General features: G+C 66.1%; 54 protein-coding genes, 4 tRNA genes and 1 riboswitch (1 of these 59 only partly in view). Of the genes, 37 read left to right on the top strand and 21 right to left on the bottom strand.

Annotation, left to right across the window (positions count from 1 at the left end; genetic code table 11):
• Positions 1 to 285, top strand: partial view of an argininosuccinate synthase gene (gene argG / locus CON76_RS08320; protein WP_101102888.1) — the final stretch only. The gene continues 1,050 nt to the left of window position 1, outside the view; 285 of the gene's 1,335 nt are visible here — the last part of the coding sequence; its start codon lies off the left edge, out of view; the stop codon is at positions 283 to 285.
• A 62-nt stretch (positions 286 to 347) separates the two neighbouring features.
• Here argG and CON76_RS08315 read toward each other — a convergent pair whose 3' ends face one another.
• Positions 348 to 833 (bottom strand): MarR family winged helix-turn-helix transcriptional regulator, encoded by a 486-nt coding sequence (locus CON76_RS08315; RefSeq protein ID WP_101102887.1) that lies wholly within the window; start codon positions 831 to 833, stop codon positions 348 to 350.
• Between the two features lie 250 nt (positions 834 to 1,083).
• Between CON76_RS08315 and CON76_RS08310 the strand changes: the two genes are divergently transcribed.
• The 3 genes from CON76_RS08310 to fahA all read left to right on the top strand — a co-directional run bounded on the left by CON76_RS08310 (position 1,084) and on the right by fahA (position 4,435).
• Positions 1,084 to 2,775 (top strand): FAD-dependent monooxygenase, encoded by a 1,692-nt coding sequence (locus tag CON76_RS08310; RefSeq protein WP_101102886.1) that lies wholly within the window; start codon positions 1,084 to 1,086, stop codon positions 2,773 to 2,775.
• A gap of 17 nt (positions 2,776 to 2,792) precedes the next feature.
• Entirely contained in the window at positions 2,793 to 2,984 is a 192-nt protein-coding gene (locus CON76_RS08305; RefSeq protein WP_240592814.1) for a DUF2783 domain-containing protein, read from the top strand.
• Between the two features lie 128 nt (positions 2,985 to 3,112).
• Positions 3,113 to 4,435: a fumarylacetoacetase gene (gene fahA / locus CON76_RS08300; RefSeq protein WP_101102906.1), complete on the top strand. Its 1,323-nt coding sequence runs from the start codon at positions 3,113 to 3,115 to the stop codon at positions 4,433 to 4,435.
• Between the two features lie 192 nt (positions 4,436 to 4,627).
• Here fahA and CON76_RS08295 read toward each other — a convergent pair.
• From CON76_RS08295 to CON76_RS08250, 10 genes are all read right to left on the bottom strand, one after another.
• Positions 4,628 to 4,703, bottom strand: a tRNA-Gly gene (locus tag CON76_RS08295).
• A gap of 6 nt (positions 4,704 to 4,709) precedes the next feature.
• Positions 4,710 to 4,783, bottom strand: a tRNA-Cys gene (locus CON76_RS08290).
• A gap of 41 nt (positions 4,784 to 4,824) precedes the next feature.
• A tRNA-Gly gene (locus CON76_RS08285) sits at positions 4,825 to 4,900 on the bottom strand.
• 79 nt (positions 4,901 to 4,979) lie between these two features.
• Positions 4,980 to 7,469, bottom strand: a complete 2,490-nt coding sequence (gene lon, locus CON76_RS08280; RefSeq protein WP_101102884.1) for an endopeptidase La — start codon at positions 7,467 to 7,469, stop codon at positions 4,980 to 4,982.
• 87 nt (positions 7,470 to 7,556) lie between these two features.
• Positions 7,557 to 8,840, bottom strand: a complete 1,284-nt coding sequence (gene clpX, locus CON76_RS08275) for an ATP-dependent Clp protease ATP-binding subunit ClpX (protein WP_101102883.1) — start codon at positions 8,838 to 8,840, stop codon at positions 7,557 to 7,559.
• A gap of 65 nt (positions 8,841 to 8,905) precedes the next feature.
• Positions 8,906 to 9,520 (bottom strand): ATP-dependent Clp endopeptidase proteolytic subunit ClpP, encoded by a 615-nt coding sequence (gene clpP, locus CON76_RS08270; protein ID WP_101102882.1) that lies wholly within the window; start codon positions 9,518 to 9,520, stop codon positions 8,906 to 8,908.
• Positions 9,521 to 9,654: 134 nt separating this feature from the next.
• Positions 9,655 to 10,968, bottom strand: a complete 1,314-nt coding sequence (gene tig, locus CON76_RS08265; protein ID WP_101102881.1) for a trigger factor — start codon at positions 10,966 to 10,968, stop codon at positions 9,655 to 9,657.
• A 65-nt stretch (positions 10,969 to 11,033) separates the two neighbouring features.
• A tRNA-Leu gene (locus CON76_RS08260) sits at positions 11,034 to 11,120 on the bottom strand.
• Positions 11,121 to 11,180: 60 nt separating this feature from the next.
• The gene (cysE, locus tag CON76_RS08255) at positions 11,181 to 11,948 is read right to left on the bottom strand and encodes a serine O-acetyltransferase (protein ID WP_101102880.1); all 768 of its coding nucleotides are present in this window, start codon (positions 11,946 to 11,948) and stop codon (positions 11,181 to 11,183) included.
• A 35-nt stretch (positions 11,949 to 11,983) separates the two neighbouring features.
• Positions 11,984 to 12,754, bottom strand: a complete 771-nt coding sequence (locus tag CON76_RS08250; protein WP_101102905.1) for an RNA methyltransferase — start codon at positions 12,752 to 12,754, stop codon at positions 11,984 to 11,986.
• A 97-nt stretch (positions 12,755 to 12,851) separates the two neighbouring features.
• Here CON76_RS08250 and CON76_RS08245 point away from each other — a divergent pair, with 97 nt between their 5' ends.
• Positions 12,852 to 13,835: an inositol monophosphatase family protein gene (locus tag CON76_RS08245; RefSeq protein WP_101102879.1), complete on the top strand. Its 984-nt coding sequence runs from the start codon at positions 12,852 to 12,854 to the stop codon at positions 13,833 to 13,835.
• A 106-nt stretch (positions 13,836 to 13,941) separates the two neighbouring features.
• On the opposite strand, the gene CON76_RS08240 is transcribed toward CON76_RS08245, so the two are convergent.
• Positions 13,942 to 14,976, bottom strand: coding sequence for a TRAP transporter substrate-binding protein (locus CON76_RS08240; RefSeq protein ID WP_101102878.1), 1,035 nt, complete (start codon positions 14,974 to 14,976; stop codon positions 13,942 to 13,944).
• A 259-nt stretch (positions 14,977 to 15,235) separates the two neighbouring features.
• Between CON76_RS08240 and mutS the strand changes: the two genes are divergently transcribed.
• Positions 15,236 to 17,920, top strand: coding sequence for a DNA mismatch repair protein MutS (gene mutS, locus CON76_RS08235; protein WP_240592813.1), 2,685 nt, complete (start codon positions 15,236 to 15,238; stop codon positions 17,918 to 17,920).
• A 51-nt stretch (positions 17,921 to 17,971) separates the two neighbouring features.
• Here mutS and CON76_RS08230 read toward each other — a convergent pair whose 3' ends face one another.
• Both CON76_RS08230 and CON76_RS13295 read right to left on the bottom strand, forming a co-directional pair.
• Complete coding sequence (locus tag CON76_RS08230; protein ID WP_101102903.1) at positions 17,972 to 18,538, bottom strand: SCO family protein; 567 nt, start codon at positions 18,536 to 18,538, stop codon at positions 17,972 to 17,974.
• 203 nt (positions 18,539 to 18,741) lie between these two features.
• Complete coding sequence (locus CON76_RS13295; protein WP_101102877.1) at positions 18,742 to 19,671, bottom strand: methyltransferase domain-containing protein; 930 nt, start codon at positions 19,669 to 19,671, stop codon at positions 18,742 to 18,744.
• On the opposite strand from CON76_RS13295, the gene CON76_RS08220 reads away from it, so the two are divergent.
• Together CON76_RS08220 and trmL are read left to right on the top strand one after the other, a co-directional pair.
• Positions 19,670 to 20,482, top strand: a complete 813-nt coding sequence (locus CON76_RS08220; RefSeq protein ID WP_169929018.1) for a ComF family protein — start codon at positions 19,670 to 19,672, stop codon at positions 20,480 to 20,482. The genes CON76_RS13295 and CON76_RS08220 overlap by 2 nt on opposite strands.
• A gap of 9 nt (positions 20,483 to 20,491) precedes the next feature.
• Complete coding sequence (gene trmL, locus CON76_RS08215; RefSeq protein ID WP_101102876.1) at positions 20,492 to 20,974, top strand: tRNA (uridine(34)/cytosine(34)/5-carboxymethylaminomethyluridine(34)-2'-O)-methyltransferase TrmL; 483 nt, start codon at positions 20,492 to 20,494, stop codon at positions 20,972 to 20,974.
• Here trmL and CON76_RS08210 read toward each other — a convergent pair.
• Complete coding sequence (locus CON76_RS08210) at positions 20,946 to 21,701, bottom strand: sulfite exporter TauE/SafE family protein (protein WP_101102875.1); 756 nt, start codon at positions 21,699 to 21,701, stop codon at positions 20,946 to 20,948. The two genes, trmL and CON76_RS08210, sit on opposite strands and share 29 nt — an antisense overlap.
• Positions 21,702 to 21,736: 35 nt before the next feature.
• On the opposite strand from CON76_RS08210, the gene CON76_RS08205 reads away from it, so the two are divergent.
• The 5 genes from CON76_RS08205 (at position 21,737) to nrdR (ending at position 25,947) form a co-directional block, all read left to right on the top strand.
• Positions 21,737 to 22,375, top strand: a complete 639-nt coding sequence (locus CON76_RS08205) for a trimeric intracellular cation channel family protein (protein ID WP_101102901.1) — start codon at positions 21,737 to 21,739, stop codon at positions 22,373 to 22,375.
• Between the two features lie 53 nt (positions 22,376 to 22,428).
• Complete coding sequence (locus CON76_RS08200; protein ID WP_101102874.1) at positions 22,429 to 22,863, top strand: DUF1841 family protein; 435 nt, start codon at positions 22,429 to 22,431, stop codon at positions 22,861 to 22,863.
• A gap of 331 nt (positions 22,864 to 23,194) precedes the next feature.
• Entirely contained in the window at positions 23,195 to 23,956 is a 762-nt protein-coding gene (locus CON76_RS08195) for a transglycosylase SLT domain-containing protein (protein ID WP_101102873.1), read from the top strand.
• 61 nt (positions 23,957 to 24,017) lie between these two features.
• Positions 24,018 to 24,158: riboswitch (ZMP/ZTP riboswitch) on the top strand.
• Positions 24,159 to 24,204: 46 nt separating this feature from the next.
• Positions 24,205 to 25,449, top strand: coding sequence for a serine hydroxymethyltransferase (gene glyA / locus CON76_RS08190; protein ID WP_101102872.1), 1,245 nt, complete (start codon positions 24,205 to 24,207; stop codon positions 25,447 to 25,449).
• A gap of 48 nt (positions 25,450 to 25,497) precedes the next feature.
• Positions 25,498 to 25,947 carry a transcriptional regulator NrdR gene (nrdR, locus tag CON76_RS08185; RefSeq protein ID WP_101102871.1) on the top strand — a complete coding sequence of 150 codons (450 nt, stop codon included), beginning with the start codon at positions 25,498 to 25,500 and terminating at the stop codon, positions 25,945 to 25,947.
• A 33-nt stretch (positions 25,948 to 25,980) separates the two neighbouring features.
• On the opposite strand, the gene fliE is transcribed toward nrdR, so the two are convergent.
• The gene (fliE, locus tag CON76_RS08180; RefSeq protein WP_101102870.1) at positions 25,981 to 26,301 is read right to left on the bottom strand and encodes a flagellar hook-basal body complex protein FliE; all 321 of its coding nucleotides are present in this window, start codon (positions 26,299 to 26,301) and stop codon (positions 25,981 to 25,983) included.
• A 197-nt stretch (positions 26,302 to 26,498) separates the two neighbouring features.
• Here fliE and fliF point away from each other — a divergent pair, with 197 nt between their 5' ends.
• From fliF to fliJ, 5 genes are read left to right on the top strand one after another with little or no spacing between them, the layout of a single operon-like run.
• On the top strand, positions 26,499 to 28,259 hold the full coding sequence (fliF, locus tag CON76_RS08175; RefSeq protein ID WP_101102869.1) for a flagellar basal-body MS-ring/collar protein FliF: 1,761 nt from the start codon (positions 26,499 to 26,501) through the stop codon (positions 28,257 to 28,259).
• Positions 28,260 to 28,262: 3 nt separating this feature from the next.
• On the top strand, positions 28,263 to 29,276 hold the full coding sequence (gene fliG / locus CON76_RS08170; protein WP_101102868.1) for a flagellar motor switch protein FliG: 1,014 nt from the start codon (positions 28,263 to 28,265) through the stop codon (positions 29,274 to 29,276).
• Entirely contained in the window at positions 29,263 to 30,159 is an 897-nt protein-coding gene (locus CON76_RS08165; protein ID WP_101102867.1) for a FliH/SctL family protein, read from the top strand. Before fliG ends, CON76_RS08165 begins: the two co-directional genes overlap by 14 nt.
• Positions 30,128 to 31,621, top strand: a complete 1,494-nt coding sequence (gene fliI, locus CON76_RS08160; RefSeq protein WP_101102866.1) for a flagellar protein export ATPase FliI — start codon at positions 30,128 to 30,130, stop codon at positions 31,619 to 31,621. The genes CON76_RS08165 and fliI overlap by 32 nt, the downstream gene beginning before the upstream one ends.
• Positions 31,622 to 32,086: a flagellar export protein FliJ gene (fliJ, locus tag CON76_RS08155; protein ID WP_101102865.1), complete on the top strand. Its 465-nt coding sequence runs from the start codon at positions 31,622 to 31,624 to the stop codon at positions 32,084 to 32,086. It abuts the gene before it with no gap.
• Between the two features lie 82 nt (positions 32,087 to 32,168).
• Here the strand turns inward: fliJ and CON76_RS12880 are convergent, their stop codons facing one another.
• Complete coding sequence (locus CON76_RS12880; RefSeq protein ID WP_145995389.1) at positions 32,169 to 32,414, bottom strand: hypothetical protein; 246 nt, start codon at positions 32,412 to 32,414, stop codon at positions 32,169 to 32,171.
• A 3,529-nt stretch (positions 32,415 to 35,943) separates the two neighbouring features.
• Between CON76_RS12880 and fliK the strand changes: the two genes are divergently transcribed.
• From fliK to fliR, 8 genes are all read left to right on the top strand, one after another.
• On the top strand, positions 35,944 to 37,008 hold the full coding sequence (fliK, locus tag CON76_RS08130; protein WP_145995387.1) for a flagellar hook-length control protein FliK: 1,065 nt from the start codon (positions 35,944 to 35,946) through the stop codon (positions 37,006 to 37,008).
• A gap of 187 nt (positions 37,009 to 37,195) precedes the next feature.
• Complete coding sequence (locus CON76_RS08125; RefSeq protein WP_101102859.1) at positions 37,196 to 37,708, top strand: flagellar basal body-associated FliL family protein; 513 nt, start codon at positions 37,196 to 37,198, stop codon at positions 37,706 to 37,708.
• Positions 37,709 to 37,748: 40 nt separating this feature from the next.
• Complete coding sequence (gene fliM, locus CON76_RS08120) at positions 37,749 to 38,756, top strand: flagellar motor switch protein FliM (protein ID WP_101102858.1); 1,008 nt, start codon at positions 37,749 to 37,751, stop codon at positions 38,754 to 38,756.
• Positions 38,746 to 39,156 carry a flagellar motor switch protein FliN gene (gene fliN, locus CON76_RS08115; protein ID WP_101102857.1) on the top strand — a complete coding sequence of 137 codons (411 nt, stop codon included), beginning with the start codon at positions 38,746 to 38,748 and terminating at the stop codon, positions 39,154 to 39,156. Before fliM ends, fliN begins: the two co-directional genes overlap by 11 nt.
• Positions 39,157 to 39,169: 13 nt before the next feature.
• Positions 39,170 to 39,595 (top strand): flagellar biosynthetic protein FliO, encoded by a 426-nt coding sequence (locus tag CON76_RS08110; protein WP_101102856.1) that lies wholly within the window; start codon positions 39,170 to 39,172, stop codon positions 39,593 to 39,595.
• Positions 39,592 to 40,383: a flagellar type III secretion system pore protein FliP gene (gene fliP, locus CON76_RS08105; RefSeq protein ID WP_101102855.1), complete on the top strand. Its 792-nt coding sequence runs from the start codon at positions 39,592 to 39,594 to the stop codon at positions 40,381 to 40,383. Before CON76_RS08110 ends, fliP begins: the two co-directional genes overlap by 4 nt.
• A gap of 22 nt (positions 40,384 to 40,405) precedes the next feature.
• Positions 40,406 to 40,675: a flagellar biosynthetic protein FliQ gene (locus CON76_RS08100; RefSeq protein ID WP_101102854.1), complete on the top strand. Its 270-nt coding sequence runs from the start codon at positions 40,406 to 40,408 to the stop codon at positions 40,673 to 40,675.
• Positions 40,676 to 40,687: 12 nt separating this feature from the next.
• On the top strand, positions 40,688 to 41,470 hold the full coding sequence (gene fliR, locus CON76_RS08095; protein ID WP_240592812.1) for a flagellar biosynthetic protein FliR: 783 nt from the start codon (positions 40,688 to 40,690) through the stop codon (positions 41,468 to 41,470).
• 57 nt (positions 41,471 to 41,527) lie between these two features.
• On the opposite strand, the gene CON76_RS08090 is transcribed toward fliR, so the two are convergent.
• Together CON76_RS08090 and CON76_RS08085 are read right to left on the bottom strand one after the other, a co-directional pair.
• Complete coding sequence (locus CON76_RS08090) at positions 41,528 to 42,157, bottom strand: response regulator (protein ID WP_101102899.1); 630 nt, start codon at positions 42,155 to 42,157, stop codon at positions 41,528 to 41,530.
• A 30-nt stretch (positions 42,158 to 42,187) separates the two neighbouring features.
• Positions 42,188 to 43,330, bottom strand: a complete 1,143-nt coding sequence (locus CON76_RS08085) for a hybrid sensor histidine kinase/response regulator (RefSeq protein WP_101102853.1) — start codon at positions 43,328 to 43,330, stop codon at positions 42,188 to 42,190.
• Between the two features lie 176 nt (positions 43,331 to 43,506).
• On the opposite strand from CON76_RS08085, the gene CON76_RS08080 reads away from it, so the two are divergent.
• From CON76_RS08080 to CON76_RS08055, 6 genes are all read left to right on the top strand, one after another.
• Complete coding sequence (locus CON76_RS08080; protein WP_420812931.1) at positions 43,507 to 43,944, top strand: hypothetical protein; 438 nt, start codon at positions 43,507 to 43,509, stop codon at positions 43,942 to 43,944.
• Between the two features lie 55 nt (positions 43,945 to 43,999).
• Positions 44,000 to 44,362 carry a response regulator gene (locus tag CON76_RS08075; RefSeq protein ID WP_101102852.1) on the top strand — a complete coding sequence of 121 codons (363 nt, stop codon included), beginning with the start codon at positions 44,000 to 44,002 and terminating at the stop codon, positions 44,360 to 44,362.
• Between the two features lie 79 nt (positions 44,363 to 44,441).
• Entirely contained in the window at positions 44,442 to 46,673 is a 2,232-nt protein-coding gene (locus CON76_RS08070; protein WP_101102851.1) for a chemotaxis protein CheW, read from the top strand.
• Between the two features lie 12 nt (positions 46,674 to 46,685).
• Complete coding sequence (locus CON76_RS08065) at positions 46,686 to 47,528, top strand: CheR family methyltransferase (protein ID WP_101102850.1); 843 nt, start codon at positions 46,686 to 46,688, stop codon at positions 47,526 to 47,528.
• 5 nt (positions 47,529 to 47,533) lie between these two features.
• Complete coding sequence (gene cheD / locus CON76_RS08060; protein ID WP_101102897.1) at positions 47,534 to 48,160, top strand: chemoreceptor glutamine deamidase CheD; 627 nt, start codon at positions 47,534 to 47,536, stop codon at positions 48,158 to 48,160.
• Positions 48,161 to 48,181: 21 nt separating this feature from the next.
• Positions 48,182 to 49,363, top strand: a complete 1,182-nt coding sequence (locus tag CON76_RS08055) for a protein-glutamate methylesterase/protein-glutamine glutaminase (protein WP_101102849.1) — start codon at positions 48,182 to 48,184, stop codon at positions 49,361 to 49,363.
• Positions 49,364 to 49,394: 31 nt separating this feature from the next.
• Here the strand turns inward: CON76_RS08055 and CON76_RS08050 are convergent, their stop codons facing one another.
• Positions 49,395 to 50,222 carry a hypothetical protein gene (locus CON76_RS08050; RefSeq protein WP_145995386.1) on the bottom strand — a complete coding sequence of 276 codons (828 nt, stop codon included), beginning with the start codon at positions 50,220 to 50,222 and terminating at the stop codon, positions 49,395 to 49,397.
• 140 nt (positions 50,223 to 50,362) lie between these two features.
• On the opposite strand from CON76_RS08050, the gene CON76_RS08045 reads away from it, so the two are divergent.
• The 4 genes from CON76_RS08045 (at position 50,363) to CON76_RS08030 (ending at position 53,998) form a co-directional block, all read left to right on the top strand.
• On the top strand, positions 50,363 to 51,616 hold the full coding sequence (locus CON76_RS08045) for an ATP-grasp domain-containing protein (RefSeq protein WP_205758208.1): 1,254 nt from the start codon (positions 50,363 to 50,365) through the stop codon (positions 51,614 to 51,616).
• On the top strand, positions 51,613 to 52,707 hold the full coding sequence (locus CON76_RS08040) for a phosphoserine transaminase (RefSeq protein WP_101102847.1): 1,095 nt from the start codon (positions 51,613 to 51,615) through the stop codon (positions 52,705 to 52,707). Before CON76_RS08045 ends, CON76_RS08040 begins: the two co-directional genes overlap by 4 nt.
• A 132-nt stretch (positions 52,708 to 52,839) precedes the next feature.
• Positions 52,840 to 53,775: a branched-chain amino acid transaminase gene (locus tag CON76_RS08035; RefSeq protein ID WP_101102846.1), complete on the top strand. Its 936-nt coding sequence runs from the start codon at positions 52,840 to 52,842 to the stop codon at positions 53,773 to 53,775.
• Positions 53,776 to 53,791: 16 nt separating this feature from the next.
• Complete coding sequence (locus CON76_RS08030) at positions 53,792 to 53,998, top strand: zinc-finger domain-containing protein (protein WP_101102845.1); 207 nt, start codon at positions 53,792 to 53,794, stop codon at positions 53,996 to 53,998.
• A 60-nt stretch (positions 53,999 to 54,058) separates the two neighbouring features.
• Here the strand turns inward: CON76_RS08030 and argB are convergent, their stop codons facing one another.
• Complete coding sequence (gene argB / locus CON76_RS08025; RefSeq protein WP_101102844.1) at positions 54,059 to 54,961, bottom strand: acetylglutamate kinase; 903 nt, start codon at positions 54,959 to 54,961, stop codon at positions 54,059 to 54,061.
• A 110-nt stretch (positions 54,962 to 55,071) separates the two neighbouring features.
• Here argB and CON76_RS08020 point away from each other — a divergent pair.
• The coding region (locus tag CON76_RS08020; RefSeq protein WP_101102843.1) for a CYTH and CHAD domain-containing protein at positions 55,072 to 56,271 on the top strand (1,200 nt) is incomplete at its 3' end.

Here is a 56,271-nt window from a genome sequence, read left to right as displayed (position 1 = left end):
CGCTGGGTGGCACGCGCCATCACCGGCGAAGTCACGCTGGAGCTGCGCCGTGGCAACGATTACTCCATCCTCAACACCGAATCGGCCAACCTGACCTACGCGCCAGAACGCCTGAGCATGGAAAAGGTGGAAGATGCGCCGTTCACACCGCTGGACCGCATTGGCCAGTTGACGATGCGCAACCTCGACATCACCGACACGCGCGCCAAGCTGGGCGTGTATTCGGATGCGGGCTTGCTGTCGCTGGGTCAAGGCGAGGACTTCCTCAAGCTCGGCGGTAACTAATCCTCCGCTTGCCTAGGATGTGCCCGGCGCTGGTTCCAGCGTCGGGCTTTTTTGTACCCGCTTCAGTCGTCGCAGCGTTGTTGCTGCTGCACCTTGGCGTGGGCGATCAGGCGGTCGAACATTTCACCCAGCAACAGTTGTTCGCCAGGGCTGAGGCAACCAAAGATTTCTTGGTTGCGCCGGTCGATCAGCGCCATCACCGCCTGCCAGCGCGCCCGCCCGGCTTCGGTCAGGGTGAGGCTGACGCTGCGGCCATCGCTGGCGCGGGTGGTCTTGCACAACAGCCCTCGGTCGGCCAGCGCCTGTGCGGCCCGGCTGGCCTGGCCTTTGTCCAAGTTGGCCTCGTGCGCCAAATTGTTGACGGTGAGTTGCGGAAACGACCCCACTGAGGCCAGACAGCGTGCCTCGCTCAAACTCAAATCGCCCACCGACTGGTAGAGCTCCTGACTGGCTTTGTCGCTGAGCTTGTGCAGCATGTGCAGGCGGTAAGTCAAGTACCGATCCAGCGTGGGTGGGGCAGGATCAACGCTTGCACGGTGTAGCGACATGTGGGGGACTCCAAGAATACGGTGTAGCGCCTACGACGGCAGCGGGCTGTACGCATTGTATGCAGTACCGCTGCATGGGCCACATATCGTTGACTTCACAACAAAAAAGCAACCCGTTATATTGCTACATCAGTCCAATACCAACCAAATTAAAGGGAAAACCCCAATTGAAGTTGGTTTTGTCTGGCATAAAAATATTTGTATGCACAACAAACACTGTGCGCCCTTCACCACCCCGTAGGAGTTGCTCATGCACCAACCGACCACCACCCCGCGTCCATCCATTTATTACAACTACCAAGTGTTCTCACCGTGGCTGGCATCACAGCACCCGGCGCAAGAACGCAAACACGTGGTGATTGTGGGTTCCGGCCCGGCGGGTATGGTCACGGCGCTGGAACTGGCCCGCCACGGCGTGCCCAGCGTGGTGCTGAGCGCGGAGCTGCAGTTCTCGCAAGGCAGCCGCGCCATCTGCTTCACGCGCCGGTCGATGGAAATCTTGCAACAGGTGGGCGTGGCCGACCGCATGACCGAAGGCGGCCTGCCGTGGCGCTTTGGCAACTCGTTCTACCGCAACCAGCTGTGCTTCCGCATGGAGGCACCACAGGATCCGGACGACCGCTTCTACCCCATCATCAACGTGCAGCAGCAGTTCATGGAAGAGTACCTGCACGACGCCTGCACCGCCAACCCGCTGATCGACTTCCGCTGGGGCAACAAAGTCGTCCAAGTGGCACAACAAGACGGCTACGCGGTGGCTACCGTCGATACGCCGGAAGGCGAATACCAACTCGAAACCAACTGGCTGGTAGACGCCTCGGGTGGACGTTCTGCCATTCGCTCCGCCATGAACTTGGAGATGGAAGGTGCCTCCTACGAAGGCTTCTTCGTGATTGCCGACATCAAGGTCGATCTGCCGCTGCCCACCGAACGCCTGGCCTACTTTGACCCAGAATGGAACCCGGGCAACACCATCTTGATGCACCGTGAGCCCAACGGCATCTGGCGCGTGGACTACCAACTGCCCCAAGGCGAAACCCCCGAGGAAGCCCTGCGCCCCGAATCGCTCAAGGCCCGCATTGACGCACAACTGGCCATGATCGGCTTCCCCGGCATCGACTGGGAAATGGACTGGAGCTCGGTCTATTCCGCCCGCACCCTCACGCTGACCGACTACGTGCATGGCAACGTCATCTTCACCGGCGACGCGGCCCACCTGCTGCCCATCTTTGGCGTGCGTGGGGCCAACACCGGCTTCCAAGATGCCCAGTCGCTGGGCTGGCAACTGGCCCACACCGTCAAGGGCCTGGGCGGGCCGCAGCTGCTGGCCAACTACAGCGCCGAGCGCGTGGGTGCGGCGCGCGAAATCATCGCCGAATCGGGCAAGAGCGTGCGCTTCATGACGCCGCCGACCCAAGGCTTCAAGCTGCTGCGCAACGCAGTGCTGTCGCTGTCGCTGCAAAATGAGTTCGTGCGCCCGCTGTACCACTGGCGCACCTCGCGGCCGCACGAGTACACCCATTCCATACTCAACAGCCGGGGCGACGACAACGCGCTGTTCACCGACGGCCCGGCCCACGGCGCGCCGCCGCGCAACATCCGCCTGGGCGCCAACGACTTTTTGCTCGACCACTTGGGCGGCGGCTTTGACCTGATCTACTTCACCACCGGCGACGCCATGCCGGCCCCGCTGCTGGACGTGGTCAACGCGGCGCGCGCCAAGGGCGTGGCGCTGCGCATTACCGCCGTGGGTGCAGCCCAGCCCGTGGCCGGTGCCGACCAAACCTTTGCCGACGCCGACGGCCACTTCCGCCAACGCTACGGCGTGCAGGCCAGCGGCGCCGCCTACCTGCTGCGCCCCGACCAACACGTCTGCGCCCGTTGGCTGACGCTGGACGCGGTGCGCCTGCAAGCCGCCCTCAACGCCGCCCTGCCCCAATGAACCCGGAGAACACTGCCATGACCGCCCCCAACGCTTTGACCATCCCCGGTCTGGAGACCGTTTACGACACCCTGGCGACCGCCATCGACCAAGCCGGCCCTGAAAAAACCGAACTATTTCTGGTGAAACTGGCATTGCTCAACGCCAACGCCTTGGGCGACACCGAGTTGTTTCAACGACACCTGCAAGCGGCGTTAAAAGACCTGTAATCCCGCATACGCAGCACAGCCCGAGCCAGATGGTTAACATCGGCCCGGGCTTTCGGCTGTCTTACAGTTGACCTGTTTTGGTAACATGGCCCGCACAACAACAACCATTTTTTGTTTTGGAGCAAGACTTGACCGCACTGAATGAAACACACCGCCCAGACCTCCAGAGCTGGGTTGCCTCGGCCAACGTGGCGGGGCAGGATTTTCCGATCCAGAACCTGCCCTTTGCCGTGTTCCGGCGCAAAGGCAGCACCGAGGCCTTCCGTGGCGGTGTCGCCATTGGCGACCAAATCCTGGACTTGGCCGCTGTGGCGCAAACCGGTGTGTTTGCCGGTGACGTGCAAGCCGCCATCCAAGCAGGCGCGCAAAGCAAGCTCAACGCCCTGATGGCCTTGGGCCAACCCGCGTGGAGCGCCTTGCGTTTGGCGCTGTCACGCGCCCTGCGGGCAGGTGCCGCCGAACAAGCCGCGCTGCAAAACTGCCTGGTGCCGCAAACCGAGGCCGAATACGACGTGCCCGCCCGCGTGGGCGACTACACCGACTTTTACACATCGGTGTACCACGCCACCAACATCGGCAAACAATTCCGCCCCGACAACCCGTTGCTGCCCAACTACAAGTGGGTGCCCATTGGCTACCACGGCCGCGCCTCCAGCATTGGCGTGTCGGGCCAGCAATTCCGCCGCCCTGTGGGCCAAACCATGCCACCGGGAGCCGCCCAGCCCTCTTTTGGCCCCAGCAAGCGGCTCGACATTGAGCTGGAAGTGGGCATTTTTGTGGGCACAGGCAACGAACTGGGCGATCCGGTGGCCATCACCGAAGCCGAAGCCCACGTGTTCGGCATCTGCTTGCTCAACGACTGGTCGGCGCGCGACATTCAGGGCTGGGAATACCAACCGCTGGGACCATTCCTGTCGAAGAACTTTGCCACCACCATCTCGCCGTGGATCGTGACGCTGGAAGCGCTGGCACCGTACCGCGTGCCCTTTGTGCGCCCCGCCGAAGACCCACAGCCGCTGCCCTACCTCGACAGCGCCGACAACCGCGCGGCCGGTTCGCTCGACATTCAACTGCAAGTGGGCCTGGAAACACCACAGATGCGCGCAGCGGGCCAAGGCGATGCCACCATCTGCCGCACCAGCTACCGCCACGCCTACTGGACGGTGGCCCAAATGGTGACCCACCACACCGTGAACGGCTGCAACCTGCAACCGGGCGACCTGCTGGGCAGCGGCACCTTGTCCGGCCCGACGCTGGACCAGGCCGGCGCACTGATCGAGCTGACCACCGGCGGCAAAAACCCGCTGACCCTGCCCAATGGGGAAAGCCGCACCTTCTTGGAAGATGGCGATGCCATCGTGATCCGTGGCTGGTGCGAAAAAGACGGCGCAGCACGTATCGGTTTTGGCGAATGCGTGGGCACCGTGTTGCCTGCACGCAGCCTGAGCTGATGGCAGGTTTGCCTTGACAGTTGCGTGGGCGGTGTGGCGGCCGCACCGCTCACCAATACCCAGCTCCAGCGCCGTGGCCCACACACCCGGCGCTTTTTTCATACCTGGCGCACCGCAAAGGTGCATGGTGAGCATGGCCACCACAGCCACAAAGCAAAAAAGGACAAGCCGTGAAGCTTGTCCTTTTGCGTATGGAGCGGGATAAGAGGCTCGAACTCTCGACCTATACCTTGGCAAGGTATCGCTCTACCAACTGAGCTAATCCCGCAAAAACTGGAGGCGCGGGCCGGAGTCGAACCGACCTACACGGATTTGCAATCCGGTGCATAACCGCTTTGCTACCGCGCCTTGACTGGCCGTGTCCGGCTTGAAACAACCCGAACAAAATTTGGAGCGGGATAAGAGGCTCGAACTCTCGACCTATACCTTGGCAAGGTATCGCTCTACCAACTGAGCTAATCCCGCAGAATCAAACAACGCTGTTGCCTGAAGCCGTTATTCTACAACGGTTTTTGAAGCTCTCGCCAGCCACCGTTGCAAATTTTCAGTGCGCCAAGCCAGAAGCCCCCGCCTGCGCGGTGCCCGGCTTGGTGGCGCGGCTGGCCTTGGCCCGGGTTTTGGGCTTGGCCGGCTCCGACGGCGCAGCTTCAGCGACGACAGGTGCCGCAGCGGTGGCCAGCAGCGGGCTGGGGTAACGCTCCAGCGCCAATTCCAGCACGCGGTCAATCCACTTGACCGGGATGATGTCCAGCCCCTGCTTGACGTTGTCCGGGATTTCAGCCAAATCTTTGACGTTTTCTTCCGGGATCAGCACGGTCTTGATGCCACCGCGCAACGCAGCCAGCAGTTTTTCCTTTAAGCCACCAATCGCGGTGACTTCGCCGCGCAGGGTGATCTCGCCCGTCATGGCCACATCGGCGCGCACCGGAATGCCGGTCAGGGCCGACACCATCGCCGTGGTCATGGCAATGCCCGCGCTGGGGCCATCCTTGGGCGTGGCACCGTCGGGCACGTGCAGGTGGATGTCCTTCTTCTCGAACACCTCGTCGGCAATGCCAAACGCTGGCGCGCGGCTGCGTACCACGGTACGGGCCGCTTCCACCGACTCTTTCATCACATCGCCCAACTGGCCGGTGCGGATGACGTTGCCCTTGCCCGGCATCAAGGCGGTTTCAATCGTCAGCAAATCGCCGCCGACTTCCGTCCAAGCCAAGCCTACCACTTGGCCCACCTGGTTTTGCTGTTCGGCGCGGCCATAGGTGAACTTGCGCACGCCCAAAAAGTCGTTCAGGTTGTCGGCGTTGACCACCACCGTGGGGCTGTATTTCTTCAGCAGCAAGCCTTTGACCACCTTGCGGCAGATTTTGGACAGCTCGCGCTCCAGCGAACGCACACCGGCCTCGCGGGTGTAGTAGCGCACCACGTCGCGCACCGCGTCTTCGGTGACTTCGATCTCGCCCGCCTTGATGCCGTTGTTCTCGATTTGCTTGGGCAGCAGGTACTTGAGCGCGATGTTGGTTTTTTCGTCCTCGGTGTAGCCCGACAGGCGAATCACCTCCATGCGATCCAGCAGCGCAGGCGGGATGTTCATGGAGTTGGACGTGGCTACGAACATCACGTCCGACAGGTCAAAATCCACCTCCACGTAGTGGTCGCCAAAGGTGTGGTTCTGCTCCGGATCCAGCACCTCCAACAGCGCCGAGGACGGATCGCCCCGGAAATCCATGCCCAGCTTGTCGATTTCGTCCAGCAGGAACAGCGGGTTGCGGGTGCCAACCTTGCTCAGGCTTTGCAGCACCTTGCCCGGCAGCGCGCCGATGTAGGTGCGGCGGTGCCCACGGATTTCGGCCTCGTCGCGCATGCCGCCCAGCGCCATGCGCACGTACTTGCGCCCGGTGGCCTTGGCCACCGATTGGCCCAGCGAGGTTTTGCCCACACCGGGCGGGCCTACCAAACACAAAATGGGCGCTTTGACCTTGTCCACACGCTGTTGCACCGCGAGGTATTCGAGGATGCGGTCCTTGACCTTGTCTAGGCCGTAGTGGTCTTCGTTGAGCACGTTCTCAGCGTGGGTCAGGTCGTGCTTGATTTTGGTCTTTTTGCTCCAAGGCAAGCTGGTCAGGACTTCGATGTAGTTGCGCACCACGTTGGCCTCGGCCGACATGGGCGACATCAATTTGAGCTTTTTCAGCTCGGACTCAGCCTTCTTGCGCGCCTCGGCGGGCATCTTGGCCAGCTTGATCTTTTTCTCGATTTCCTCGAGGTCGGCGCCCTCTTCGCCCTCGCCCAGCTCTTTCTGGATCGCCTTGACCTGCTCGTTCAGGTAGTGGTCGCGCTGGTTTTTCTCGATTTGGCGCTTGACACGGCTGCGGATGCGCTTGTCCACGTTGAGGATCTCGACCTCGTGCTCGAGCTGGGCAAACAGGCTTTCCAGGCGCTGGGCGATTTTTTCCTGCTCCAGCACGCCTTGCTTGGCCTCGAGCTTGAACGGCAGGTGCGCGGCAATGGTGTCGGCCAGGCGCGCCGGGTCGTCGATGCCACCGATGGAGGCCAGGATTTCGGTCGGGATCTTCTTGTTGAGCTTGACGTACTGGTCGAACTGCTGCATCACGGCGCGGCGCAGGGCTTCGAGTTCGGTCACGTCGTCGCCGGCCAGCTCGGCGGCGGCGTCCAGCGGCAGCACATTGCTGTCGAAGTGGGTCTCGGTCTCGTCCACGCCCAGCACCTTGGCGCGTTGCAGACCTTCGATCAGCACCTTGACGGTGCCATCGGGCAGCTTGAGCATCTGCAGGATGGTGGCGACGCAGCCGACGTCAAACAGATCGTCGGGCGACGGGTCGTCCTTGGCGGCGGTTTTCTGGGCCACCAGCATGATGCGGCGCTCGTGCTGGTCCATTGCGGCTTCCAGCGCCTTGATGCTCTTGGGGCGGCCCACAAACAATGGAATGACCATGTGGGGAAACACCACCACATCGCGCAAGGGCAACAAGGGCAGGGAGACGGGCTGGCTGGGGAGAGGGGGGTGTCCGGACATGGTGTACCTTCAAAACTTCCCGGGGATGTGGGGACGTCGGCGGCCATATCAACCCGCCGACGGGCCCCACAGGTGAGAAAGGGTGTGTCAGGCGGCGGGCTGGGCCGCGTCGTCCTGGTACACCAGCAACGGCAGCTGGCCGTCGGTGATGCAGGCTTCCTCGACCACCACTTTTTGCACGTGCTCCAGGCTGGGCAGCTCGAACATGGTGTCCATCAGGGCTTGCTCCAGGATGGAGCGCAGGCCGCGTGCGCCGGTCTTGCGCTTGAGCGCCTTGCGCGCAATGGCGGTCAGGGCCTCGGGGCGCACGTCCAGCGCCACGTCTTCCATCGCCAGCAGTTGCGCGAACTGCTTGACCACGGCGTTCTTGGGCTCGGTCAGCACCTGCACCAGGGCTTCCTCGCTCAGTTCGGCCAGCGCGGTGACCACGGGCAGGCGGCCCACCAGTTCCGGGATCAGGCCAAAGCGCACCAGATCGTCGGGCTCCACGTCCTTGAACACCTCGGTCAGGTTGCGTTCCTGCTTGGTCTTGACGGCGGCGCCAAAGCCGATGCCGGACGCTTCGGTGCGCTGCTCGACGATCTTTTCCAGGCCCGCAAAGGCGCCACCGCAGATGAACAGGATGCTGGCGGTGTTGACCTGCAGCATTTCCTGGTTGGGGTGCTTGCGGCCGCCTTGCGGTGGCACCGAGGCCACGGTGCTGCCTTCCACCAGCTTGAGCAAGGCCTGCTGCACGCCCTCGCCCGAGACGTCGCGGGTGATGGAGGCGTTCTCGGACTTGCGGGTGATCTTGTCGATCTCGTCGATGAAGACAATGCCGCGCTGGGCCTGCTCGACGTCGTAGTTGCAGGTCTGCAGCAGCTTGGCGATGATGTTTTCCACGTCTTCGCCCACGTAGCCCGCTTCGGTCAGGGTGGTGGCATCGGCCATGACGAAGGGCACGTTGAGCATGCGCGCCATGGTCTGCGCCAGCAGGGTCTTGCCCGAGCCGGTGGGGCCGATCAGCAGGATGTTGCTCTTGGCCAGTTCCACGTCGTCCTTGCCCGCGCGGTCCTTGTGGCGCAGGCGCTTGTAGTGGTTGTACACCGCCACCGAGAGCGACTTCTTGGCCGCTTCCTGGCCAATCACGTAGTTGTCCAGGTGCTGCTTGATCTCTTTGGGGCTGGGCAGGCGCTCGGTGGCGGCAGCGCCCTTGGCTGCAGCCTGGGCGGCGGGCAGCTCCTCTTGCAGGATGTCCTCACACAGCCGGATGCACTCGTCACAAATGAAGACCGACGGCCCGGAGACGAGCTTCTTGACCTCGTGCTGACTTTTACCGCAAAACGAGCAGTAAAGGGTTTTTTCAGAAGGAGTGCCTTTTTTATCGGCCATGTGGTGCCTCAGTGGATCGGGAAATGCAAAAAGGGCAGGCTGGCGCAGCCTGCCGGGGTGTGATCTTACGCAGCGGCGCGCTTGTCGATGACCTTGTCCACCAGGCCGTACTCGGCGGCTTCGGCGGCGGCCATGAAGTAGTCGCGCTCGGTGTCGCGCTCGATCTTCTCCAGCGGCTGGCCAGTGCGCTCGGCCAGCACCTTGTTGAGGTCGGCACGCAGGCGCAGGATCTCGCGGGCGTGGATCTCGATGTCGGTGGCCTGGCCCTGGGCGCCGCCCAGCGGCTGGTGGATCATGACGCGCGAGTTGGGCAGCGCAAAACGCTTGCCCTTGGCGCCCGCGGCCAGCAGGAACGCGCCCATGCTGGCGGCCATGCCCATGCACAGCGTGGACACGTCGGGCTTGATGAAGTTCATGGTGTCGAAGATCGACATGCCCGCGCTGACCGAACCGCCGGGGGAGTTGATGTAGAGCGAGATGTCCTTGTCGGGGTTCTCGCTTTCCAGGAACAGCAGCTGGGCCACCACCAGGTTGGCCGACTGGTCGTTGACCGGGCCGACCAGGAACACCACGCGCTCCTTGAGCAGGCGGGAGTAGATGTCGTAGGCACGCTCGCCACGGCCCGATTGCTCGATGACCATGGGCACCATGCCCAGGTTGTAGGTATCCAATGCACTCATGCTGAGACTCCGAAAAAAGCAGAACAGCGCCTACTGTAACCAAACTGAAAAACCTGCGCCCACAAAGCAAAAGGGGCGGAAAACGCTTCCGCCCCTCTTACAGCGTTATCCGGGCTGGGACGCCAGGCGCGCTATCAGGCCTGACCCATCAGTTCTTCGAACGAGATGGCCTTGTCGGTGACCTTGGCCTGGGCCAGCACGAAATCGACCACGTTGTTTTCGATCACGACAGCTTCCATTTCGGCCAGGCGGCGGTTGTCGCCCTTGTACCAGCGCACCACGTCCTCGGGACGCTCGTAGGAGGCGGCCAGGTCGTTGATGTGGGCGTCGATCTGCTCAGGGGTGGCGGTCAGGTTGTTGGCCTTGACCAGCTCGGCCACCACCAGGCCCAGACGCACGCGGCGCTCGGCCTGGGCCTGGAACAGCTCGGCCGGGATCGGGGCCTTGTCCACGTCGGGGATGCCGCGCTGCTTGAGGTCGGCGCGGGCGTTCTCGATCAGGCGCTCCACTTCGGCTTGCACGCTGGCCTTGGGCAGATCCAGTTCGGCCTGGGCCACCAGGGCGTCCATCACAGCGGCCTTGTTGCGGGCTTGCAGACGGAACTTGACTTCGCGCTCGAGGTTCTTGCGGATGTCGGCGCGCAGGGACTCGACGGCGCCGTCTTCAATGCCCAGCGACTTGACGAGTTCCTCGTTCACTTCGGGCAGCTGGGCGGCCTCGACCTTGTTCAGGGTGACCAGGAAGTCGGCGGTCTTGCCGGCCACTTCCTTGCCGTGGTAGTCCTCGGGGAAGTTGAGCGGGAAAGTCTTGGATTCGCCGGTCTTCATGCCGCGCACGGCATCTTCGAATTCCTTGAGCATCTGGCCGTCGCCAACGATGAACTGGAAGCCTTCGGCCTTGCCGCCTTCAAAGGGCACGCCGTCGATCTTGCCTTCGAAGTCGATGGTGACGCGGTCGCCGTCCTGGGCGGCTTCGCCTTCGGCGCGCACGGCAAAGGTGCGGCGCTGCTTGCGCAGGATGTCCAGGGTGCGGTCGATGGCGGCGTCATCGACTTCGGCGGTGATCTTTTCGACCTCGGCGGCGGCCAGGTCGTTGATCTTGACGTCCGGGAACACTTCGAACACGGCTTCAAACACCAGCTGGCCTTCGGGAGCTTCGCCTTCTTTTTCGCTGATGCGGGGGGCACCGGCGATACGCAGACCCGCTTCGGCAGCAGCGGCCGAGAAGGCCTGGCCGACCTGGTCGTTCACGACTTCGTACTGCACGGCGTAGCCGTGGCGCTGGGCCACGACGCTGAAGGGCACCTTGCCCGGACGGAAGCCGTCCATCTTGACCTGGCGCGCCATGCGCTTGAGGCGGACATCGACTTCTTTTTCAATCGCGGCCAGCGGCAGCTCAAGCGTGATCTTGCGCTCCAGCTTTTCCAGGGTTTCGACGTTCACTGCCATGGTTTTCTCCAGATATGAATGGGCGCCAACCGCCTGGCTGGCGCCCTGGTGTTCGTGCCGTTGTGTGGTGCGCGGGGGGGGACTCGAACCCCCACACCATTGCTGGCGTCAGGACCTAAACCTGGTGCGTCTACCAATTTCGCCACCCGCGCTGGGGAACCGCTGTCTGGCTTGTGGCGAAAAGCCAGACGCTAAAAACAGAGATTGTAAAGCTAATCGCGCACCAGTTTGCTCAGGCGATCGGCTTCAAAGTGTTCGGCGCGCGCGGCATCGGCGGGCAAGTCGCCCCGGCGCGGGCAGGACAGGCTTTCGATGGCCTGCCACAGCAGCGCAATCTGGTGATCTTGTCCGGCGGCGTTGTCGATCAGGCCACGCAGGGCTTGGGCCAGCGGGTCGTCGTTCTGCGTCACACCGTAGGCGGAGAAACCCATGCGCGAGGCCACTTCCTCGCGCTTGGCGTCGGCCTCGGCCTGGATGATGCGCGCCGGGTTGCCCACGGCGGTGGCCCCGGGCGGCACGGGCTTGGTGACGACGGCGTTGGAGCCCACCTTGGCGCCATCGCCGACCGTGAAGCCGCCCAGCACCTTGGCCCCGGCGCCCACCACCACGTCGCGCCCCAGCGTGGGGTGGCGCTTGGTGCCTTTGTACAGTGAGGTGCCGCCCAGCGTGACGCCGTGGTAGATGGTGCAGCCATCGCCAATCTCGGCGGTTTCACCTATCACGACGCCCATGCCGTGGTCGATGAACACGCGCTGGCCAATTTGCGCACCGGGGTGGATCTCGATGCCCGTGAGCCAGCGCGACAGGTGCGCCAGGAAGCGCCCCAGCCAGCGCCAGCCGCGCCGCCAGCAGGCGTGCGCCAGCCGGTGCCACCAGATGGCGTGCAGCCCGGGGTAGCAGGTCAGCACCTCCCAGCGCGTGCGCGCGGCGGGGTCGCGTTCCAGGATGCAGTCGATGTCGGATTTGAGGCGGGCAAACATGGGCGGACGGTGGTGGGCAACACAGACGGGGGAGTCTAGCGGGGCGCGCGCCGGGCGGTCTGCAGCATGGCGCGCGCCACCCCACGCAGGATGTGGATTTCCTCGGCGCTGGGCTGGGCGCGGTTGAAGAGCTGGTTCAGGCGTGGCATGAGCTTCTTGGGCGCGGCGGGGTCGAGGAAATCGACCGCCACCAGGGCCTCGGCCCAGTGCGCCAGCAGGCCCGCCACGGCCTGGGCGTCGGCGGGCTGGTGCGCTGCAACGGCAGCGGCTGGAGCGGCCGCACCGGCGGGTGCAACAAAGCCGCCCAGTGCCTGGCGCCAGTCGTAGGCGATGAGCTGCACCGCCGCCGCCAGATTGAGCGAGCCGAAGTCGGGGTCGGTGGGGATGCGCAGGCAGACGTGGCAACGGTACACGTCGTCGTTCTTCATGCCAAAGCGTTCGCAACCGAACAGGAAGGCCACGCCGGTGGGCACAGGCCCAGCCCCCAGCTGTGCGGACTGCAGCAGCGCGCCTAGGTGTTCGCGCGGGGCGCGGGTGGGCGGGCCGAAGTCGCGCGGCGTCATGGCGGTGGCGCACAGGTGCGACATGCCGTCGAGCGCCTCGTCCAGCGACTCCACCACGCGGGCGCGGGCCAGCACGTCGGTGGCGCCGCTGCTGCGTTGCACAGTTTCCTCGCGCTGCAGCACGTCGGGCCAGCGCGGGCGCACCAGCACCAGGTCGTCAAAGCCCATCACTTTGATGGCGCGCGCCACGGCCCCGACGTTGCCGGCGTGGCTGGTTTCAATCAGGATGAAGCGGGTCGGAATGGGCTGGCTCATGGCGTTGCGCTGGCGGGCGGGCATCGGTAGAATGGGCAGATTGTCGCTGTCATCGCGCAGCTTATTTTGCTCCTTCCCACAATTTATGTCCTCTGCACACCTGCACCCCATGCTCAACGTGGCCATCAAGGCCGCACGCGCCGCTGGCGCCATCATCAACCGTGCCGCGCTCGACGTCGAGTCGGTACGCGTGGCCGCCAAACAGACCAACGACTTCGTGACCGAGGTGGACAAGGCGGCGGAGGACATCATCATCGAGACGCTGCTGCAGGCCTACCCCGACCACGGCATCTGGGCCGAGGAGTCGGGCAAGCGCGAGGGCCGGGGCAGCGGCAAGCGCCACATGTGGATCATCGACCCGCTCGATGGCACCACCAACTTCATCCACGGCTTCCCGGTCTATTGCGTCAGCATTGCGCTGATGTACGACGGCAAGATCGAGCAGGCCGTGGTGTACGACCCCAGCCGCAACGACCTGTTCTGTGCCACCAAGGGCCGTGGCGCGTACATGAACGACCGCCGCATCCGCGTGGCCAAGCGCACCATGCTGCGCGATTGCCTGGTCAGCACCGGTTTTCCGTTCCGCCCGGGCGATCAGTTCCAGACCTACATGAGCATGCTGCAGGACGTGATGCCCAAGGTGGCCGCCGTGCGCCGCCCGGGTGCGGCCGCGCTGGACCTGGCCTACGTGGCGGCTGGCTTTGCCGATGGCTTTTTTGAAACGGGCCTGAGTCCGTGGGATGTGGCCGCCGGCTCCTTGCTGGTGACCGAGGCCGGCGGCCTGATTGGCAACTTTACCGGCGAGGCCGACTTTCTGGAACAGAAGGAATGCCTGGCGGGCAACCCGCGCATCTACGGCCAGCTGGTGGGCCTGCTGGGCAAGTACAGCAAGTTTGCCGACGCGGGCGACAAGGCCGCCGTGCGCCAGGCCCTGCAGCAGCCCGCCCCCGGCACCCTGACCGCTGCCACCGATGCCACCGACAGCACCAGTACCGCCGCACCGGCCACCACTGAAGCACAAGCCAGCGACACCAGCCCCACCGTGGCACCGGACGACGCACCGTTCTGACCTGCTGCCAGGCTGAATACATACAAACGCAAAAAAGGAGGCCAAGGCCTCCTTTTTTAGGTGGTTGCTGCCCCCGGGGGGACGCAGCAACCGCAGCAGCGTGTGCTTACTTGGTGTGCTTCTGGATCAGGGCACGGGCATCGCTCAGCAGGGCATTGCCATCGGCACCCTTCTTGCCAATTTCCTTGATCCAGTCCTGTTCCACCGACAGGGAAGCCTTGCGCCAGTTGTCCAGCTCGGCCTTCGGGATCACGGTGATGGTGTTCTTGGCGGCCAGGATCTTTTCCTTGCCCGGTGCGTCGTTGCCGGCCTGGGTCTTGCCCAGGAAGGCCGACACTTCAATGCCGGAGTTCTTGTCGATGACTTTCTTGAGCTCAGGCGACAGGCCTTCGTACTTGGCCTTGTTCATGGCAAACACGAACAGGGTGGTGTACAGGCTGGGCTGGGTGCGATCGGTCTCGGCGGTGAACTTGGTCAGCTCGTCGATCTTGATGGAAGGCGCCACTTCGTACGGAATCACGGCACCATCCAACACACCCTTGGACAGGGCATCAGGAATGGCTGGCACCGGCACACCCACCGGCACCGCACCCATGCTGGCCAGCAGCTTGGTGACCATGCGGGTCGGGGCGCGCAGCTTGAGGCCCTTCATGTCGGCCATGGTCTTGATCTGCTTGTTGGCGGTGAAGATGTTGCCCGGGCCATGCACGTGCACACCCAGCACCTTCACGTCCTTGAATTCTTCTTTGCCGTGCTTTTCGTAGTAATCCCACGCGGCGCGGCTGGTGGCCTCGGCGTTGGTCATTATGAAGGGCAGTTCGAACACTTCCATCTTGGGGAAACGGCCAGCGTTATAGCTGGGGCCCGTCCAGACCACGTCCACCACGCCGTTCTTGGCTTGGTCGTACAGCTGGGCCGGGGTGCCGCCGAGCTGCATGGAGGGGAAGATGTTGCACTTGATCTTGCCGCCGGATTCCTTGGTCACGTTCTCGCACCAGCCGCCCAGCATCTTGGTGTGCTGCACGGTGCTGGCGTTGAGGAAGTGGTGCACCTTGAGGGTGATGGTTTCCTGGGCTTGGACGGCGAATGCGGAGCCAGCCAGCACAGCGCCGATGGCGGTCAGTTTCGCGATTTGCTTCATTGAAAAGGTCTCCTAGGGTCTTGGGACACCGCCAGCCCCGACAATGGGGGGATGGCAGCGTTTTTTCTTACGCAGTCTTACGCTGGAAAGTTGTGCGAATAATACAGAGAAATTCACCATCAACCTACAGCTTTGTATCGGTAAAAACCCTAGTCACTGCACCCGCTCTTGTATCCATTCGTATCGGCGGCCTGCCTGGATGCGGTGGGATTTGATACGCTTTTTGACTTTTTGCAACCGTTTTCTGGTCGGAACCACCATGCCGCGCGACGACGCCAAGAACCACACCCCGATGATGGCGCAGTACCTGCGCCTGAAGGCCGACTACCCCGACACGCTGCTGCTGTACCGCATGGGGGATTTTTACGAACTGTTCTGGGACGACGCTGAGAAGGCGGCGCGGCTGCTCGACATCACGCTGACGCGGCGCGGCCAGTCGGCGGGCGAGCCGGTGGTGATGGCGGGGGTGCCCTTCCACGCGCTGGAGACGTATCTGGCGCGGCTGATCAAGCTGGGCGAATCGGTGGCCATCTGCGAGCAGATAGGCGACCCGGCCACCAGCAAGGGCCCGGTGGAGCGCAAGGTGGTGCGGGTGGTGACGCCCGGCACGCTGACCGACAGCGAGTTGCTGCACGACAAGAGCGAGTCGGTGCTGCTGGCACTGCACGCGGGCCCGCGCGCCACCTGCGGCCTGGCGTGGCTGAGCGTGACGCAAGGCGTGGTGCATCTGGCGCAGTGCCCGCTGGACGAGCTGCAGGCCTGGATCACGCACATCGGCCCCAGCGAGCTGCTGCACAGCGCCGACCTCACGCCCGCGCTGGAACAGCAACTGCAAGAGCTGCAACGCCAATGGCCCGCGTTGAGCGGCCACGGCGCGCACAGCCGTCTGAGCCTGGCGCTGCGCCCGGCGTGGGCGTTTGACGCCGGTCTGGGCCAGCGAAAGCTGTGCGAGCAGCTGCAAGCGGCCAGCCTGGCGGCGTGGCAGGCGCAGGAGCTGCCGCACGCGCACGCGGCGGCATCGGCCCTGCTGGACTACGCCGAACACACCCAGGGCCGCGCCCTGGCCCATGTGCGTCAGTTGCAGGTGGCGCGGCCACAGGAATGGATCGACCTGCCCGCCACCACGCGGCGCAACCTGGAACTGACGCAGACGCTGCGCGGCGAGGCCGCGCCGACGCTGTTCTCGCTGCTCGACACCTGCCAGACCGGCATGGGCAGCCGCCAGCTCAAGCGCTGGCTGCTGGAGCCACCGCGCGACCGCGGCCCGGCCCAGCAACGGCTGCAGGCCATCACCACCCTGCGCGGCGGGTGGTGGGAGCCGCTGCGCCAGGCGCTGAAAGGCGCGGCGGACGTGGAACGCATCACCGCGCGGGCGGCGCTGCGCCAGGTGCGGCCGCGCGAGCTGGTGGGGCTGGGCGCCACGCTGGAGCAAGCGCAACGCCTGGCCGCTGGCTTGCAACCAGCCCTGCCAAGCGACGCACCCGAGACGACCGACAGCACCAACACCACCGCCCTGCCCTTGCTGGTGCAGCTGGCCCGCGACCTGCAGCCACCCACTGGCTGCGCCGACCTGCTGCAACGCGCGCTGCTACCGGAACCGGCGGCGCTGGTGCGCGATGGCGGCGTCATCAACCACGGCTTTGACGCCGAACTGGACGAACTGCGCGCCATCCAGACCAACTGCGACGGCTTTTTGCTGGCGCTGGAAGCGCGCGAACGCGCCCGCACCGGCATTGCCAACCTGCGGGTGCAGTTCAACAAGGTGCATGGCTTCTACATTGAAGTGACGCAGGGCCAGCTCGACAAAGTGCCCGACGACTACCGCCGCCGCCAGACGCTGAAGAACGCCGAACGCTTCATCACGCCCGAGCTCAAGGCGTTTGAGGACAAGGCCCTGAGTGCGCAGGAACGAGCCCTGGCGCGCGAGAAATGGCTCTACGACGGGCTGCTGGACGAACTGCAGGCGTTCATCGGCCCGCTGGGCACGCTGGCGCGCGCGCTGGCGCAGCTGGACGCCCTGTGCGCGCTGGCCGAACGCTCGCTGACGCTGCAATGGTGCGCGCCGGAATTCACGCCCGAGCCCGGCATCCACATCCGGGCGGGGCGACATCCGGTGGTGGAAGCGCGGATGCAGGAAACCGGCGCCGGCACGTTCGTGCCCAACGACGCCGAACTCGGGCCCAGGGCGCGGCTGCAGATCATCACCGGGCCCAACATGGGCGGCAAATCGACCTATATGCGGCAGGTGGCGCTGATCGCGCTGCTGGGCAGCATGGGCAGTTACGTGCCCGCGCAAAGTTGCCACCTGGGGCCGCTGGACGCCATCCACACCCGCATTGGCGCCGCCGACGACCTGGCCAACGCGCAATCCACCTTCATGCTGGAGATGACCGAGGCGGCACAGATTCTGCACAGCGCCAGCGCGCACAGCCTGGTGCTGATGGACGAGATCGGGCGCGGCACCTCCACCTTTGACGGTCTGGCGCTGGCCAGCGCGATTGCCAGCCACTTGCACGACAAGACCCAGGCCTTCACGCTGTTTGCCACGCATTATTTTGAGTTGACCGCATTTCCGGCCCGGCACCACGCGGCGCGCAACGTGCACGTGAGCGCAGTGGAAGGCGCGGGCCACGACATTGTGTTTTTGCACCAGATCGAGCCCGGCCCCGCCAGCCGCAGCTACGGCGTGCAGGTGGCGCGGCTGGCGGGCGTGCCCGGCAGCGTGGTGCAGCAGGCGCGGCGTACGCTGGAGGCCCTGGAGGCGCACAGCGCCAATGCACAGGCCCAAGTGGATCTGTTTGCGCCCCCGCCCGAGGCAGCCTTGCCGGAACCCAGCGCGGTGGAGGAGGCGCTGGCCCGCATCGACCCCGACGCCCTGAGCCCGCGCGAGGCGCTGGAGGCCCTGTATGCGCTGAAAAAGGTGGCACAGGACGCCAGCCGCTGACCCGCCACCCGTGCGCCCCTGCACTGCCGCAGAGAGCCAGGGTGCCGAATTTCAGGCGCCAGCCAGCAGTTGCTTCAAGTCGGCCACCAGGGCAGCGGCGCCGGTGCCGTAGCGGTGGAACACACGCAGCCGCCCCTGTGGGTCGTAGATGTAGCTGCCCGCCGTGTGGTCCAGGGTGTAGCTGGTGGGCGTGGGGCCATCGACCTTCTTGTAGTAGACCTTGAACGCCTTGGCCAGCGCCGCCAGCTGCCCCGGCGGCGGGTACAGCGCCAGGAAGGTGGGGTCAAAGTTGGTCATGTAGGCCTTCATGATCTCGGGCGTGTCGCGTTCCGGATCGACGCTGACGAACAGGCCTTGCAGCTTGTCGCCATCGGCGCCCAGCAGCTGCTTGGCTTGCGCCAGCTCCGACAGCGAGGTGGGGCACACGTCGGGGCACTGGGTGTAGCCAAAGAACAGCACCACCACCTTGCCCCGGAAGTCGGCCAGCGTGCGCGGCCGGCCGTTGTGGTCGGTGAGCTGGAACGCGGTGGCGTAGTCGGCGCCGGTGATGTCGATGCCGCTGAAGGCGGAGGGCTTGTCACCGCAGCCCGCCAGCGCCAGCACACCGCCAGCGGTCATGGCGGCCAGAAGGCCAGCCTGCAACAGGCGGCGGCGGTTCACATTTACAGCAACATCTGCATGCAGCGCGTGGCAGCGATTCGCAGCCGATTGGGGAGCTGCGACACTTGCCCGGCTGGCGCAGAGAGACGGCAACGGATTTCTGATATTCATGGACTGAAAGACCGGTTTTTTGGTGCAGATTGACGCTGGCGCGGCGCGGCTCAGCGCCCCGGCGGGGGCTGGCGCAGCATGGTGCGCATGTCCTGCATCGAGATGCTGCTGGACTCGGCCAGCTTGGCCTTGGGCATGCCCCGGAAGGCGTGGCCGTAGATCACCTCCACCGTGACTTGCAACTGGCCGTCGGCGGTGCGGGGCAGGCCGGTTTCCAATGCCTGCAGCAGCGCCTGGCGCCAGCGCTTGCCGCGCAAGGCGCCAAAGCGGGCCGCGTGGCAGTTGCGGCCCCCTTCGCGCAAGTCTTGCAACAGGCGCTCGGCGCTGGGGTAGGTCAGCGTCAGGCGTTCCATGTCCATCACGGGCTCGGCAAAGCCGGTCTCGACCAGCATGTCGCCCCAGTCGTGCATGTCGGTATAGGGGTGGTGCGGCTGGGGCCAGCCGTGCCGGGCGTACACGTCGCGCAGTTCGCGCAGGGTGTCGGGCCCCAGGCAGGAGAACATCAAAAAGCCGTCCACCGCCAACCAGTCCCGCCAGCGCGCCAGCAGCGCCTTGGGCTGGGCGTGCTGGTGCAGTGCCATGTTGGCCCACAGCATGTCCACTGGCGCAGGCAAGGTGCCCGACGTGGGCACGATGTTGGGCCCCTGCCCCAGCCAGCGCTTGAGCGGGTTCCAGCCACCGCTGTGCGGCTGCAGGACGCGCTGCAGCTGCGGCGCGGGTTCACCGGCCAGCCAGACCGGCACCTTGGGGTAATGCGCCAGCACCTGCTCGTGCGCCTGCAGGCCGCCCTGCACCGGCGCCCAGTGCAGCCAAGCCTTGGGCGGGTGCTTGATCCAGCCCAGGCGCTCGGCCATGCGACGGCCGATTTCCTCGTGCAGCCACGGGCTGGCCTCGCGCGCCCGGGCGTGCCAGCGCGCCGCCGCCTGGGCGTCCAGGTCGGGCACCGGGGGCTCGGTGGCCCCGGCAGAAAAAGCGTCCATGCCATTCCCCACACAACAAAAAACAGAACAGGCCCGCACGCGCCAGCGGCGCCCCACGGGCATGGGCGGGCAGTATAGTCGTGCCATGTTCTACCTGCTGCACCGCCTGCATTGGCCCGCTGTGTGCGAAGTGTGTGCCCGCTGGCCCGCCCAGCCGGTCTGCGCCGACTGCTACAGCACCTTCGCCCCGCTGCAACACCGCTGCCCCGCCTGCGCCTTGCCCATGGCGCCGGGGCTGGAGCTGTGCGTGCGCTGCCGCGAGGACAACAGCCCGCGCTGGCTGGCGCGTTGCGTGGCGCGGGTCGATTACGCCTACCCGTGGACAGACCTGGTGGCACGCTTCAAGTTCCAGCAGCAACCCGCCTGGGCCCATCAGTTTGCGTTGTGGATGCTGCAAGCGCCCGAAGCGCAGACCCTGCTGCGCCAGGCCACGCTGCTGGTGCCCATCCCCAGCACCGCCGAACGCCTGCGCGAACGCGGCTACAACCAGGCCTGGGAACTGGCCACCGCCCTGCGCCGCCACAGCCGCAGCCACGCCCGCACCCTGCCCGACCTGCTGCTGCGTCAGCCGCAAAGCCAGGTGCAGCACACCCTGAGCGCCGCCGAGCGCCAGGCCAACGCGCACCAGTCCCTGACCCTGCACCCCGGCCACCGCCGTGCGTTGCAGCACCAGCGCGTGCTGCTGGTGGACGACGTGATGACCACCGGCACCACGCTGCAAGCGGCGGCCCAACGCTTGCGCGAAGCCGGCGCCCACAGCGTCAGCGCGATTGTGTTCGCGCGCACCCCGGCACCGGGCAGCGTGGAATAATCGCGCGCCATGTTTCACATCGTCCTGGTTCACCCCGAAATCCCACCCAACACCGGCAACGTCATCCGCCTGTGTGCCAACACCGGCTGCACGCTGCACCTGATCGAGCCGCTGGGCTTTTCGATGGACGACAAGCTGCTGCGCCGCGCCGGCCTCGATTACCACGAGTACGCCGACGTGCAACGCCACGCCAATTGGGCCACCTTCGTGACCACACAGCAGCCCGACCCGCGGCGCATGTTCGCCATGACGACACGGGGCAGTCGCAACGCCTACGAAGTCGCGTTCCAGCCCGGCGACTGGCTGGTGTTCGGCTCAGAAACCCAAGGTTTGCCCGCTGCCCTGCGCGACGGCTTTGCGCTGGAACAGCGCCTGCGCCTGCCGATGCAGCCCGGCCAGCGCAGCCTCAACCTCTCCAACGCCGTGGCGGTGCTGGCCTACGAGGCCTGGCGGCAGCAAGGCTTCAGAACCAGCCATCCCACACCAGCTTGATGCCGGTGAGGAACATGCCCGCGTACACCAGCCGGTAGAACAACTGCGCGTTGATGTGGCGCGCCATGCGCACGCCCACCCACACCCCCAGCGGGGCCAACGGCATCAGCACCAGCGACGTGGCCAGATTGCGCCAATCCAGCAGCCCCAACCACGCGTAGGGCACCCACTTGCTCAGGTTGACAAAGAAAAACAAAAACGCCATCGTGGCCGTGAACACCACCGGCTTGAGCTTGAGCGGGATCACATACGCGTTGATGGGCGGCCCGCCCGCGTGCGCCACAAAGCTGGTAAAGCCTGTGGTGATGCTCAACAGCGCGCCCAGCCAGCGCGGCGGGGGCGGCTGGTCGGGCCGGGGCGGGAACAGCAGGCGCTGCGCCAGAAACAGCAGCGTCAGGGCGCCCACAATGCCCGCCACCATGCGCGTATCCAGCAACCGGAACGACAGCGTACCCACCACTGTGCCCAGCAGCGCAAACGGGATCAGGAATTTGAGCAACGCCTTGTCAAAATCCTTGCGGAACGCCGCCATGCCCAGCACATCCATCACCAGCAGCAGCGGCATCATGATGGCCGCCGCCTGCGGCACGCTCACCACCAGCGCCAGCATCGGCACCACCAGCGAGCCAAAGCCCGAGCCAAAACCGCTCTTGCTGATGCCCATGAGCAAGACGGCCGGTATGGCCACGGCGTAGAACACAGGATCGGTAATGGGTTGCAACGTCATGGCAACCGATGGTAATGCAGGCACAATTGCCGCCCATGCAAATCTCTTTTTCCTGGGCCGACACGCTGCTGCTGCTGATCGAGGTGGCCGCCACGCTGGCCTTTGCGCTGTCGGGGCTGATTGCCTCGGCGCGCAAGCAGCTGGATGTGGTGGGCGTGTTCATGGTCACGTTTCTGGCAGCGTTTGGGGGTGGCACCCTGCGCGATTTGCTGCTGGATCGGCGGCCCTTCTTCTGGGTCGAGCACGTGAACTGGCTCTGGGCGCTGATGGCGCTGTGCATAGGCGCCATGCTGTTCATGCGACACCGGCACTTCCAGTTCACCACCCGCGCCATGCAGTGGCCCGATGCGCTGGGCCTGGGCCTGTTTGCCGCCGTGGGCGTGGACAAGGCCCTGGCGGCCGGCTGGCCCGCCCTGGTGGCGGTGCTGATGGGCATCGTCACCGGCGCTTTTGGCGGCGTGCTGCGCGACGTGGTGTGCAACGACATCCCCAACGCCTTCGTCGATCACCAGCCCTACGCGGTGTGCGCGTTTGCCGGTGGCTGGGTGTACGTGGGCTGGTGGCAGTTCACCGGCTCGGGCACGCAGGCGCTGGTGGCGTGCGTGGTGGTGACCGCCGGCTTGCGCGGCCTGGCTCTGTGGCGCAACTGGCAGCTGCCGGTGTGGCGGCTTTGACGCACAGTACAGTTTTTTCCGTTGTTTTTTTGCATCAACCCGAATCTTCACGCATGTTCAATCCGTCCCAAGCCGATGTGCGGCGCTTTTTTTGTGGCGCCTACGCCAAACAGCAGCAACAGCAGCCGATGGAAGCAATAGAAATGCTGGCCGGTGAATGGATCAAGCTGCACCCCGAATACCACCCCGATCTGGCCGATGTGGACGCCGCCTTGCGCGCCATGCAGACCCCCAGCGAGGGGCGCGAGAACCCCTTCCTGCACCTGTCGATGCACCTGAGCATCAGCGAGCAATGCTCGATTGACCAGCCGCCCGGCATCCGGCAGGCGGTGGAGCTGCTGGCGGCGCGGCGCGATTCGCTGCACGCCGCGCACCACGAGGTGATGGAATGCCTGGGCCGCATGGTGTGGGAAAGCCAGCGCAGCGGCCGCCCGCCCGACGGCCAGGCCTACATCGACGCCGTGCGCCAGCGCGCCACGCGGAACTGATACCTCCAGCCCCAGCCCAGCAACGGCTGGATCGGGCCAGGCTGGGGCCCCGGCACCGCCCTGAAATCAGGGTTTTTCCGCGTCATCAAATAACAAAAGTTCATAACCAATGACTTTTTAAGTATTGACTATGAATGTGCAGACTCCTACTATTCGCGCCCATCGGTCGCATTCGACCGGTATTGCGACGCTGCCGACCCCCGGCTAAGTTGATCGCCCCCAGGCCTGACCGTGGCAACCGGGGCTTCAATGGCGACCCCCAATCCAGGCGTGTCCTGCCCTGTACCACTTGTGGTGCGCTGGGTGGGCACCGCATAGAAAGGAGTGTGCTATGACAGCGCAAAACCTCAGTCCGACCACCCCGTCTGCCCTGGTGCAGACACGCGGCTGGTCCGACAAAATCGTGCAGGGCTGTGTGGCCCTGACCCACAACGGCATGGCCCTGCTGGGCACCAGCCTGGCCTTGAGCGCCGCCCTGCTGCTGACGCAGCCCGAGCTGCGCCACGACGCCGAACAGCAGCTGCTGGGCTGGCTGCAGCAGCGCCAGACCGTGGCCACTGCACCCGCAGCCGCATCGGCCAGCACCGAGGAGCGGCCCGCCACGGTCACATCGGGCACACTGCCCCGGCAGCAGGAGCAGGTGGCGCACTGGCTCAGCCGCAAGTACCGCGTGGCGCCCGAGCCCCTGAGCACGCTGGTGGCCGAGGCCTTCGCGCTGGGCCAGCGCATCCGCATCGAGCCCACGCTGATCCTGGCGGTGATGGCGATCGAATCGCGCTTCAACCCCTACGCGCAAAGCCCGGTCGGTGCCCAGGGCCTGATGCAGGTGATGACGCGCGTCCACACCGACAAGTACGACGACTTTGGCGGCCACCTGGCCGCGTTCGACCCCGTGAGCAACCTGCACGTGGGCGTGCAGGTGCTGCAGGAGTGCATTGCGCGCGCCGGTGGCTCCATCGAAGGCGGGCTCAAGCTGTACGTGGGCGCCGTCACCACCGACGGCAGCGGCTACGTGGACAAGGTGCTGTCGGAGCACAAGCGGCTGCGCCAGGTGGCACAAGGCAAGCGCGTGCCCGTCAACGCCCAGACCTGAAGTGCCCTGCGGGGCCACAACCCCAAGCCACCCCGCGCCGTGGGGCCTGCGCTAGAATCCACACAAGGTGCGTGACTGGCGATAGGCCGTGGAACAACAGCAGCATTGAACCGTTTTTCCACCACAGCCGACGTGGACCACCACAAGGAAGCGCATCGCCCCCGCCAGCGTGGGATCTCAGCCGTTCGCCTGGGCAGACTCTGCCAGACCTGTTAAGCAGAGCACCATTTCTTTCTTCAAGGACTGCCATGTACGACCGCCAAATTCTGGTTGAACAAACCGACCCCGAACTGTTCGCTGCCATCCAGGCCGAAAACGCCCGCCAGGAACACCACATCGAGCTGATTGCCAGCGAGAACTACGCCTCGCCCGCCGTGATGGCCGCCCAGGGCAGCCAGCTCACCAACAAGTACGCCGAAGGCTACCCGGGCAAGCGCTACTACGGTGGCTGCGAGTTCGTGGACGTGGCCGAGCAACTGGCCATCGACCGCGTCAAGCAACTGTTTGGCGCCGACGCCGCCAACGTGCAGCCGCACTGTGGCGCCTCGGCCAACGAGGCCGTGTTCTTGGCCTTCCTCAAGCCCGGCGACACCATCATGGGCATGAGCCTGGCCGAAGGCGGCCACCTGACCCACGGCATGCCGCTGAACATGTCGGGCAAGTGGTTCAACGTCGTATCCTATGGCTTGAACGACAAGGAAGAGATCGACTACGACGCGATGGAAGCCAAGGCGCGCGAGCACCGCCCCAAGCTGATCGTGGCCGGTGCCTCCGCCTACGCCCTGCGCATTGATTTTGAGCGTTTTGCCAAGATCGCCAAAGAGGTGGGTGCCATCTTTATGGTGGACATGGCCCACTACGCTGGCCTGATTGCCGCTGGCGTGTACCCCAACCCGGTGCCGTTTGCCGACGTGGTGACCTCCACCACCCACAAGAGCCTGCGCGGCCCGCGTGGCGGCATCATTCTGATGAAGGCCGAGCACGAAAAGGCCATCAACAGCGCCATCTTCCCCGGCCTGCAAGGCGGCCCGTTGATGCACGTCATCGCCGCCAAGGCCGTGGCCTTCAAAGAAGCCCTGACCCCCGAGTTCAAGGACTACCAGCAACAAGTGGTCAAGAACGCCCAGATCATCGCCGAAACGCTGACCGCACGCGGCCTGCGCATCGTGTCGGGCCGTACCGAGAGCCACGTGATGCTGGTCGATCTGCGCTCCAAGGGCATCACCGGCAAGGAAGCCGAGGCCGTGCTGGGTGCTGCCCACATGACCATCAACAAGAACGCCATTCCGAACGACCCGGAAAAACCGTTCGTGACCAGCGGTATCCGCATCGGCACCCCGGCCATGACCACCCGTGGCTTCAAGGACGAGGAAGCCCGCCTGACCGCCAACCTGATTGCCGACGTGCTGGACAACCCGCGCGACCCGGCCAACATCGAGGCGGTGCGCGCCAAGGTCAACGCCTTGACCGCCCGCTTCCCGGTCTACCGCTAAGCACTGCAACGCCCCGGCCCACACGCTGGGGCGTGTTGTTTTTTTGGTATGAAATGCCCTTTTTGCGGCCACGCCGAGACCCAGGTGGCCGAAACCCGTTTGTCGGAGGATGGCGACTGCGTGCGCCGCCGTCGGCGCTGCAACGCGTGCGACAAACGCTTCACCACCTACGAGCGCGCGGAGGTGACCTTCCCGACCGTGGTGAAGAAGGACGGGCGCCGCATCGAATACAACAGCGCCAAGTTGCGCGCCAGCCTCACCTTGGCGTTGCGCAAGCGCCCCGTCAGCACCGAGCAGGTGGACGCGGCCATGGGCCGGATGGAAGAGCAGCTGCTGCAGTCCGCCGCGCGCGAGGTCTCCAGCCAGCGCCTGGGCGAGCTGGTGATGCGCGAGCTCAAGAAGCTGGACAAGGTGGCCTACATCCGTTTTGCCAGCGTGTACCGCAGTTTCGAGGACATCGACGAATTCAAGACACTCGTCGATGAGGTGCGGCAATAGGCCCGGGGGCGGGCCTGGCCGCATGCAGCAGGTTCAGACCTGCATGTTCATGATGTCGGTGTAGGCCTGCACCATGCGGTTGCGCACATGCAGCGCGGTCTGGAAGCCGATCTGGGACTTCTGCATCGCCAGCATGGTCTGTTCCAGGCTGACGTTGGGGTTGCCCAGCTGCACTTGGTCTTGCAGCTCGTTGCTGTTCTTTTGCAGCGCGCTGACGTTGTGCAGCGCGCTCTTGAAGGCGTCGGAGAAGCCTTCGCGTGCGCCCCCACCCTGCGGGCCCGCCACGGCAGGCTTGCTGGCGCGCAGCGCATCGAGGCTGGCGGTGGGGGTCAAGGCGGTCAAACGCAGGTCCATGGCACACATCCCTTCTTAAATTGGTTCTCAATGGGGCCTATGCTAGGCCGGGTGGCCCCACGCGAGGCCGCAATAAAGGGGCTATTTGCGGCCTTTTATGGGGTTTAGCCGGGGCCGTGCCCACCCAATAATCGGGCGTGGCCTGCCGTGGGCCCTTGTATAGACACCGTACGACGTTTGCCGAGCCAGAACACACCATGAACACCGCCGTCGCCACCCTGGACACGCCTCCTGCCAAGAAATCCAATCCGCTGCTGGAGGGTTTTGCCCGGCTGAGCAACAACCAGAAGCTCATGCTGGGCGCGGGCCTGCTCGCCATGCTGGCGGTGGTGGCAGCGGCGCTGCTGTTCAACCGCCAGGCCGACTGGAAGGTGCTCTACAGCAACCTGTCGGACAAGGACGGCGGCGCGGTGGTGGCCCAGCTCAACCAACTGGGCGTGCCGTACCAGCACCTGGAGGGCGGTGGCGCCATCATGGTGCCCGCTGACAAGGTACACGACACGCGGCTGCGCCTGGCCTCGCAGGGGCTGCCCAAGGGCTCGACCGTGGGCTTTGAGCTGATGGACGTGACGCGCCTGGGCATGACGCAGTTCCAGGAGCGCCTGACGTTCCAGCGCGGGCTGGAAGGCGAGCTGGTGCGCTCGATCACGGCGCTGTCGTCGGTGGCCGATGCGCGCGTGCACCTGGCGCTGCCCAACCAGAACGGGTTTTTCCGTGAACAGCAAAAGCCTTCGGCCAGCGTGGTGTTGACGCTGCACGGCGGGCGCACGCTCGACAAGATGCAGGTGGCCGGCATCGTGCATCTGGTGGCCAGCAGCGTGCCCGAGATGGACACCAAGGCCGTGAGCGTGCTCGACCAGAACGGCAACCTGCTGTCGCAGTCGCCCGAGCTGCAAAACGGCGACATCGACGGCAAGCAGCTCGAATACACGCGCAAGCTGGAGCAGATGTACACCCAGCGCATCCTGGACTTGCTGGAGCCGGTGGTGGGGCGCGACAACGTCAAGGCCCAGGTCACGGCGGATGTGGATTTCTCCATCACCGAACAGACCAGCGAACAGCACCGCCCGAACCAGAACGGCGAGCCCAGCACCGTGCGCAGCCAGCAGCTGGTGGAAAGCGGCGCCGCTGCCGCAGCCAACGCCCTGCCCGGCGCTCCGGCCAACATGGCCGCCGGTGCGGTGGCCAACCAGCCGCCCGGCCCGGGTGGCGCCCCCATCAACGGCGAGGCCGCGCCCGTGGGCATCAACGCCGGGGCCAACAATGCAGGCAATGGCGCCGCGGCGGCCGGGGGCGACAACCGCCGCGAGTCCGTCATCAACTACGAGGTGGACAAGACCATCAAGGTCACGCGCAACTCGGTGGGCAATGTGCGCCGCCTGAGCGCCGCCGTGGTGGTCAACCACCGCAGCGTGACCGACAAGAAGGGCAACGTCACCAGCGAGCCGCTGCCGCCCGAGCAGGTGGAGCAGATGACGGCGCTGGTGCGCGAGGCCATCGGCTTCAGCGCCGACCGGGGCGATTCGGTCAACCTGATGAACGCCTCCTTCACCGCGCCCAAGGTGGACGAGACCCAGGTGGCGTGGTGGAAGTCGCCCGAGACGCAGGACTGGGCCAAGACGCTGGCCTGGCCGCTGGGCATGGTGCTGCTGGGCCTGATCGTGTTCCTGGGCATGGTGCGCCCGGCCATCAAGGTGATGCAGACCCCGCCGCCCGCGCCCGAGCTGCCCGACGCCACCCAGATGCTGGAAGCCGTGGTGGACGACGATACCGAACGCCCGGCACTGGCGGCGGCCAAGCAGGACGACGGCGGCCTGCACCTGGACACGCTGCGCCTGGAAGACGCCAAACGCCTGGCGAAGGAAAATCCGGTGGCCGTGGCCAATATCATCAAGGGGTGGGTCAATGGCGACAGCCCCGCGATGGGCGGTGGCGGCCTCAAGGGCCCGGGAGCGTAAAACATGGCCACAGCAGCAGCCGATCCGAACGATGGCGTCCAGGACGCCGCTATTTTCCTGATGTCGGTGGGCGAGGAGGAAGCCGCCGAAGTCTTCAAATACCTCTCGCCCAAGGAGGTGCAACGCCTGGGCGAGGCGATTGCGCGCATGCGCTCGGTGTCCAAGGACAAGGTGGACGAGGTGGTGCAACGCTTCACCAGCGAGGCGGCCTCGCAAAGCCTGCTGGTGTCCGACACCGACTCCTACGTGCGTTCGGTGCTGAAATTGGCGCTGGGCGAGGACAAGGCCTCGCTGCTGATCGACCGCATCCTGCAAGGTGGCGACGTGTCGGGCATCGAGAGCCTGAAGTGGATGGATCCGCTGTCGGTGGCGGAACTGCTGCGCAACGAGCACCCGCAGATCCTGGCCGCGATTCTGGTGCACCTGGACATGGAGCAGTCGGCCAACATCCTCAAGCACCTGAGCGAGCGCACCCGCAACGACGTGCTGCTGCGCATTGCCACGCTCGAAGGCATCCAGCCCGCGGCGCTCAAGGACTTGAACGAAACGCTGTACGAAGTGCTGGCCGGTGGCGACAAGATCCGCAAGAGCTCGCTGGGCGGCGTCAAGACCGCGGCCGAAATCCTCAACCAACTGGGGGCCAACTTGGAAACCAGCGCCATCGACTCCATCCGCGAGCACGACCCCGATCTGGCGCAGAAGATCATGGACAAGATGTTCACGTTCGAGGACTTGCTCAAGCTCGACAACAAGTCGATGCAGATGGTGCTCAAGGAAGTGGCGTCCGATGCGCTGGTGGTGGCACTCAAGGGTGCCAGCCCGGGGCTCAAGGACAAGGTGCTGGCCAACATGTCGAGCCGCGCCGCCGAGAGCCTGCGCGAGGACCTGGAATCGCGCGGGCCGCTGCGCCTGTCGGAAGTGGAAGCCCAGCAACGCGACATCCTCAAGATCGTGCGCCGTCTGGCCGACGAAGGCCAGATCGTGCTAGGCGGAGGGGCGGAAGATGCCTTCGTCTAACCCGGCCAACAAGCCCCACGCCTACCAGCGCTTCATTCCGCGCGAGGAGGTGCAGGCCTTCACCGCGTGGGAGTTTCCATCCATGGACACCGCCGAGGAAGCCGCCGCCCAGGCGCAAGCCGATCTGGCCGAGGCCGAAGCCGCCACGCCCGCCCCCACCGAGCCCCCCATTGACCTGGAAGCCGAACGCGCGCAGGCCTACGACGACGGCTTCGAGCAGGGCCGCCTGCTGGGCGTGCAGGAAACCACCGAAGCCCTGCAGGAACCGCTGCAGCGCCAGCTGGAAACCCACAACCAGCGCCTGCAAGCCCTGCTGCAACAGGCCCAGCACGACCTGGAGCAGTTGCAGGCCGGCCTGGCCACGCAGGTGCTGGAGCTGGCCTGCGACGTGGCGCGTCAGGTGGTGCGGCGCGAACTGCGCCAGCCGCTCGACAGCCTGCACAGCGTGGTGCAGGAGGCGCTGGCGCTGCTGGTGGCCGAAGGCCAGCCCGCCACGCTCAAGCTCCACCCCGGCGACCTGGAACTGTTCACCCCCAGCCTGGGCGAACAACTGCAGCAACAGGGCGTCAAGCTGCTGCCCGACGCCAGCCTGACCCCCGGCGGCTGCACGCTGGAGGCCGTGCAAGGCACAGTGGACGCCACCGTGGAAAAACGCTGGGCGCGTGCGGTGGCCAACCTCGGGCTGGAGCTGCCATGGGACATCCCCACCCCGGAGCCGCTGCCCGAGCCCGTGCCAGACCCGACACCGGCACCCAGTCTGGCACCAGCAGCAGCCCCCGAGGCACCCGCCCTGCCCGAGGCACCCGCACCTTCCACCGCCGCCCCGTTTGCACCGCCGCAGGAGCCCGCCCATGCCCCCGACCCCAGCCAGCTCCCCGCCTGACGGCACCCCCACCAGCCCCACGCTGCAACGCTGGGGCCAGTTCCTGGCCAACGCGCGCCAGGTGGCCAGCCAGCCCACGCCGCTGGAAAGCAGTGGCCGCCTGATCCGCCTGGCAGGGCTGGTGCTGGAAGCACAGGGCGTCAAGACGCCGGTCGGCTCGCAGTGCGTGATCGAATTCCCGCACGACCCCAACAGCACTGTGCTGGCCGAAGTGGTCGGCTTCCATGGCGACCGCGCCTTTTTGATGCCCGCTGGCGACGTGCAAGGCCTCTCCAGCAACGCGCGCATCCGCCCGCTGCCGCCCTACCGCCAGCAACCGCAACTGGGCGATGGCCCCCGCCCCCTGCAGAGCAACGACCGGGGCGTGCTGCGCCTGCCACTGGGCCACGGCCTGCTGGGCCGGGTGGTGGACGCCTACGGCCACCCGCTGGACCACCAGGGGCCGCTGCAGAACATCGAAATCAGGCCGCTGGAGCGCCCGCCCATCAACTCGATGGAACGCGCCCCGGTGCGCCAGCCGCTGGACACCGGCGTGCGCGCCATCAATGCGCTGCTGACCGTGGGGCGCGGGCAGCGCCTCGGGTTGTTTGCGGGCTCGGGCGTGGGCAAAAGCGTGCTGCTGGGCATGATGGCGCGCTTCACCAGCGCCGATGTCATCGTGGTAGGCCTGATTGGCGAGCGGGGCCGCGAGGTCAAGGAATTCATCGAGGACATCCTGGGCGAGGAAGGCCGGCGCCGCGCCGTGGTGGTGGCCGCGCCCGCCGACTCGCCGCCGCTGGTGCGCATGCAAGGCGCCAACTACGCCACCGCCATCGCCGAAAAATTCCGCGACGACGGCCTGGACGTGCTGCTGTTGATGGATTCGCTCAGCCGCTACGCCATGGCGCAGCGCGAGATTGCGCTGGCCATTGGCGAGCCGCCCGCCACCAAGGGCTACCCGCCCAGCTGCTTTGCCAAGCTGCCCATGCTGGTGGAGCGCAGCGGCAACGGCCCCGAAGGCGGCGGCTCCATCACCGCGTTCTACACCGTACTGTCCGAAGGCGACGACCAGCAAGACCCGATTGCCGACGCGGCGCGCGCCATTCTGGACGGCCACATCGTGCTGTCGCGCACGCTGGCCGAATCGGGCGTGTACCCGGCCATCGACGTGGAAGCCTCGGCCTCGCGCGTGATGCACAACGTCGTCACCCCTGAACACTATGCGTTGATGCGCAAATACCGGCACTACTACTCGCGCTACCAAAAGAGCCGCGACCTGATCCAGCTGGGCGCCTACGCCGCTGGCAGCGACCCCGACACCGACCGCGCGATCCAGCTCTTCCCCGGCATGCAGAAGTTCGTGATGCAGGACATGCGCGAGCAAGCCCCGTTCAGCGCCTGCGTGCAGCAGCTCGAACAGACCGTGGGCGACAACGCGGGCAACGGCAAACCCCAGCGCCCCGGCGGCAACAAGGGCCGGTAAATGAAAAAGCCCGCCAGCCTGGCCACCGTGCTCGAAGTCTCGACCATGCGGCGCGACGACGCGCTGCAGGCCTTGGTGCAGGCGCAGCGCGAACACGCCCAGGCCGAACAGCAGATGGCCCAGCTGCGTGGCTACACGCAAGAGTCGCTCGACCGCTGGCAGGCGCGCGCACGCGAAGGCGTGAGCCCCATGCTGCTGCACGCCCAGCAGCAGTTCATGGCCAAACTCGACCACGCCATCGGCTTCCAGGACGGCGTGCTGGAACGCACCCAAAAACAGGTGCAACGCTGCCAGCAACAGGTACAGCAAGCCGAACGCGACCTGGCCGCCCTGAAAAAATACGACGAACGCCGCGAAGAAGCCTGGCAAAAGCAGCTGCAGCGCCAGGAACAGAAAAGCAACGACGAAATGGCGGCCAACCTGCACCGGCAACACCGCCCCCGCCCCGAGGATCCCCAGCCATGACCCCCAGCGACCTCAGCGCCCTGACCTTCAGCCTGCTGGCAGCGGCCCCCGCCCCGGCCCGCAGCCCCAGCGGCCAGCCCGATCACACCGACGCCACCACACTGCCCCTGTTCGCCAACGTGCTGGCCCAGACCCAGGACAGCGCCGCAGCAGCAGCCACCGCCAGTACCGCCAGCGCGACCACTGCGACCGCTGCTGCAAACGCCACCAGCCCCATGCCGATGGCGGCAGCGCAACCGTCACAACCCTCTCCAGCACCGATCAGCCCAGACCCGGCCAGCAGTGCCGGGCCTACCACCTCCTCATTCGCCAGACCGGAGCCCGTCAAGGCTGCGCTGCCGTTTGCAACACCGGCTAGCCCAAGCACAGCAGCACGCACCGGGGTAAACGTCGAACCAGACGGGTGGGAACCCACCACAGTGGCAGCGCCTGTTGAAGCAGCGCAGCAGCGCCCCTATACGCCCACCGGCATGGCCGCTGCCCGTCCGTCCTCGCCCACACCGGTGGAACCGCCCGTTACAGTCGCTGCCCCCTTGGCACCCACTGGCACATCGGTGGCCACCACCGTTGGGCTTGCGGCCACCGCCTCCACCACCGTGCAGGCTACAGCAACAGCTACAACCACAGCCGCACCAGCCCAATCCGAACAGGGCATCGCCAGCCGTGCCGAACCGGTGATGGCATTGGCCACACCGGCATTGGCTGCTGCGCCCCAGCCGCCGCTCCAGGCGCAGGCGCAACCACAGCTTGCGCCACAACCTGTTCTGACTCAGACTCAGACTCAGACCCCAATTCAAGCACCACTGCCCTCTCGGATCACAGACCAGACCGCCTCCCCGGACGCCCAATCGCCGCCACCAGTGCCAGCGGTCCAGCTGGAACTGCCCGCCATGGCAGACGCCGCCCCTGAAGCCGCGGCAACCACATCCCCTTCTCCACCACTGGCGACATCCAACGCAGTGGTAGCACCAGCACCAGCACCAGCACCAGTATCAGCACCAGTATCAATATCGGAACAAGCATCGGCATCGGAACCAGCGCCAGACGGCACGGCATGGCCCGCCACCAGCAGGGCACCCAACACTTCGCAAACCGCAGGAGCTGCCTTACCGACACGGGAGCCTACACCGACGCCAACGGCAACATCCACCCAGCGATCCGGCGCCCCCACGCCACCACCGGCGGGCAACAGCACCCTGGACGTGGCGCAACGCAGCCAGACGCAGCGCCTGACGCCGTCCCGCCACAGCATCCCGTTGGCCAACGCCGTGTCGCTCCCCGCCGAAGCCACCACCGCCGACCGCGCGGCGCCGGACACCACCACGGCCAGCACAGCGCCCACGCGCCCACGCGCACGCCAGGCCGCCGTGCTGGACGAACCGATTGCGGCCACGGCCAATGGCATGGCTCCGCCCATCGTCACACCCATCACCAGCGCCCCAGCCGATCCGGCCACGGCTGCGGCTGCAGCACAGCAACCTCCTGCGGCAACCACCACGGCGCCGTTGCGCACTCATACGCCCGCCTCTGCGTTGGTGTCTGCTGCTACTGCTACTGCTACTGCTACCACCGATACCACTACCGCGGCCAGCACCACGCCAGCGGCCACAGCTGCTGCCTTGGAGATCAACCCATCGGTGCCCGTACCCATCGGGACACAACAGCCCCCGACAACCACAGCTCCGCAAACCGACGCCCAGCCCACGACGACATCCGCAAACGAAGCTACAGACGCCGCCACACCGGCAAGTGCGCCCTCAACAGCCGCGACAAATCCAGCGCCAATGCGTGTGGCGGCTGACAACATCCCCGCGCCTGTGACCGCAACGCCCGTCAGCGGCAAAAATCCTGTACCGCCAACCGCTACACTGCCAACAGCAGCAGAACAGCCAACCAGCGCAGACAACACCGCTACAGCATCAGCGACTGCGACTGCGACTGCAGCCCCCATGGCACTCGCGGCTGCCCCACCTTTCCGTGAGACTCTCACCACTGAGGAAGCTGCTGACGCACCGGCGGCAACAACAGCCACTCGACTTCCAGAAACTCGCCTAGCCCCCGTCCGGCAAACAACCACTCAACCCAGCGCGACACCCGCAAACGATGCCGCTGCCACAGACGTCACTGCAACTGCAGCTGCACATACAACGCCAACAACTGCGACCAATCTGGCACCGACGCGTGCAGCAGCAGCCAACACTCCAGCGCCTGTAACTGCAGCACCCCACAGCGGCACCCCCTCCGCACGGCCAACAGCTGCAGAACAATCAACCCGCATAGACAACACTACCGCGGCACCGGCCAACACTCCAACGCCTGTAGCAGCGACACCTATTGGTGGCACAACCTCCGCACTGCCAACCGCTGCAGAACAACCGCCCAGAGCAGACAACACCATCACGGCAGCCGCTGCGGCTACGGCCACAGTGGCACCCGCGGCCACCGCGCCTTTGCGCAATGCTCCCGCACCTGCAGGGGCTGACGCACCGGCGGCAACAACAGTCACTGGACTTCCAGAAACTCGCCTAGCCCCCGTCCGGCAAACAGACGCTCAACCGAGCGCGACACCCGCAAACGATGCCGCTGCCACAGACGTCACTGCACCTGCACCTGCACGTACAACGCCAACAGCTGCAATAAATCCGGCATCGATGCGTGCAGCAACGGCCAACACTTCAGCGCCTGTGGCTGTGACTCCCATCGGTGCCACAAACTCAGCGCTGCCAACGGCTGCAGAACAGCTGCCCAGCGCAGACAACACCATCACGGCAACCACTGCAGCTGCGGCCCCAGTGGCACCCGCGGCCACCGCGCCTTTGCGCAATGCTCCCGCACCTGCAGGGGCTGACGCACCGGCGGCAACAACAGTCACTGGGCTTCCAGAAACTCGCCTAGCCCCCGTTCGGCAAGCAGACGCTCAACCCAGCGCAGCACCCGCAAACGATGCCGCTGCCACAGACGTCACCGCACCTGCACCTGCACCTGCACCTGCACCTGCACCTGCACCTGCACCTGCACCTGCACCTGCACGTACAACGCCAACAGCTGTAATAAATCCGGCACCGATGCGTGCAGCAACGGCCAACACTTCAGCGCCTGTGGCTGTGACTCCCATCGGTGCCACAAACTCAGTGCTGCCAACGGCTGCAGAACAGCTGCCCAACGCAGACAACATCATCACGGCAGCCGCTGCGGCTGCGGCCACAGTGGCACCTGCGGCCACCGCGCCTTTGCGCAATACCCCCGCACCCGCGGGGGCTGATGCACCAGCAGCACCAACAGCGGTACGCAGTGCCGCAGCACAACCCGCGCTGCGCTCGCTGGAAGCGGCGGCGCCACCCACCACCTCGGCCCGCAGCGAGGCGTCTGGCAGCGGTGCGCGCACAGCCCCCCTGCCAGCGCCCGGCCAAGCGCTGGGTACACAAAATGCCGCCACAGCCAATCAGACCAGCAACGCCGCGCTCCAGGAAGCGCGGCCCAGCAGCTTGAATGCCAACACAAGTCCAGCCGCAACCCCGGTCACAGGTGCAGCCACAGCAGCAACGGCAACGGTAATGCAGGTCAAGCCTGCGACCACAACCGAGAGCACGCCAGCCACAGCCCCCGGGGCAGTCACCACCGCAGCCGTATCAGTCGCAGCCACAACACTGCCCAACGCAACACCTGTTGCCGAGCCCACCACGGCATCACTCGCCCCACCGCAGGGTGCGATGCCCCTTGCTGAGATCGCCCGCCCGGATATCCACGCAAATATTGAAAATAACATCAGCACAAACACCGCGACAGCACCCATTCAGCAGAACACCAGCACCAGTACCAGCACCAACGCAAATGCAAATGCAAATGCAAATGCCAGCATGATTGCCGACACCAGCCCGAGGCCGCAACCTGCGGTGCTGAACGCATGGGCACCGGTTGATGCGGCAGCGGCGGGGCGCGACACCAGCACCGTGGCGCTGGCACAGCAGCGCCGCCAGCCGTCCGGCACTGTGGCCAGCGCCGCAACGGCGTTGAACCTGCCGCCGATGGCGATTCCGGCCAGCGTGCTGTCCAACCTGCCACCCCCACAACGCAGCGGCGTGGCGGCCAGCACCGCCACCACCGTGTCGCAAGCCTGGCAGGAACGCAACCAGCAACCCACCCGCACCACACCCGCAGCACTGACCCCGCCGGGCGAGGCTCCCGCCGTGGCCGTGCCAGCCGCTGCGGGTCAGACATCGGCGCAACAGGACAACGCCAACCCCTCCGGCCAGCAGCAGCGCGATCCGCGCGAGCGCACTCCAGATGGCCTGATCAACCCCGACACCCTGCTGCGCAACACGACGCCTGAGCCACTCCCAGCTGCGCCGCTGCCCGACGCCGCCGCCAGCGCGGCACTCGCGTCCACCACGGCCACCCCCATCACCGCAGACACCCCTGCGCCCAGCGTCAGCCCCAGCCCCAGCAACGACGGGCAGGCCCGCAGCCTGGGCCAGGCCCTCAACGACGCCTTCGAGGCCCTGGACACCCAGGTGGCCTACTGGAGCGCCAACAACATCCAGCGCGCCAGCCTCAACCTGCAGGACGGCCAGGCGCAGGCGCTGCGCATTGAAGTGACGCTGCGCGACGGCAAGGCCCAACTCGACTTCCAAACCGACAACAGCGCCACGCGCGAGGCCCTGCGGCAAAACGCCGAAACCGCGCTGCGCCCGCTGCTCGAATCGCACGGGCTGGAGCTGGCCAGCTGGTCGATCGGCGCGCAGACCGCAGGCCAAGGCAACACGCCGGAGCGCCCGCCGTCCCAGCAGCCCCAGGCCACCCAGGCGCAACAGGACGGCGCACGCCAGCGCACCGGCGGCAGCGGCCAGGGCGACGACGCCCCCGCACCCCGCCCGGCACCGCGCACCCCGGCCCGCCCCGGTGGCATCGACCTCTACGCCTGACCTGCCCCGGCACAGCGGCCCCCTTGCGGGAGTGCCCAGGCAGCCGCCACAACAAGACCCATTTCAGCCCGTTTTTCAGGCTTTAGCGCGTTGTCATCGTCCGCATAATCGGGCGACATAAAATCGTCGGGACGCTGGAGGGGCCAAGGCCCTTCCGCCATTTCCTACTTCAACGTACCCAAGCACCATGGCCGCAAAACCCAAAGACGACGCAGCAACCGCCGAAAAACCCAAAAGCAAGATGATGTTGATCGTCATCATCGTGGCCGTGGTGGCGGTGCTGGGGGGTGCCGGCGCCTTCTTCATGCTCAAGGGCGGCGGCGAAGGCGAGGAAGGCGACGAGCACGCCGCCGAAGCCAGCAGCAAGAAAGGCGCCAAGCCCGAGTACATGCCGCTGGAAAGCGTGGTCGTGAACCTGGCCGACCAGGAAAACACCCGCTTTGCCCAGATCGGCATCAGCCTGCAGCTGCTCGACACCGCCACCGCCGAGGCGGTCAAGGTGGTCATGCCCACCATCCGCAACGGCATCCTGCTGCTGGTGTCGCGCCACACCGCCGAGGAGCTCATGAGCAGCGAAGGCAAGGAGCAGCTGGCGCAGGAAATTCTGGACCTGGTGCGCGAGCAGGCCAACTTCCCGCTCAATGAAGGGCGCAAGAACCCCGTGCAGGCGGTGCTGTTCTCCAGCTTCATCGTGCAATAACCCCCGTTACCACCCTTTACCCCAGCCACAGCCTGACGCCATGAGTGATGCTTTTCTGTCCCAGGACGAAATCGACGCCTTGCTCGAAGGCGTCACCGGCGAGAGCCAGAAACTTGCCAAGGAAGAAATCCAGCAAGGCGGGATCCGCAACTACGACCTGACCAGCCAGGAGCGGATCGTGCGTGGGCGCATGCCCACGATGGAAGTGATCAACGAACGCTTTGCGCGCAACTTCCGCGTCGGGCTGTTCAACTTCATCCGGCGCAGCCCTGAAATCTCGGTCGGCACGGTGCAGGTGCAGAAGTACAGCATGTTCCTGCGCGAGCTGGTGGTGCCCACCAACTTCAACATCATGGCGGTGCGCCCGCTGCGCGGCAACGGGCTGGTGGTGTGCGAGCCCACCCTGCTGTTTGGCGTCATCGACAGCCTGTTTGGTGGCACCGGCAAGTTCCACACCCGCATCGAGGGGCGGGATTTCTCGCCCACCGAGCACCGCGTCATCAACCGGCTGGTGGAGGTGGTGGCCGAGGAATACAAGAAAGCCTGGCGCGGCGTGTACCCGCTGGAGCTGGTGTACCAGCGCTCCGAGATGCAGCCGCAGTTTGCCACCATCGCCACGCCGAGCGAAATCGTGGTCAGCACCAGCTTCACGCTCGAGATTGGCGACCTGACCGGCTCGCTGCACATCTGCATCCCCTACGCCACGCTCGAGCCCATCCGCGATCTGCTCTACTCCACGGTGCAGGGCGACTCGATCGAGGTGGACCGGCGCTGGGTCAAGCTGCTGAGCCAGGAGATCCAGGCCGCCGACGTGGAAGTGGTGGCCGAGCTGGCCCGCACCGAAGCCACCATCGAGCAGCTGCTCGCGCTCAAGGTGGGCGACTTCATCGAACTCGACCGCGAACGCTACATCAAGGCCTCGGTGGACGGGGTACCGATCTTCGACTGCGAATACGGCACCCACAAGGACAAGTACGCGCTCAAGGTGAGCAACATCATACGCAGCAACGAACAAACCTGGCACGGAGATAACAGCAATGGCAAGTGACGACAACAACTCTTCCGCCGATGCCGACTGGGCACAGGCACTGCAGGAGCAGACCGGCGGCGGCATGAGCGGCGACTTTGCCGCCGCGGCCCCGCGCTTCGAGAACGCCACCGCACACAACCCCAACGCGGCGCACAACGACATCAGCATGGTGCTCGACATTCCGGTGCAGCTGTCGGTGGAGCTGGGCCGCACCAAGGTGCCCATCAAGTACATCCTGCAACTGGCGCAGGGCTCGATCGTGGAGCTCGACGCCCAAGCTGGCGAGCCGATGGACGTGCTGGTCAACGGCTACCTCATCGCGCAGGGCGAGGTGGTGGTGGTGAACGAGAAGTTCGGCATCCGCCTGACCGACATCGTCACGCCGTCCGAGCGCCTGCGCCGCGTCAGCAAGCACTGATGCGCCACACGCCATGAACGATACGGCATGGTCACTGGCCCCGGCACTGGGGCTGCTGCTGTTACTCGCCGGGCTGGCCTGGGGCGCGCACTGGCTCAAGCGGCGCCTGGAGCCCACCGGCAGCGGCCAGGGCGCCGGGGTGCGGCTGGTGTCGCAACTGGCGCTGGGGCCGCAGCAGCGCGTGGTGGTGGTGGAAGTGCAAGGCAGCCACGGCACGGTGCAGCTCACGCTGGGCGTGACGCCGCAGCACGTGCGCACGCTGCACACCCAGCACCTGCACGCCAGCGCCGCAGCGGCCAGCCCATCCGGCGCGGCCGATGCCAGCAGCGACACCGCCCCCACACCCGCCCCCGGGCGCCTGCCCAAGCCCGCCACGCCGCTGCACCAGACGGTGGCGCAGGCGCTCAAGAACGTGACCGGACGGGGCAACCTGCCATGACGACGCGCCCCCCCTCCTTGTTCCCGCGCTGGCTGGGCGGCGCGCTGCTGGCCGTGCTGGCGCTGTGCGGCCCGCAGTGGGCCTGGGCGCAGGCCGCCGCCACGGGCGGCGCCATCGGCAACGAACTGCCGCTGCTGATTGGCCAGGGCGGCGGCAGCCGCTACTCGGTGCCCATCCAGACGCTGCTGTTCTTCACCACGCTGTCGTTCCTGCCCGCCATGCTGCTGATGATGACGGGCTTTACCCGCATCGTCATCGTGCTGGGGCTGCTGCGCCAGGCGCTGGGCACGCAGTCGTCGCCGCCCACGCAAGTGATCGTCGGCCTGTCGCTGTTTTTGACGCTGTTCGTGATGGGCCCCACGCTGGACCGCGTCTACAACGAAGCCTACAAGCCCTTCACGCAAAACCAGCTCACCTTCGAGCAGGCGGTGGAGCGCGGCCAGGCGCCGCTGCGCCAGTTCATGACCAAGCAGACGCGCCAGTCCGACTTCCAGCTCTTTGTGCGCCTGGCCAGGCTGCCCGCCAGCACCAGCGCCGACAACGCACCGCTGCGCGTGCTGGTGCCCGCCTTCGTCATCAGCGAGCTCAAGACCGCGTTCCAGATCGGCTTCATGATCTTCATCCCGTTCCTGGTGATCGACATGGTGGTGGCCAGCGTGCTCATGTCGCTGGGCATGATGATGCTCTCGCCGGTGCTGGTGGCGCTGCCCATCAAGCTGATGCTGTTTGTGCTGGCCGACGGCTGGAACCTGCTGATCGGCTCGCTGGCGGCCAGTTTTGTGTTGTAACGCCCAAAGAACGAGGTTTGCCATGAACGCCCAAGACGCCCTGACCATAGGCCAGCAAGGCCTGCAGATGCTGCTGATGGTGGCCGCCCCGGTGCTGGGGGCCATGCTGCTGGTCGGGCTGCTCATCAGCCTGTTCCAGGCCCTGACCCAGCTCAACGAGGCCACCCTGACCTTTGTGCCCAAGCTGCTGGCCGCCATTGCCGTGTTTGGCGCCGCCGGGCCGTGGATGCTGATCACGCTGGTCGAGTACATCCAGCGCACGCTGCAGGCCATACCGCAGTACGCGCAGTAGGCCCGCACCGGCATGGAAGCGCCGCCCATCGCCTTCAGCGAAGCCCAGATCATGGCGTGGGTCTCGCCCATCTTCTGGCCATTTTTGCGCGTGCTGGCGGTGTTCACCAGCGCGCCGGTGTTCTCGGCCAAGGCGGTGCCGGTGCGCACCAAGGTCGGGCTGGCCTTTGTGGTGGCGCTGTGCCTGCAGCCGCTGCTGGCCAACCAGCCGCTGGTGCCGCTCAACAGCTCGGCGGCGCTGGGCGCGGTGCTGCAGCAGGTGCTGGTGGGGCTGGCCATCGGGCTGGCGGTGCGCATCGTGTTCTCGGCCATCGAGGTCGCGGGCGAAGTGGTGGGCCTGCAGATGGGCCTGAACTTTGCCGGCTTCTTCGACCCCACCACCAACTCGCAGACCAGCCCCATCGGGCGCTTCTTTGGCAACATGTCGATGCTGCTGTTCGTGGTGCTCAACGGCCACCTGCTGCTGATCCAGGCCGTGGCGGCCAGCTTTGACGCCTTTCCGCTGGGCGCCTACCCGCTGGACGCCATCCGCAGCATGCGGCTGCACGAGCTCGGCGCCCTGGTGTTCCGCTACGGGCTGTGGATTGCGCTGCCCATGATCGGCATGCTGATGTTCCTCAACCTGGTGATGGGCATCATCTCGCGCATTGCACCGCAGATGAGCATCTTCTCCATCGGCTTTCCGATGATGCTGTCGGTGGGGCTGATCGGCATCACCGCCACGCTGCCGCTCATGGACCGCCCGGTCATGGCGCTGCTGCAGATCGTGTCCGACATGTTCATCGGCGGCGGCTGAAGCTGCCGGATCCGCACAGGCCGCGGCCCAAAAAAAGCCGCCTGGCCCGGCGGCGCGTCAGACCAGCTGGTTGCGGATCGCGTACACCGTGAGTTCGGCGTTGTTGGTCAGGCCCAGCTTTTCCAGCACGCGCGCGCGGTACACGCTCACGGTCTTGGGGCTGAGCATCAGCTCCTCGGCAATCTGGGCCAGCTTCTTGCCCGAGGCGATGCGCTTGAGCGTCTGCAGCTCGCGCTCCGACAGCGCCGCGTGCAGCTCGGTGGCGGCCGGGGCGTTGAGGTGGTTGGCCAGCAGCTCGGCAATCTGGGGCGTGATGTACTTGCGTCCCTCGGCGGCGGTGCGCACCGCCGTCAGCAGCGCCGACGGGTCGCCGCCCTTGTTGAGGTAGCCCACCGCCCCGGCCTTGAGGCAGCGCAGCGCGTACTGGTCCTCGGGGTACATCGACACCATCACCACCTTGGGCGCAGTGTCCTCCTTTTGCAGCACCGCCAGGATTTCCAGCCCGCTGCGATCGGGCAAGTCCACATCCAGCAGCAGCACATCGGGCGCCTCCTGGCGCAGCACCTCGCGCAGGCTGGCGTAGCCGTCGGCCTCGGCCACCACGCGGATGTCGGTCGCCTCCATCAGGGTATCCCGTATGCCGCGCCGCACCACGGCGTGGTCGTCGCACAACACCACCTTGATCATGCACATGTCTCCATTTGATGTCCTTGTTGCTCAGGTCTCGCTGTCGTCGCCCTGGTGGGCCACGGTTCCATCCAGCGGCACCGACACGATCAGGGTCATGCCCTGGCCAGGGGCGGTCACCACATCGAGCCAGCCGCCCACGGTCTGCGCGCGCTCGCGCAGGCCCAACAGGCCAAAGGACTGCAGCTTGGCCAGATCCTGCGGCGTGGCACCGCGCCCATTGTCGGCAATTTCCAGCGTCAACACGCCCTCCAGGTCACTGACGTCGATACGCACCTCGCTCGCCTGCGCGTGCTTGAGGATGTTGGTCATGGCCTCCTGCGCGGTGCGGTAGGCCACGGTTTCGACCGCCGGCGGCAGCACCGTGCCCGCGCCCAGGCTGCCATGCACCCGCACCGCCAGCCCAGTGCGCTCGGCAAAGGTTTGCGCCAGCCACTGCACCGCCGCCACCAGGCCCTGGTCCAGCACCGCCGGGCGCAGGTTGCGCATGATGCGCTGGCTCGCGCCCAGGGCGTGCTCGGCCATGGCCAGCGCGGCCTGCACGTGGCTGCGGGTGTCGTCGTCGGTCACGCGCCGCGCAATCCAAGCCAAGTCCAGTTTAACCGCCGCCAGCGAGCCGCCGATGTCGTCGTGGATTTCGCGCGCAATGTCGGCCCGTTCGCGCTCGATGCTGGCCTGCAGGTGCTCGGTCAGGTCGGCCAGGCGGCGGCGCGATTCGGCCAGCGCCTCGGCGGCCTGGGCCTGCGCGCGCTTGGCGGCGCAGAACTCCAGCGTGCGCTGCAGCACGGCGGGCAGGCGGGTCAGGCGGTTCTTGTCCACGTAGTCGCTCACGCCGCGCACCATGGCGTCGGCCACGGTGGCCTCGCCAATGGCGCCCGAGACCAGCACGAACGGCAGTTCGCGCCCGCTGGCCTGCACCAGCGCCCAGGCGTCCATGCCCGAAAAACCGGCCAAGTGATAATCGGCCAGAATCGCGTCCACGGGCTGCTCGCGCAGCACGCGCTCGAACTCCTCCAGCGTATCGACCCAGGTCAGCTCCACGTCCAGGTCGCTGCGGCGCAGCACGTGGGCCACCAGCACGTGGTCGGCCTCATTGTCTTCCAGGTGCAGTATGCTTAAAACCGCCAAAATCAGTCCTCCAAGTGGTGCCAACCCGCACGGTGGGGCCCACATGCACAAAAAATGTCCTTTATTCTGAGCCAAGTCAAGGCCAGGGAGCCTGGCCCGATCGCTGAGGGCGTTATATTTCGCCTGCAGCTTTTGCTTACGCCCACACCCTTTTGACCATGGAACCCAACGCTAACCCGCACAACAACCGCCGCCGCTGGCCCCGGGAGGAAGTGACCGTCGTGGAACCATTGCCCGACCACCACGGCGAGCCGTCGGTCGAGATGGGGGTGTCCGTGCTGGCCGACCTGCAGGACTCGCTGCTGGTGGCCATCAACGACCTCAAGCGGCTCGAGGGCCTGCTCGATCATGCCACCAGCAACCTGCTCGACCGCTTCAACACCGCCATGGAAGTGGCCGAGGCCCTGCCCTCCAGCGAGGCCAACACCACGCTGGTGCAGGCGCTGGGCCAGGCGGTCACGGAGCTGCAGTTTCACGACATGGCCTCGCAGCTGCTGGTACACACCGGCAAGGTGCTGCAGGGCTGCGCCTACAACCTGGCCGAACAGGCCATGGAACCCGATGAAGATGAGGTGGGCACGGTGGTGACGCACATGCCCCAGCGGCCCAACCCGGTCACGCAAGGCGAAATGGACGCCGGCTCCATCGAGCTGTTCTGAGCCCCTACCCCTCGTTGCCCCACCGTTTTCAACCGTTACACACACAGGTATTCACATGCATTCGATTCTCGCCGTAGACGATTCGGCTTCCATGCGCAAAATGGTGTCGTTCACGCTGGTGGGCGCCGGCTTCAAGGTGGTCGAGGCCGTTGACGGCATCGACGCCTTTGAAAAAGCACAGAAGCAGCAGTTCGACCTGGTGCTGACCGACCAGAACATGCCGCGCCTGGACGGCATCGGGCTGACGCGCAAGCTGCGCGAGCACCCCAACTTCAAGAACACCCCGATCCTGATCCTGACCACCGAATCGAGCGACCAGATGAAGCAGGCCGGGCGCAGCGCCGGGGCCACCGGCTGGCTGGTCAAGCCGTTCGACCCCACACGTTTGATTGAAGTCATCCACAAAGTGATCCGATAAAACGCTGAACCCATCCCTTTGGCCCGGCAGCCGCGCGCGCCCCGGCCGCCCCCTTAGGCATTTTTGAAGAGCACCGCCCATGGCAGACGATAAAAACGACGGCTTTGACTTGACCCAGTTCTACCAGATCTTCTTTGAAGAGGCGGGAGAAAACCTGGAGTCGATGGAGCAACAACTGCTCAACCTCGACCTGGAGACGGTGGACGACGAAGAGCTCAACGCCATCTTCCGTTGCGCCCACTCCATCAAGGGCGGTGCCGCCACCTTCGGCTTCGAGGACGTGGCCGAGCTGACGCACCAGATGGAGTCGCTGCTGGACAAGCTGCGCCGCCACGAGCTCGTGCCCACCCTGCCGATGGTGGACGTGCTGCTGGAGGCCTCCGACGCACTCAAGGCGCTGCTGGCGCGCCACCAGGGCATAGACGGCGAAGTGCCCGAGACCTCGGGCCTGGTGGGCCGCATCCGCACCCTGGCCACCGGCGGCAGCGTGGCACCGGCACCCGCCCCAGCTCCGGCCGCCCCCACCCCAGCGCCCGTCCCCGTGCCCGCCCCGGCCCCCGCTGGGGGTGGCATGCCTGCGCCCAGCGCACCGGGCCAGCTGCGCACGCTGCAAGCCGTGCTGGGGCCGCTGGAGCGCCAGGAACAGGCCGACCCGATCAAGGACCTGTTCCGCGACATCGAGGGCCTGGGCACCATCCTGTCCGAGCGCCAGGACAACAGCTACAAGATCTACGACATCCAGACCAGCAGCAGCAACGACGACTTGCTCGACCTGTTCTCGTTCCACGTCTCCAAGGACAAGATCGGGCTGTACGACGCCAGCGCGCCCGCCACCGCCCCATCCGCCGACACAGCAGTGCCGGCCACTGCCGACGAGCCCGAGTTCAGCATGGAAGAAGGCTTTGGCCTGTTTGCCGGTGCGCCGGGCAGCCCCATCGCCTCCACCGTGCTCACGGCCAGCGGCGCCCAGGTGCCCAACGCCGACCTGGTGCAGGGCTACGGCCTGTTCCCCGGCGCGCCGGGCAACCCGCACAGCGCACCCGGCCAATCGGCCAGCGCGTCCACCAGCGCGCCTGCGGCCAGCGCCAAGGCCAGCAGCCCCGCCAAGGCCGGCGCCAAGCCTGGCAACAGCGCCGCGCAGCTCGAGACCAGCACCCTGCGCGTGTCGGTGAGCAAAATCGACCAGCTCATCAACCAGGTGGGCGAGCTCGTCATCACCCAGGCCATGCTGGCGCAAAACAGCCGCGCGCTGGACGCCACGCTCAACCAGCAGCTGCTGTCGGGCCTGGCCGACCTGGAGCGCAACACGCGCGACCTGCAGGAATCGGTGATGTCGATCCGCATGATCCCGATGTCGGTGGTGTTCAGCCGCTTCCCGCGCATGCTGCGCGACCTGGCGGGCAAGCTGGGCAAGAAGGTGGAGCTCGTCACGCACGGTGAGGCCACCGAGCTCGACAAGGGCCTGATCGAGAAGATCACCGACCCGCTGACCCACCTGATCCGCAACAGCTGCGACCACGGCGTGGAAATGCCCGATGTGCGCCTAGCCGCAGGCAAGCCCGAAACCGGCACCATCACGCTGTCGGCGGCGCACCAAGGCGGCTCGATCCTGATCGAGGTGCGCGACGACGGCAAGGGCCTGTCGCGCCAGAAGCTGATCGAGAAGGCCATCTCCAAGGGCATTGACGCCTCCGAGGACATGGCCGACCAGGACGTGTGGCAGCTCATCTTCGCGCCGGGCTTTTCCACCGCCGAGGTCGTCACCGACGTCTCAGGCCGGGGCGTGGGCATGGACGTGGTCAAGAAGAACATCTCCTCGCTGGGCGGCACGGTGGAAATTGACTCCTCCGAAGGCTTTGGCATGAGCGTCAAGGTGCGCCTGCCGCTGACGCTGGCCATCATGGACGGCATGACGGTGCGCGTGGCCGACGAGGTCTACATCCTGCCGCTGTCGTCGGTGGTGGAATCGTTCCAGGCCAAGACGACCGAGATCAACACCGTGGCGCAGGACGCCCGCCTGGTCAAGGTGCGCGACGAGTACATGCCGGTGTTCGAGATCGACCGCGTGTTCGACGTGCCGCGCGCCACGGTGGACGAGAGCGCCAACAGCATCATGGTGGTGATCGAGTCCGACGGCTCGCGCGTGGCGCTGATGGTGGACGAACTGCTGGGCCAGCAACAGGTGGTGATCAAGAACCTGGAGTCCAACTACAAGAAGGTGCCCAACGTCTCGGGCGCCACCATCCTGGGCGACGGCAGCGTGTCGCTGATCCTGGACACGTCGGCGCTGGTGCGCCGCATGCGGCAGTAAGGGGGCACGTGCATGATGCAGGTCGAGGCCGACAGCATTCCCGAGGGGCGCGAGTTCGTCTGGTCCAACGCCGACTTTGCCCGCATCAAGGCGCTGATCTACCAGCACGCGGGCATCAGCCTGCACGAGGGCAAGCATGCCATGGTGTACAGCCGCATCTCGCGCCGCCTGCGCGAGACCGGCCACACCAGCTTCAAGGCCTACCTGGACTGGCTGGAGAGCAAGGCGCAGCCCGAGGAGTGGCAGGAGTTCGTCAACGCCCTGACCACCAACCTGACCTCGTTCTTCCGCGAGAACCACCACTTCGTGGAGCTGGACAGGCTGGTGCGCGCCGGCCCGCCCGGTCACGAGTGGAAGGTCTGGTGCAGTGCGTCCTCCACCGGCGAGGAGCCGTACTCGATTGCCATGACCCTGGCCGACGCGCTGGGCGTCAACGGCAAGTTCCGCATCTGGGCCAGCGACATCGACACCAAGGTGCTGGAGACGGCCGCGCGTGGCGTCTACAAGCTCGACGCGCTCAAGAACGTGGACCAGGCGCAAAAGCAGAAGTACTTCATGAAAGGCACCGGCGCCAACAGCGGCCTGGCGCGCGTCAAGCCCGAGCTGCAGCGGCACCTGCAGTTCATGACGCTCAACCTGATCGAGGACAACTGGGCGCTCAAGGAAACCTTCGACGTGGTGTTCTGCCGCAACGTGATGATCTACTTCGACAACGCCACCCAGCGCCAGGTGCTGGCCCGCATCCACCGGCTCATCAAGCCGCAAGGCACGCTGTTTGTGGGCCACGCCGAGAACTTCAGCGACGCCCGCAGCCTGTTCACGCTGCGCGGCAAAACCGTTTACGAAAAAGTGTGACCGCCATGCACAACAGTGCCGCCCACCTGCAGACGCTCAAGACCCGGCCCCGCAAGCCGGGCGAGGCCTCGTTTTTCTTCCACGACCAGCACTTCCGCTACAACGCGGTCAAGGTGCTGCCAGGTGAATACTTTGTCACGCACGAGGACATTGTGGTGATGACGGTGCTGGGCTCGTGCATTGCGGCCTGCATCTGGGACTCGCAGCTGCGCGTGGGCGGCATGAACCACTTCATGCTGCCCGAAGGCGGCGGCGACGTGTCGGGCCGCTACGGCTCCTACGCCATGGAGCTGCTCATCAACGAGCTGGTCAAGCTGGGCTCGACGCGCCAGAACATGCAGGCCAAGGTGTTTGGCGGCGGCGCCGTCATCTCGGGCTTCACCACCATGAACGTGGGCGAGCGCAACACCAAGTTCGTGCTGGACTACCTGGCCACGGAGCGCATTCCGGTGGTGTCCAAGGACGTGATGGACATCTACCCGCGCAAGGTGGTGTTCTTCCCGGTCACGGGCAAGGCCATGGTCAAGCGCCTGGCGCACGCCCACCCCGACACGCTGGAAACCCAGGAACGCCTGGGCAACGCGGCCAAGGTGGCGCGCTCGACCGCCGGTGGCTCGGTGGATCTGTTTTGATTTTGAGTGACTGACGGCGGCATGAACAAGATACGCGTGGTGGTGGTGGACGATTCGGCGCTGGTGCGCAGTCTGCTGGCCGAAATCATCAACCAGCAACCCGACATGGAGTGCATCGGCGCGGCCAACGACCCGCTGGCCGCGCGCGAGATGATCCGCGAGCTCAACCCCGACGTGATCACGCTGGACGTGGAAATGCCCAAGATGGACGGGCTGGAGTTCCTGTCGCGCCTGATGCGGCTGCGCCCGATGCCGGTGGTGATGGTCTCGACCCTGACCGAGCGTGGCGCCGAAGTCACCCTGCGTGCGCTGGAGATGGGCGCGATCGACTTCGTGGCCAAGCCGCGCCTGGGCGTGGCCTCGGGGCTGCGCCAGCTGGGCGACGAGATTGTGGAGAAGATCCGCATTGCCAGCCAGGCGCGCGTGGCGCGGCTGGTACCCGCCGTGCCCGCACCCAGCGCCAGCGCCCCGGTGCGCGGCGCCGCCACCATGGCCACCGCGCTGGCCAACGCGGCGGCGGGCCTGCCCAGCGGCACACGCAGCAGCGCCACACCGCCGCCAACGGCCAGCAGCGTGGCCTCGCGCCCGCTGGCGCGCCTGTCCACCACCGAGAAGGTGATCTGCATTGGTGCCTCCACCGGCGGCACCGAGGCCGTCCGCGAGGTGCTGCTGGGCCTGCCCGCCGACTGCCCCGCCATCGCCATCACCCAGCACATGCCGCCGGGCTTTACCGCCAGCTTTGCCGCGCGCTTGAACAGCCTGTGCCCGATGGCGGTGAGCGAGGCGCGCCACGGCGAGCGCATCCTGCCCGGCCACGCCTACATTGCCCCCGGCGGCAAGCAGTTCCGGCTGGAGCGCAGCGGCGCCAACTACATGGCGGTGGTGGAGGACGCCGAACCCGTCAACCGGCACCGCCCGTCGGTGGAGGTGCTGTTCAAGTCCGCGGCGCAGGTGCTGGGCCCCAACGCCTACGGGGTGATGCTGACCGGCATGGGCGGCGACGGCGCCACCGCCATGAAGGAAATGCGCGATGCGGGCAGCTACAACATCGCGCAGGACGAGGCCAGCTGCGTGGTGTTTGGCATGCCACGCATGGCCATCCAGGCCGGCGCCGCGCACGAGGTGCTGCCACTGGGCAAGATTGCGCGCGCGCTGATGAACCGCATCCAGAGCAGCGGCGGCGGGGTGCGCTACCGCATCTGAGGCCCGCTGCACGGCCCGCACCCGAGCCCGCTCAAATGGCGGCGTTCAGCGTCGTGCCCGGTGGCGGTGGCTCGGTGTCGGGCCAGCGCTGGGTCTTGGTGTAGGACTCGGTGGCGCTGCGGATGACGGCATCGCGCGCGGCCGCGCCCAGGTCGGCCAGCGGGGCGGGCTTGTCGCTGGCGCCGGCCAGCATGGCGGGCAGCGCGGCCTTGCGGTCGGTGACCAAAGTGCGGCCCGTGGCGGCGGCACCCGCCTGCTGCGCGTCGGTGGTGCCGGTGGTGTCGGCGACCTCGCCGCTGTCGGCACCGTCCTCGCTGCGGCGGATGGCGCTGGCCTGCTCGGTGGCGGCCTGCGCAGCCACCGATGCCACGCTCTGCCAGGTGTCCACCACGGTGCGGCTGGCCTGCCACAGGTTGGACAGGAAGTTGTCGATGCGCTCCTGCTCGGCCTTCTCCTGCGGCGTCTGGCGGGGCTTGGGCAACTGGCCGGGATAGGCGGGCTGCTGTCCGTTGGCCTCGGCGATGGCGTCCGGGGTGGCAGCATCTTGCGGCTGGCCACGTGGCGGTTGCGCCAACGCCTCGGCGGGCAGCAAGCCGTTGCGCTCAGGCGCGGCAGCGTTGCGGTACATGTCCGCTTGCTCGGACTGCTGGGCCGGATCCACCGGCGGCAGGGTGCTGAGCGACACCGGACGGGCCAGCAGCGCACCTTCCAGCGCGGGCTCAGCACTGGCACCGGCGGCCTGGGCACTGCCGACGTCCAGCGTGGCGCTGGGCTTGATGGCCGACACCACCGGCGGCCTGGTCACGGGCAGGGGCTGCTGCGGCCACGCCCCACCGCGTACAGAGACAACACTCAACATAGCACGCTCCTTGCACTGTTTCTTGTAGGAATAAGCTGGGAAATTGGGGGTTTATTTTCAGGCCTTCGCAGCGGGCAGAACACAGACTACGGATTTAGGTAGGTAACATTGGACTCCCTAGTCCGCTTGAACCCTGCGCCGTGACCGTCCCCACCCTGCCCCCCTCCCCACCGCCGCCCGCCGCCCCACCCCACCGCCTGATCGGGCTGGCGGCGCTGATGCGCCAGAACGTTGCGGGCCAGGTGATGGCACCGCTGGCGCAGGCGCTGATCGAACAGGCCAGCGCCGACCCCACCAACGCCTGCGCGCTGCTGGACGCCAGCGTGATCCTGCAGTTCTACGGCAACCAACCGCTGGCGCGCCAGCTGCAGGACGAGGCCCTGAAAATCCAGCGCCATTATCGGCAACCCAGCAGCCAGCACGCACGGTTGCGCCTGCTGGTGCTGATGGCCCCCGGCAGCCTGGAAGTGAACGTGCCGCTGGAATGCGTGCTGGAGCACAGCGACATCGCGCTGCACCAGTACTACCTGACCCACCCCGACGACGACCTGGCCCTGCTACCCGAGCACGATGTGCTGTTCGTCGCCATCTGCGAAACCGAGGCCAACCGCCCGCTGCTGCAGAAGCTGGCCACAACGTTGGCCAACTGGCCGCGCCCCGTGCTCAATCGCCCGCAACACATCCCGCGCGTGGCACGCAACACGGCATCGGCCTTGCTGGCTACCTTGCCGGGTGTCTGCATGCCCCCCAACCTGCGCCTACCACGTGCCCAAGTGCAAACGCTGGCCCAGGCCGATGGCGCCACACAGGCGCAGGCGCTGGGGCTGGCCTTTCCGCTGCTGGTGCGCCCACTCGACACCCATGCAGGCAACGGCCTGCACAAGGTCGATACCCCCGCTGCGCTGGCCGAAGTGCTGGACACCCTGCCCGACGCTGAACTGTTCGTGGCCCCGTTTGTGGATTACCGCAGCGCCGATGGCCAGTTTCGCAAGTACCGGGTGATGCTCATCGGTGGCCAGCCCTATGTGGCACACGGGGCTATCTCCAGCCACTGGATGATCCACTACGTCAACGCGGGCATGGACGACAACGCAGCCAAGCGCGCCGAAGAAGCCGACTTCATGGCCAGCTTCGACACTGGCTTTGCCCAACGCCACGCCGCCGCCTTTGCCGCCATGCAGCAGGCGCTGGAGCTGGACTACTGGGGGATGGACTGCGCCGAAATGCCCGACGGGCGCTTGCTGGTGTTCGAGGTCGATACCGCGATGGTCGTCCACGCCATGGATCCGGTGGAACGCTACCCCTACAAGCAGGCCATCATGCAGCGGCTGTTTCAAGCCTTCCGGGCTTTTGTGTTCCAGCAGGCGGGCATTGCCACCGAGGCCACCCCATGAACAACGAATGGAACTTCTCGGGCGGCCCTGGCGTGTTGCCCACCAGCGTGCTGCAACAGGCCCAGCAGGCGATTGCCGAGGTGCCCGAGGTCGGGCTGTCCATCCTCGGCATCAGCCACCGCTCCGACTGGTTTGCCGCGGTGGTGGCCGAGGCCGAAGCCAACATTCGCCAGCTGCTGGGCCTGCCCGAGGGCTACGCGGTGCTGTTCCTGCAAGGCGGGGCCACGCTGCAATGGAGCATGATCCCCATGCTGCTGCTGCGCGGCAGCGGCAAAAGCGCGGACTACCTGCGCACCGGCTACTGGAGCGCCAAAGCCCTGCCCGAAGCCGCGCTGGAAGGCCCGGTGCGCCTGGCCTGGGACGGCAGCGCCAGCCACTACCACCGCCTGCCGCACGGTGAGGAAGCCGTGTACGACCCCCACGCCGCCTACCTGCACTACGTTAGCAACGAGACCGTGGAAGGCATCCAGTTCCACCGCGTGCCGGGCTGCACCGGGGTGCCGCTGGTGTGCGACATGTCGTCGGACTTTCTCTCGCGCCCCATTGAGGTGGAACGCTACGACATCATTTACGCCCACGCGCAAAAAAACCTCGACCCCGCTGGCGTGACGGTGGCCATTGTGCGCGAGGCCTTGCTCGAACATGTGCCCAGCGGCATCCCCGCCCTGCTGGACTACCGCACCCACCTCAAGGCCAAATCGATCTACAACACGCCGCCGGTGTTTGCCATCTACGTGGTGCTGTTGGTCACGCGCTGGCTGCGCGACCACGTGGGCGGGCTGGCCGCCATGGACAGCATCAACCAGCGCAAGGCGCAGCGGCTGTACGATGTGCTCGACACCCACCCAGAGCTGTACGCGGGCTGGGCCGACCGGCGCGACCGCTCGCTGATGAACGTGGTGTTCAAGCTGCCCACGGCGGCGCTGGAGCAAGCCTTTCTGCAACAGGCCGAGGCCGCTGGCTTTAGCGGCCTGCACGGCCACCGCTCGCTGGGCGGCGTGCGCGCCTCCATCTACAACGCCATGCCCGAAGCGTCGGTGCAGGCGCTGTGCGACTTTATGCGCGGTTTTGCGCACGCCCACGCGGCGTAACACAGCCCGGGGCGGCTCAGGGCGCCGCCCTGCCACAGCCGGGTGCAAGACCGTAGAATGGCGGGTTGCACAGTTACTCTCCCGCTCACCCCCACCGCCGGGGGTTTGTTGTTACGTTTAAAGGTACACAAGATGTCCGTGATTCCCTCGATGGCCGACCGCGACGGCAAAATTTGGATGGATGGCCAACTGGTCGACTGGCGCGATGCCAAGATCCACGTCCTGACCCACACCATGCACTACGGCTGCGGCGTGTTCGAGGGCGTGCGTGCCTACAACACCGTCAACGGCCCGGCCATCTTCCGCCTCGAAGAGCACACCGACCGCCTGTTCAACAGCGCCAAGATCCTGCGCATGAAGGTGCCCTTCAGCAAAGAAGAGATCAACGAAGCGCACAAGGCCGCCATCTGCGAAAACAACCTCGACAGCGGCTACATTCGCCCGCTGATTTGGATTGGCGACAAAAAACTGGGTGTCAGCCCCAAGGGCAACACCATCCACGCCATGGTGGCCGCTTGGGCCTGGGGCGCGTACCTGGGCGAAGAGGGCATGAAGCGCGGCATCCGCGTTAAAACCTCCAGCTACACCCGCCACCACGTCAACATCACCATGACGCAGGCCAAGGCGGTGAGCAACTACACCAACTCCATCCTGGCCAACACCGAAGCCACCGACGAAGGCTACGACGAGGCCCTGCTGCTGGATGCCTCCGGCTTTGTGAGCGAAGGCGCGGGCGAGAACATCTTTGTCATCAAGAACGGCGTGATCTACACCCCCGACCTGTCGGCCGGTGCGTTGAACGGCATCACCCGCAACACGGTGTTCCACATCGCCAAGGACTTGGGGCTGGAGATCGTGCAAAAGCGCATCACCCGCGACGAGGTCTACATTGCCGACGAGGCCTTCTTCACCGGCACCGCCGCCGAAGTGACCCCGATCCGCGAACTCGACCGTTTGGAAATTGGCGCGGGCAGCCGTAGCCCCATCACCGAGAAAATCCAGACCGCGTTCTTTGACATCGTCAATGGCCGCAACCCGAAGTACGCCCACTGGCTGACCAAAGTCTGAACCGGAGCCCCGCACCATGAGCCAAGCTGTAATTGAACTGTCGGCCAAAGACCTCAACGGCCACGGTGGCGTGTTCTGCCCGAACCCGCTGGCCGACATGAAGCTGTGGAACAGCCACCCCAAGGTGTACCTGGACGTGGCCAAGACGGGCGAGGCGCGTTGCCCCTACTGCGGCACGGTGTACAAGCTCAAGGACGGTGAAGTGGTCGGCCACGGCCATTGATACCGCCGACCCCACCCGCAACGGTCGCCACTGGCAGTCAGGGCGACCGTTTTTTTACGCTCAAGCGGCGCGGATCATGGTGCCGTTGGCGGTGTTGCTCAGCACCTCCAGCAGCATGGCGTGCGGCACACGGCCATCAATGATGTGAACGGCCTTCACGCCGCTCTTGGCCGCGTCCAGCGCCCCCACAATTTTGGGGATCATGCCGCCCGAAATGGTGCCATCGGCCACCAGTTCGTCGATGCGCTGTGGTGTCAGGCTGGTCAGAAGCTGGCCTTGCTTGTCCAGCACGCCCGAGATGTTGGTCAACATCAGCAGCTTTTCGGCCTGCAGCGCCTTGGCCAGGCTGGCGGCCACCACGTCGGCGTTGATGTTGTAGCTCTCGTTGTGCTCGCCAAACCCGATCGGGCTGACCACCGGGATGAAGTCGGCGGCTTGCAGCGAGCGCAACACCTCGGGCTGGATGGAGACGATATCGCCCACCTGGCCCACGTCGTGGAACACACTGGGGTCGTTCTGGTCGGCCAGCTGGAGCTTCTTGGCGCGGATCAAACCACCGTCGCGCCCCGTCAGGCCCACGGCGCGGCCACCGGCCTGCTGGATGCGGCCCACCACATCTTGCTGCACCTCGCCGCCCAGCACCCACTGCACCACTTCCATGGTTTCGGGGTCGGTCACGCGCATGCCCTGGATGAACTGGCCCTGCTTGCCCAGGCGCTTGAGCAAGCCTTCAATTTGCGGGCCGCCCCCATGCACCACCACCGGGTGGATGCCCACCAGCTTGAGCAGCGCCACGTCTTCGGCAAAGGCCTGTTGCAGGGCGGGGTCGGTCATGGCGTTGCCGCCGTACTTGATGACCATGGTTTTACCGTGGTAGCGGCGCAGGTGCGGCAAGGCCTGGGCCAGCAAGGCGGCGTGGTCGCGCGGCGCAACCGCGCCCAGATCGGAGGCAGAGTGTGTCATGTCAGCAAAAAAAAGAAGGGACGCGGCAAATTGTGCCGGAAATCCGTGACAGCCCGGCGTTGTCACGGGTGCGTCATCCACAACCCCAATGGCTGTGCGACACTGTTGCCATGACGAAAAACGCTTTGCCTTCTTCGACCGCCGCTGAAATTGAACTCAAGCTGCTGCTGCCCGGTGCGCAGCCGGGCAAGATCGAGGCCCTGCTGGCGCGCCAGCCGCTGCTGGCAGCCCAGACAGCGCAACGGCGCTGGTTGTGGAACCGCTACTTCGACACCCCGGAGCTGGACTTGCAGCGCCAGCGCGTGGCTTTGCGCGTACGCCGCAGCAGCACGCAGGCCAAGAGCAGCGGCAGCGACACCTGGGTGCAAACGCTCAAGACCGCTGGCCAGTCGCAAGGCGGCCTGAGCCAGCGCGGCGAATGGGAAACCACGGTGGCCGATGGCGAGCTCAGCACAGCCGCCCTGGCCGAACTGCCCGCCTGGGCCGAGCTCGACCCCGACAGCGCCTGGCTGGCGCGCCTGCAACCCTGCTTCGAGACCCGCTGCCGCCGCAGCACCTGGCGCGTGACGCACCACGACGGCAGCGTGGTGGAAGTGGCCCTGGACGTGGGCGAGATTGCGGCCGCGGGCCAGAGCCTGCCGCTGCTGGAGCTGGAGCTGGAACTGCTCAGCGGCCAGCCCGGTGCGCTGTTCGAGATGGCGCAGACGCTGGCGCAAGCGGTGGCGGTGCTGCCTTGTGATGTCAGCAAGGCCGAACGCGGCTACGCGCTGGCCGAAGGCAGCGTACACGCCCCGGTGCGCGCACGCGCGCTGCCCCTGGGCAAAAAGTGGGGGCCGCAACGCGCGGCCACACTGGTGCTGGGCGAGGTGCTGGAACAGTTCACGCGCAACCTGGCCGCACTGTGCCACGCCGACCACCCCGAGCTGGTACACCAGGCGCGCGTGGCGTGGCGGCGCTGGCGCAGCGTCGAGCGCCTGCTGCGCCCGTGGCTGCCGCACACGCTGGACCGCACCCCGCTGCGCCCACTGCTCGATGCGCTGGGCGCCCTGCGCGACCTGGATGTGGCCCACACCGACACCCTGCCGCTGTGGGCCGATGCCTTCACCGCCCACAACGCCAGCAACGCCAACGTGCTGCAACAGGCGCTGGACGCACTGGAACAGGCCAGCGTGCAACAGCGCACCGCCGCGCGCCAGCTGCTGGCCACCCCGGCCACCGGGCTGGCCCTGCTGGCCTTGGCGCAATGGCTGCACGGCATGAGCGCCACCCCGGCCCAGCCCCCCGCGCCGCGCGACTGGGCACACGCCCGC

Source organism: Macromonas bipunctata, assembly GCF_002837135.1.
GTDB lineage: Bacteria > Pseudomonadota > Gammaproteobacteria > Burkholderiales > Burkholderiaceae_C > Macromonas_A > Macromonas_A bipunctata.
This window is presented reverse-complemented; position numbering and strand designations above follow the sequence as displayed.

Coding starts and splice junctions, on each gene's coding strand:
- CON76_RS08315 (WP_101102887.1), bottom strand. CDS start 833: ATGTCGCTACACCGTGCAAGCGTTGATCCTGCCCCACCCACGCTGGAT.
- CON76_RS08310 (WP_101102886.1), top strand. CDS start 1,084: ATGCACCAACCGACCACCACCCCGCGTCCATCCATTTATTACAACTAC.
- CON76_RS08305 (WP_240592814.1), top strand. CDS start 2,793: ATGACCGCCCCCAACGCTTTGACCATCCCCGGTCTGGAGACCGTTTAC.
- lon (WP_101102884.1), bottom strand. CDS start 7,469: ATGTCCGGACACCCCCCTCTCCCCAGCCAGCCCGTCTCCCTGCCCTTG.
- clpX (WP_101102883.1), bottom strand. CDS start 8,840: ATGGCCGATAAAAAAGGCACTCCTTCTGAAAAAACCCTTTACTGCTCG.
- clpP (WP_101102882.1), bottom strand. CDS start 9,520: ATGAGTGCATTGGATACCTACAACCTGGGCATGGTGCCCATGGTCATC.
- tig (WP_101102881.1), bottom strand. CDS start 10,968: ATGGCAGTGAACGTCGAAACCCTGGAAAAGCTGGAGCGCAAGATCACG.
- cysE (WP_101102880.1), bottom strand. CDS start 11,948: ATGTTTGCCCGCCTCAAATCCGACATCGACTGCATCCTGGAACGCGAC.
- CON76_RS08245 (WP_101102879.1), top strand. CDS start 12,852: ATGTCCTCTGCACACCTGCACCCCATGCTCAACGTGGCCATCAAGGCC.
- CON76_RS08240 (WP_101102878.1), bottom strand. CDS start 14,976: ATGAAGCAAATCGCGAAACTGACCGCCATCGGCGCTGTGCTGGCTGGC.
- mutS (WP_240592813.1), top strand. CDS start 15,236: ATGCCGCGCGACGACGCCAAGAACCACACCCCGATGATGGCGCAGTAC.
- CON76_RS08230 (WP_101102903.1), bottom strand. CDS start 18,538: ATGACCGCTGGCGGTGTGCTGGCGCTGGCGGGCTGCGGTGACAAGCCC.
- CON76_RS08220 (WP_169929018.1), top strand. CDS start 19,670: ATGCCATTCCCCACACAACAAAAAACAGAACAGGCCCGCACGCGCCAG.
- CON76_RS13295 (WP_101102877.1), bottom strand. CDS start 19,671: ATGGACGCTTTTTCTGCCGGGGCCACCGAGCCCCCGGTGCCCGACCTG.
- trmL (WP_101102876.1), top strand. CDS start 20,492: ATGTTTCACATCGTCCTGGTTCACCCCGAAATCCCACCCAACACCGGC.
- CON76_RS08210 (WP_101102875.1), bottom strand. CDS start 21,701: ATGACGTTGCAACCCATTACCGATCCTGTGTTCTACGCCGTGGCCATA.
- CON76_RS08205 (WP_101102901.1), top strand. CDS start 21,737: ATGCAAATCTCTTTTTCCTGGGCCGACACGCTGCTGCTGCTGATCGAG.
- CON76_RS08200 (WP_101102874.1), top strand. CDS start 22,429: ATGTTCAATCCGTCCCAAGCCGATGTGCGGCGCTTTTTTTGTGGCGCC.
- CON76_RS08195 (WP_101102873.1), top strand. CDS start 23,195: ATGACAGCGCAAAACCTCAGTCCGACCACCCCGTCTGCCCTGGTGCAG.
- glyA (WP_101102872.1), top strand. CDS start 24,205: ATGTACGACCGCCAAATTCTGGTTGAACAAACCGACCCCGAACTGTTC.
- nrdR (WP_101102871.1), top strand. CDS start 25,498: ATGAAATGCCCTTTTTGCGGCCACGCCGAGACCCAGGTGGCCGAAACC.
- fliE (WP_101102870.1), bottom strand. CDS start 26,301: ATGGACCTGCGTTTGACCGCCTTGACCCCCACCGCCAGCCTCGATGCG.
- fliF (WP_101102869.1), top strand. CDS start 26,499: ATGAACACCGCCGTCGCCACCCTGGACACGCCTCCTGCCAAGAAATCC.
- fliG (WP_101102868.1), top strand. CDS start 28,263: ATGGCCACAGCAGCAGCCGATCCGAACGATGGCGTCCAGGACGCCGCT.
- CON76_RS08165 (WP_101102867.1), top strand. CDS start 29,263: ATGCCTTCGTCTAACCCGGCCAACAAGCCCCACGCCTACCAGCGCTTC.
- fliI (WP_101102866.1), top strand. CDS start 30,128: ATGCCCCCGACCCCAGCCAGCTCCCCGCCTGACGGCACCCCCACCAGC.
- fliJ (WP_101102865.1), top strand. CDS start 31,622: ATGAAAAAGCCCGCCAGCCTGGCCACCGTGCTCGAAGTCTCGACCATG.
- fliK (WP_145995387.1), top strand. CDS start 35,944: ATGATTGCCGACACCAGCCCGAGGCCGCAACCTGCGGTGCTGAACGCA.
- CON76_RS08125 (WP_101102859.1), top strand. CDS start 37,196: ATGGCCGCAAAACCCAAAGACGACGCAGCAACCGCCGAAAAACCCAAA.
- fliM (WP_101102858.1), top strand. CDS start 37,749: ATGAGTGATGCTTTTCTGTCCCAGGACGAAATCGACGCCTTGCTCGAA.
- fliN (WP_101102857.1), top strand. CDS start 38,746: ATGGCAAGTGACGACAACAACTCTTCCGCCGATGCCGACTGGGCACAG.
- CON76_RS08110 (WP_101102856.1), top strand. CDS start 39,170: ATGAACGATACGGCATGGTCACTGGCCCCGGCACTGGGGCTGCTGCTG.
- fliP (WP_101102855.1), top strand. CDS start 39,592: ATGACGACGCGCCCCCCCTCCTTGTTCCCGCGCTGGCTGGGCGGCGCG.
- CON76_RS08100 (WP_101102854.1), top strand. CDS start 40,406: ATGAACGCCCAAGACGCCCTGACCATAGGCCAGCAAGGCCTGCAGATG.
- fliR (WP_240592812.1), top strand. CDS start 40,688: ATGGAAGCGCCGCCCATCGCCTTCAGCGAAGCCCAGATCATGGCGTGG.
- CON76_RS08090 (WP_101102899.1), bottom strand. CDS start 42,157: ATGATCAAGGTGGTGTTGTGCGACGACCACGCCGTGGTGCGGCGCGGC.
- CON76_RS08085 (WP_101102853.1), bottom strand. CDS start 43,330: ATGTGGGCCCCACCGTGCGGGTTGGCACCACTTGGAGGACTGATTTTG.
- CON76_RS08075 (WP_101102852.1), top strand. CDS start 44,000: ATGCATTCGATTCTCGCCGTAGACGATTCGGCTTCCATGCGCAAAATG.
- CON76_RS08070 (WP_101102851.1), top strand. CDS start 44,442: ATGGCAGACGATAAAAACGACGGCTTTGACTTGACCCAGTTCTACCAG.
- CON76_RS08065 (WP_101102850.1), top strand. CDS start 46,686: ATGATGCAGGTCGAGGCCGACAGCATTCCCGAGGGGCGCGAGTTCGTC.
- cheD (WP_101102897.1), top strand. CDS start 47,534: ATGCACAACAGTGCCGCCCACCTGCAGACGCTCAAGACCCGGCCCCGC.
- CON76_RS08055 (WP_101102849.1), top strand. CDS start 48,182: ATGAACAAGATACGCGTGGTGGTGGTGGACGATTCGGCGCTGGTGCGC.
- CON76_RS08050 (WP_145995386.1), bottom strand. CDS start 50,222: ATGTTGAGTGTTGTCTCTGTACGCGGTGGGGCGTGGCCGCAGCAGCCC.
- CON76_RS08040 (WP_101102847.1), top strand. CDS start 51,613: ATGAACAACGAATGGAACTTCTCGGGCGGCCCTGGCGTGTTGCCCACC.
- CON76_RS08035 (WP_101102846.1), top strand. CDS start 52,840: ATGTCCGTGATTCCCTCGATGGCCGACCGCGACGGCAAAATTTGGATG.
- CON76_RS08030 (WP_101102845.1), top strand. CDS start 53,792: ATGAGCCAAGCTGTAATTGAACTGTCGGCCAAAGACCTCAACGGCCAC.
- argB (WP_101102844.1), bottom strand. CDS start 54,961: ATGACACACTCTGCCTCCGATCTGGGCGCGGTTGCGCCGCGCGACCAC.